This is a genomic window from Herbaspirillum rhizosphaerae, from assembly GCF_046025915.1.
GTDB classification, from domain to species: Bacteria; Pseudomonadota; Gammaproteobacteria; order Burkholderiales; family Burkholderiaceae_D; genus Herbaspirillum; species Herbaspirillum rhizosphaerae_A.
Genome location: NZ_JAQQFR010000008.1, coordinates 173,015 through 230,273 on the forward strand (window position 1 = coordinate 173,015; position 57,259 = coordinate 230,273).

The 57,259-nt window shown below is 57.7% G+C and carries 52 protein-coding genes (2 of these 52 cut by a window edge); 30 read left to right on the forward strand and 22 right to left on the reverse strand.

Annotated features, from left to right (window positions below; translation table 11 throughout):
- A protein-coding gene (locus PQR63_RS13880) for a Fic family protein (RefSeq protein WP_408168482.1) crosses the window boundary here: on the reverse strand, window positions 1-1,055 show its 5' portion. 67 nt of this gene lie to the left of the window's left edge; only the first 1,055 of its 1,122 coding nucleotides appear in the window; its start codon is at window positions 1,053-1,055; the stop codon falls past the left edge of the window.
- Window positions 1,056-1,132: 77 nt separating this feature from the next.
- Between PQR63_RS13880 and PQR63_RS13885 the strand changes: the two genes are divergently transcribed.
- Window positions 1,133-2,329, forward strand: coding sequence for a serine hydrolase domain-containing protein (locus PQR63_RS13885; protein ID WP_408168484.1), 1,197 nt, complete (start codon window positions 1,133-1,135; stop codon window positions 2,327-2,329).
- 198 nt (window positions 2,330-2,527) lie between these two features.
- On the opposite strand, the gene fdhA is transcribed toward PQR63_RS13885, so the two are convergent.
- On the reverse strand, window positions 2,528-3,724 hold the full coding sequence (gene fdhA, locus PQR63_RS13890; RefSeq protein WP_408168485.1) for a formaldehyde dehydrogenase, glutathione-independent: 1,197 nt from the start codon (window positions 3,722-3,724) through the stop codon (window positions 2,528-2,530).
- Window positions 3,725-3,791: 67 nt separating this feature from the next.
- Entirely contained in the window at window positions 3,792-4,748 is a 957-nt protein-coding gene (locus PQR63_RS13895; RefSeq protein ID WP_408168486.1) for an NAD(P)-dependent oxidoreductase, read from the reverse strand.
- Window positions 4,749-5,025: 277 nt separating this feature from the next.
- Between PQR63_RS13895 and PQR63_RS13900 the strand changes: the two genes are divergently transcribed.
- The gene (locus PQR63_RS13900) at window positions 5,026-6,270 is read left to right on the forward strand and encodes a LysR family transcriptional regulator (RefSeq protein ID WP_408168488.1); all 1,245 of its coding nucleotides are present in this window, start codon (window positions 5,026-5,028) and stop codon (window positions 6,268-6,270) included.
- 36 nt (window positions 6,271-6,306) lie between these two features.
- Here PQR63_RS13900 and PQR63_RS13905 read toward each other — a convergent pair whose 3' ends face one another.
- On the reverse strand, window positions 6,307-7,002 hold the full coding sequence (locus tag PQR63_RS13905; RefSeq protein ID WP_408168490.1) for an alpha/beta fold hydrolase: 696 nt from the start codon (window positions 7,000-7,002) through the stop codon (window positions 6,307-6,309).
- A gap of 342 nt (window positions 7,003-7,344) precedes the next feature.
- On the opposite strand from PQR63_RS13905, the gene PQR63_RS13910 reads away from it, so the two are divergent.
- From PQR63_RS13910 to PQR63_RS13990, 17 genes are all read left to right on the forward strand, one after another.
- The gene (locus PQR63_RS13910) at window positions 7,345-8,526 is read left to right on the forward strand and encodes an ABC transporter substrate-binding protein (protein ID WP_408168492.1); all 1,182 of its coding nucleotides are present in this window, start codon (window positions 7,345-7,347) and stop codon (window positions 8,524-8,526) included.
- A gap of 95 nt (window positions 8,527-8,621) precedes the next feature.
- Window positions 8,622-9,725, forward strand: a complete 1,104-nt coding sequence (locus tag PQR63_RS13915; RefSeq protein ID WP_408168493.1) for a Rieske 2Fe-2S domain-containing protein — start codon at window positions 8,622-8,624, stop codon at window positions 9,723-9,725.
- Window positions 9,726-9,761: 36 nt separating this feature from the next.
- Window positions 9,762-10,598, forward strand: a complete 837-nt coding sequence (locus tag PQR63_RS13920) for a gallate dioxygenase (protein WP_408168495.1) — start codon at window positions 9,762-9,764, stop codon at window positions 10,596-10,598.
- Window positions 10,599-10,608: 10 nt separating this feature from the next.
- Window positions 10,609-10,968: a protocatechuate 3,4-dioxygenase gene (locus PQR63_RS13925; RefSeq protein ID WP_408168497.1), complete on the forward strand. Its 360-nt coding sequence runs from the start codon at window positions 10,609-10,611 to the stop codon at window positions 10,966-10,968.
- 336 nt (window positions 10,969-11,304) lie between these two features.
- Entirely contained in the window at window positions 11,305-12,030 is a 726-nt protein-coding gene (locus PQR63_RS13930) for a PIG-L deacetylase family protein (RefSeq protein WP_094565176.1), read from the forward strand.
- A complete protein-coding gene (locus PQR63_RS13935; RefSeq protein WP_408168499.1) occupies window positions 12,027-12,704 on the forward strand; it encodes a 4-carboxy-4-hydroxy-2-oxoadipate aldolase/oxaloacetate decarboxylase in 678 nt (225 codons plus the stop codon). Before PQR63_RS13930 ends, PQR63_RS13935 begins: the two co-directional genes overlap by 4 nt.
- A 12-nt stretch (window positions 12,705-12,716) precedes the next feature.
- Complete coding sequence (locus PQR63_RS13940) at window positions 12,717-13,844, forward strand: 4-oxalomesaconate tautomerase (RefSeq protein WP_408168501.1); 1,128 nt, start codon at window positions 12,717-12,719, stop codon at window positions 13,842-13,844.
- 71 nt (window positions 13,845-13,915) lie between these two features.
- Window positions 13,916-14,797, forward strand: a complete 882-nt coding sequence (locus tag PQR63_RS13945) for a branched-chain amino acid ABC transporter permease (protein ID WP_408168502.1) — start codon at window positions 13,916-13,918, stop codon at window positions 14,795-14,797.
- On the forward strand, window positions 14,794-15,834 hold the full coding sequence (locus tag PQR63_RS13950; RefSeq protein WP_408168503.1) for a branched-chain amino acid ABC transporter permease: 1,041 nt from the start codon (window positions 14,794-14,796) through the stop codon (window positions 15,832-15,834). Before PQR63_RS13945 ends, PQR63_RS13950 begins: the two co-directional genes overlap by 4 nt.
- Entirely contained in the window at window positions 15,831-16,640 is an 810-nt protein-coding gene (locus tag PQR63_RS13955; RefSeq protein ID WP_408168504.1) for an ABC transporter ATP-binding protein, read from the forward strand. The genes PQR63_RS13950 and PQR63_RS13955 overlap by 4 nt, the downstream gene beginning before the upstream one ends.
- Window positions 16,633-17,430: an ABC transporter ATP-binding protein gene (locus PQR63_RS13960; protein ID WP_408168593.1), complete on the forward strand. Its 798-nt coding sequence runs from the start codon at window positions 16,633-16,635 to the stop codon at window positions 17,428-17,430. The genes PQR63_RS13955 and PQR63_RS13960 overlap by 8 nt, the downstream gene beginning before the upstream one ends.
- Before the next feature lie 5 nt (window positions 17,431-17,435).
- Window positions 17,436-17,873 carry a nuclear transport factor 2 family protein gene (locus PQR63_RS13965; protein WP_408168505.1) on the forward strand — a complete coding sequence of 146 codons (438 nt, stop codon included), beginning with the start codon at window positions 17,436-17,438 and terminating at the stop codon, window positions 17,871-17,873.
- 242 nt (window positions 17,874-18,115) lie between these two features.
- Complete coding sequence (locus PQR63_RS13970; protein ID WP_408168506.1) at window positions 18,116-19,231, forward strand: porin; 1,116 nt, start codon at window positions 18,116-18,118, stop codon at window positions 19,229-19,231.
- Window positions 19,232-19,470: 239 nt separating this feature from the next.
- Entirely contained in the window at window positions 19,471-20,250 is a 780-nt protein-coding gene (locus PQR63_RS13975; RefSeq protein WP_408168507.1) for a GntR family transcriptional regulator, read from the forward strand.
- 14 nt (window positions 20,251-20,264) lie between these two features.
- Window positions 20,265-21,062 (forward strand): transporter substrate-binding domain-containing protein, encoded by a 798-nt coding sequence (locus PQR63_RS13980; protein WP_408168508.1) that lies wholly within the window; start codon window positions 20,265-20,267, stop codon window positions 21,060-21,062.
- A gap of 4 nt (window positions 21,063-21,066) precedes the next feature.
- Entirely contained in the window at window positions 21,067-22,494 is a 1,428-nt protein-coding gene (locus PQR63_RS13985) for an amidase (protein WP_408168509.1), read from the forward strand.
- A 44-nt stretch (window positions 22,495-22,538) separates the two neighbouring features.
- Complete coding sequence (locus PQR63_RS13990) at window positions 22,539-23,288, forward strand: 2-keto-4-pentenoate hydratase (RefSeq protein ID WP_408168510.1); 750 nt, start codon at window positions 22,539-22,541, stop codon at window positions 23,286-23,288.
- A gap of 14 nt (window positions 23,289-23,302) precedes the next feature.
- On the opposite strand, the gene PQR63_RS13995 is transcribed toward PQR63_RS13990, so the two are convergent.
- Window positions 23,303-23,929 (reverse strand): flavin reductase family protein, encoded by a 627-nt coding sequence (locus PQR63_RS13995; RefSeq protein ID WP_408168511.1) that lies wholly within the window; start codon window positions 23,927-23,929, stop codon window positions 23,303-23,305.
- A 168-nt stretch (window positions 23,930-24,097) separates the two neighbouring features.
- On the opposite strand from PQR63_RS13995, the gene PQR63_RS14000 reads away from it, so the two are divergent.
- From PQR63_RS14000 to PQR63_RS14015, 4 genes are all read left to right on the forward strand, one after another.
- Window positions 24,098-25,993, forward strand: a complete 1,896-nt coding sequence (locus tag PQR63_RS14000) for an ABC transporter permease (protein ID WP_408168512.1) — start codon at window positions 24,098-24,100, stop codon at window positions 25,991-25,993.
- Window positions 25,990-26,775, forward strand: coding sequence for an ABC transporter ATP-binding protein (locus PQR63_RS14005; protein ID WP_408168514.1), 786 nt, complete (start codon window positions 25,990-25,992; stop codon window positions 26,773-26,775). Before PQR63_RS14000 ends, PQR63_RS14005 begins: the two co-directional genes overlap by 4 nt.
- Window positions 26,772-27,485 carry an ABC transporter ATP-binding protein gene (locus tag PQR63_RS14010; RefSeq protein ID WP_408168516.1) on the forward strand — a complete coding sequence of 238 codons (714 nt, stop codon included), beginning with the start codon at window positions 26,772-26,774 and terminating at the stop codon, window positions 27,483-27,485. Before PQR63_RS14005 ends, PQR63_RS14010 begins: the two co-directional genes overlap by 4 nt.
- 346 nt (window positions 27,486-27,831) lie before the next feature.
- A complete protein-coding gene (locus tag PQR63_RS14015) occupies window positions 27,832-29,310 on the forward strand; it encodes a sensor domain-containing diguanylate cyclase (RefSeq protein ID WP_408168518.1) in 1,479 nt (492 codons plus the stop codon).
- A gap of 42 nt (window positions 29,311-29,352) precedes the next feature.
- Here PQR63_RS14015 and PQR63_RS14020 read toward each other — a convergent pair whose 3' ends face one another.
- The 7 genes from PQR63_RS14020 to PQR63_RS14050 all read right to left on the reverse strand — a co-directional run bounded on the left by PQR63_RS14020 (window position 29,353) and on the right by PQR63_RS14050 (window position 36,250).
- The gene (locus PQR63_RS14020; RefSeq protein ID WP_408168519.1) at window positions 29,353-30,060 is read right to left on the reverse strand and encodes an aspartate/glutamate racemase family protein; all 708 of its coding nucleotides are present in this window, start codon (window positions 30,058-30,060) and stop codon (window positions 29,353-29,355) included.
- Between the two features lie 77 nt (window positions 30,061-30,137).
- On the reverse strand, window positions 30,138-30,902 hold the full coding sequence (locus tag PQR63_RS14025) for an ABC transporter ATP-binding protein (RefSeq protein ID WP_408168520.1): 765 nt from the start codon (window positions 30,900-30,902) through the stop codon (window positions 30,138-30,140).
- Window positions 30,899-31,735 carry an ABC transporter ATP-binding protein gene (locus PQR63_RS14030; protein ID WP_408168521.1) on the reverse strand — a complete coding sequence of 279 codons (837 nt, stop codon included), beginning with the start codon at window positions 31,733-31,735 and terminating at the stop codon, window positions 30,899-30,901. The genes PQR63_RS14025 and PQR63_RS14030 overlap by 4 nt, the downstream gene beginning before the upstream one ends.
- Entirely contained in the window at window positions 31,732-32,682 is a 951-nt protein-coding gene (locus PQR63_RS14035) for a branched-chain amino acid ABC transporter permease (protein ID WP_408168522.1), read from the reverse strand. Before PQR63_RS14035 ends, PQR63_RS14030 begins: the two co-directional genes overlap by 4 nt.
- Window positions 32,683-32,735: 53 nt before the next feature.
- Complete coding sequence (locus tag PQR63_RS14040) at window positions 32,736-33,602, reverse strand: branched-chain amino acid ABC transporter permease (protein WP_408168524.1); 867 nt, start codon at window positions 33,600-33,602, stop codon at window positions 32,736-32,738.
- A gap of 255 nt (window positions 33,603-33,857) precedes the next feature.
- A complete protein-coding gene (locus PQR63_RS14045) occupies window positions 33,858-35,036 on the reverse strand; it encodes an ABC transporter substrate-binding protein (RefSeq protein ID WP_408168525.1) in 1,179 nt (392 codons plus the stop codon).
- A 128-nt stretch (window positions 35,037-35,164) separates the two neighbouring features.
- Window positions 35,165-36,250 (reverse strand): porin, encoded by a 1,086-nt coding sequence (locus PQR63_RS14050; RefSeq protein ID WP_408168526.1) that lies wholly within the window; start codon window positions 36,248-36,250, stop codon window positions 35,165-35,167.
- A 652-nt stretch (window positions 36,251-36,902) separates the two neighbouring features.
- Between PQR63_RS14050 and PQR63_RS14055 the strand changes: the two genes are divergently transcribed.
- Window positions 36,903-37,658 carry a GntR family transcriptional regulator gene (locus tag PQR63_RS14055; protein WP_408168528.1) on the forward strand — a complete coding sequence of 252 codons (756 nt, stop codon included), beginning with the start codon at window positions 36,903-36,905 and terminating at the stop codon, window positions 37,656-37,658.
- Window positions 37,659-38,198: 540 nt separating this feature from the next.
- Window positions 38,199-39,296: a porin gene (locus PQR63_RS14060; protein ID WP_408168530.1), complete on the forward strand. Its 1,098-nt coding sequence runs from the start codon at window positions 38,199-38,201 to the stop codon at window positions 39,294-39,296.
- A gap of 270 nt (window positions 39,297-39,566) precedes the next feature.
- On the opposite strand, the gene PQR63_RS14065 is transcribed toward PQR63_RS14060, so the two are convergent.
- The 7 genes from PQR63_RS14065 to PQR63_RS14095 form a co-directional block, all read right to left on the reverse strand.
- Window positions 39,567-40,634 carry an adenosine deaminase family protein gene (locus tag PQR63_RS14065; RefSeq protein WP_408168532.1) on the reverse strand — a complete coding sequence of 356 codons (1,068 nt, stop codon included), beginning with the start codon at window positions 40,632-40,634 and terminating at the stop codon, window positions 39,567-39,569.
- 118 nt (window positions 40,635-40,752) lie between these two features.
- Entirely contained in the window at window positions 40,753-41,721 is a 969-nt protein-coding gene (locus tag PQR63_RS14070; protein WP_408168533.1) for a nucleoside hydrolase, read from the reverse strand.
- A 59-nt stretch (window positions 41,722-41,780) separates the two neighbouring features.
- On the reverse strand, window positions 41,781-42,797 hold the full coding sequence (locus tag PQR63_RS14075; RefSeq protein WP_408168534.1) for an ABC transporter ATP-binding protein: 1,017 nt from the start codon (window positions 42,795-42,797) through the stop codon (window positions 41,781-41,783).
- Window positions 42,798-42,811: 14 nt separating this feature from the next.
- Window positions 42,812-43,591, reverse strand: coding sequence for an ABC transporter permease (locus PQR63_RS14080; protein ID WP_408168536.1), 780 nt, complete (start codon window positions 43,589-43,591; stop codon window positions 42,812-42,814).
- Window positions 43,588-44,448, reverse strand: a complete 861-nt coding sequence (locus PQR63_RS14085) for an ABC transporter permease (RefSeq protein ID WP_408168537.1) — start codon at window positions 44,446-44,448, stop codon at window positions 43,588-43,590. Before PQR63_RS14085 ends, PQR63_RS14080 begins: the two co-directional genes overlap by 4 nt.
- 108 nt (window positions 44,449-44,556) lie before the next feature.
- The gene (locus PQR63_RS14090) at window positions 44,557-45,576 is read right to left on the reverse strand and encodes an ABC transporter substrate-binding protein (protein ID WP_408168594.1); all 1,020 of its coding nucleotides are present in this window, start codon (window positions 45,574-45,576) and stop codon (window positions 44,557-44,559) included.
- Between the two features lie 101 nt (window positions 45,577-45,677).
- Complete coding sequence (locus PQR63_RS14095) at window positions 45,678-46,781, reverse strand: porin (protein ID WP_408168595.1); 1,104 nt, start codon at window positions 46,779-46,781, stop codon at window positions 45,678-45,680.
- Window positions 46,782-47,009: 228 nt separating this feature from the next.
- Here PQR63_RS14095 and PQR63_RS14100 point away from each other — a divergent pair, with 228 nt between their 5' ends.
- Window positions 47,010-47,933: a LysR family transcriptional regulator gene (locus PQR63_RS14100; RefSeq protein ID WP_408168540.1), complete on the forward strand. Its 924-nt coding sequence runs from the start codon at window positions 47,010-47,012 to the stop codon at window positions 47,931-47,933.
- 299 nt (window positions 47,934-48,232) lie between these two features.
- Here the strand turns inward: PQR63_RS14100 and PQR63_RS14105 are convergent, their stop codons facing one another.
- Window positions 48,233-50,206 (reverse strand): glucokinase, encoded by a 1,974-nt coding sequence (locus tag PQR63_RS14105; protein WP_408168541.1) that lies wholly within the window; start codon window positions 50,204-50,206, stop codon window positions 48,233-48,235.
- Window positions 50,207-50,378: 172 nt separating this feature from the next.
- On the reverse strand, window positions 50,379-51,854 hold the full coding sequence (zwf, locus tag PQR63_RS14110; protein ID WP_408168543.1) for a glucose-6-phosphate dehydrogenase: 1,476 nt from the start codon (window positions 51,852-51,854) through the stop codon (window positions 50,379-50,381).
- Window positions 51,855-52,116: 262 nt separating this feature from the next.
- Between zwf and PQR63_RS14115 the strand changes: the two genes are divergently transcribed.
- The 4 genes from PQR63_RS14115 to PQR63_RS14130 all read left to right on the forward strand — a co-directional run bounded on the left by PQR63_RS14115 (window position 52,117) and on the right by PQR63_RS14130 (window position 56,574).
- Window positions 52,117-53,370, forward strand: coding sequence for an ABC transporter substrate-binding protein (locus PQR63_RS14115; protein WP_408168544.1), 1,254 nt, complete (start codon window positions 52,117-52,119; stop codon window positions 53,368-53,370).
- A gap of 173 nt (window positions 53,371-53,543) precedes the next feature.
- Window positions 53,544-54,509 carry a carbohydrate ABC transporter permease gene (locus tag PQR63_RS14120; RefSeq protein WP_408168546.1) on the forward strand — a complete coding sequence of 322 codons (966 nt, stop codon included), beginning with the start codon at window positions 53,544-53,546 and terminating at the stop codon, window positions 54,507-54,509.
- Complete coding sequence (locus PQR63_RS14125; protein ID WP_408168547.1) at window positions 54,499-55,398, forward strand: carbohydrate ABC transporter permease; 900 nt, start codon at window positions 54,499-54,501, stop codon at window positions 55,396-55,398. Before PQR63_RS14120 ends, PQR63_RS14125 begins: the two co-directional genes overlap by 11 nt.
- Before the next feature lie 36 nt (window positions 55,399-55,434).
- Window positions 55,435-56,574: an ABC transporter ATP-binding protein gene (locus tag PQR63_RS14130; RefSeq protein ID WP_408168549.1), complete on the forward strand. Its 1,140-nt coding sequence runs from the start codon at window positions 55,435-55,437 to the stop codon at window positions 56,572-56,574.
- A gap of 65 nt (window positions 56,575-56,639) precedes the next feature.
- Here PQR63_RS14130 and PQR63_RS14135 read toward each other — a convergent pair whose 3' ends face one another.
- Window positions 56,640-57,259: the 3' portion of a flavin reductase family protein gene (locus tag PQR63_RS14135; RefSeq protein WP_408168550.1), read on the reverse strand. The gene runs 40 nt beyond the window's last position; 620 of the gene's 660 nt are visible here — the last part of the coding sequence; its start codon lies beyond the right edge, outside the window — the gene reads right to left on this strand; it ends in the stop codon at window positions 56,640-56,642.

Below are 57,259 nucleotides of genomic sequence, written 5' to 3' on the forward strand. Positions count from 1 at the left end.
GGCGAACGACCGGAGCCAGGTCGAAGTATTTGAATAAGTGAGAGATCGGATAGCGTTTTAAGAATACTGTTAGCTGTAACTCGATTTCCAATACCCGAACGGGTCGCAAAGTCTGTTGAATTGAGAATAGGTTTTTTGAAAAAAGCATCCAATGCAGGTACTGCATATTGCGATCTGGTCGCTTCGATAAACTTATCCTTCAGCTGATTATATAAAGCATGAATTTTATGGGCTTTTGAGAGATTCAAATCAGCTTGTGTCAATACTCCATTGGTAAAAAACTCCACCCACCCTTGCCAGTCGTTTCTATCCGTAATTGCCAGCAATCGATCATAATATTCTGCACGATTCGCCTCAAGATATTCTGACAAGTAGAACATCGGCCGGGATAGCAGCTTTCGCTGATACAACACTAGTGGGATTAACATCCTGCCAATTCGGCCATTACCATCTTTAAACGGATGGAGTATTTCAAACTGCGCATGAATAACCGCGATTTGTAATACTGGATCTTCGTCGGCATTCCCAATGTAAGTCTCCCACGCCTCCAGAGCTTGAGGTAACACAATGGGATTCGGGGGAACGAACCGAGCATCTTCCATGGTTGAGCCAGCTCTACCGATCCAATTTTGATCGACTCTAAATTGGCCAGGTGTTTTATCTTGTCCTCGAACGCCTTGCATCAATGTTTGATGAACCTCTTTTATAAGAGACAATGAAATTGGTCGATGAGCCATAGCAGCTTCTGCACCGAAGAGGGCGCTACGATAATTCTTGACCTCAACCATGTCCGCTTGCCGCTCAGGCGACGCCTCTATGCCACCATCTTGTTGCAGAACTTCTTCTAATGTCACCTGGGTGCCTTCAATTCGCGAAGAAAGAACGGCTTCATTTGTCGTTATGGGCGAGAGCAAAACTGCAGGATTGGGTAAGGATCGCAACAACCCATCGTAGCGTCCAAGAGCGGCATTCGCTCGACTAAGAAGCGGCATGATCTTCCGCCAGTCCAGATCAATGGCATTCAATTGTGGTGGAATGCACGGTGTTTTTGGCATGATCGTTAATGTGTGGAAAAGATAACCAATAGTGTAACCTCGGAATCTTTGATTTCGACCGTACAAGACAAGAAGCCATGCGCCAATATAAAAAAATCGCGTTGTACTGCGCCGCTAGCTTGAGTCTGCTGGCCGCAGCATGCTGGCCTGTCACAAGCTTGCTGCGTCTGCCGTCGCCGACAGCGTTAATCGGCCTGGCGCTTGAGCTGCGACCATTTTCACAAAGCTACGTCTATTTCGATAGCGCGCCATTCGCTGCAAGCACGAACCCGCAATCGTTACAAACGTCCTCTCCCGCACAATCGACTTCACCATCGCCATTTCTGTCCCAGCAAGTCGCCTGGCGCAATGGCGCAACGCTCGACCTCGCTCAATTTCTCGGCCAGACTCACACCGACGCTTTGCTGGTCATCCATCGTGGTCAGCTCGTTCAAGAACTCTATCCCCTCGGCGCAACACGCGAAACCGTCTTTCCGTCTTACTCCGTCGCCAAGTCCATCCTGTCCGACCTGACTGGTATTGCCGTGCAAGAAGGAAAACTGTCCCTGTCCGATCCGGTGCGCAAATATCTGCCGTATCTGCCGGAGAAATTCGACTCGCTGAAAGTGAATGACCTGCTCAACATGCATTCCAGCATTCACGTCGACGAGAAGTACGACAGCGTGTTTTCGCAGATCGCTTACATGTACATCACCACCGATCTCAAACGTTTCGTGCGCGGACTCGGGACGACGCCGTTCACGCCGGGTGAGGGCTTTGTTTATCGCAGCATCGACTATCTGTTGCTGGGGATGGTGGTGTCGGCGGCGACCGGTGAGCCGTTGACGCGCTATCTGCAGGATAAGCTGTGGCAGCCGATGGGCGCGCAGTATCCGGCGAGCTGGAGTGTGGATAGCGATGCGGGTGCGGTGGAAAAGAGTTTTTGCTGCATCAATGCGCGTGCTATCGATTTTGCGCGTTTTGGTCTGCTGCATTTGCGGCGCGGTCAGGCGAATGGCAAAGCGGTGTTACCTGAGAGCTGGATGCAGCGGCCGGAGCAGGTCGGTGTGGCGGATGCAGACTTTGCCTATGGTCGCGGCTGGTGGTTGCCGCGTCGTGCCACCAACGGGCAGGATTACACGGCGATCGGGATTCACGGGCAGTACATCTACATCGATCCGGTCAGCGATACCGTCATCGTCAAGCTGAGCGATCACGGCGCGGAGCAGGATGAGGCGTTGACGGTGGCCGCTTTCCACAGCATCGTGGCGTCGTTGTCGGCGGCGAAGAACTGACTTTACAGCTGCGAGCGGAAAGGCTCCGGGCTTCTTCTCAACGGCAAGAAAGTAAAAAGGGCTTACGGCAAAACGTAAGCCCTTTTTGTATTGCCGTTGCAATGCGCCGCATTCTCCATGCTACAACGCTCGTTATATGCGCTGCTCCGCGTTCAGCGAAAGCGAACCCTGCTCAGGTTGCCGGTACTTCCAAACAGTCTATGCCGCCAACGCGCCATGCGGATCAATCACAAACTTCTTCGGCGCACCGGCATCGAATTCGCCGTAGCCTCCCGGTGCCTGATCCAGCGAGATCACCTGCACGCCGACGATGTCGGCGATATGCAGGCGGTCCCACAGGATGGCTTGCATGAGTTGGCGGTTGTATTTCATCACTGGTGTCTGGCCGGTATGCAGGCTGTGCGACTTGGCCCATCCCAGTCCCAGGCGGATGCTGAGGCTGCCGCGTTTGGCTGCGGTATCGACGGCGCCCGGGTCGTCGGTGACGTAGAGGCCGGGGATGCCGATGCGTCCGGCGGCACGGGTGATTTCCATGAGTGAGTTCAGCACAGTTGCCGGTGCTTCGACTTGCGAGCCGCTGTGACCGTGGCCGCGTGCTTCGAAGCCGACGCAATCGATGGCGCAGTCTACTTCCGAGTCGCCGAGTATCGCGGCGATCTGATCAGCCAGCGTCGCATCTTGCGACAGGTCGACTGTCTCGAAGCCGACGCTACGGGCATGTTGCAGGCGGGTGGAATTGACGTCGCCAACGATGACGACTGCCGCTCCCAACAGTCGGGCCGATGCCCCTGCAGCCAGACCGACCGGACCAGCGCCGGCGACATAGACGGTCGAGCCTGGGCCGACGCCTGCGGTGACGGCGCCATGGAAGCCGGTCGGCAAGATGTCGGACAGGCAGGTCAGGTCGGTGATCTTTTCCATGGCCTTGTCCTTATCCGGAAAACGCAGCAGGTTGAAATCGGCGTAGGGCACCATGACGTATTCAGCCTGCCCACCGATCCAGCCGCCCATGTCGACGTAGCCGTAGGCGCCGCCTGCACGCGCCGGGTTGACGCTGAGGCAGACGCCGGTGTGCTGCTCCTTGCAGGTGCGGCAGCGGCCGCAGGCGACGTTGAAGGGGACGGATACCAAGTCGCCTTTTTTAAGCGTTTCGACGTCTTTGCCGACTTCGATCACTTCACCGGTGATCTCGTGTCCGAGTACCAGTCCCGATGGCGCCGTCGTGCGGCCGCGCACCATGTGCTGATCCGAGCCGCAGATGTTGGTGGTCACGACTTTGAGGATGACGCCGTGTTCGATCTTCCGGCCTTGCGGATTGTCGAACTTGGGGAAAGGAATCGACTGCACTTCTACGCGCCCGTGCGCAACATAAACAACACCACGATTTTCTGCCATGAACTATCTCCTTTGTTATGGGTAAATCCCTCTTGTAAATCTGCGACCTGAATGGTTAAAACTCAGATCAAGCCGTCTTCTTCGAGACCTCGATTTCGGTTGCGGCTGCCGTTGTTGTTGCTGCGGCTGCGGCCGAGACTGCGGCAATACGGTCGGCGACTTCGCGCCAGCTTTTTTCGTGTTTGTCGACAATGCCCGCCTGCACCTGATCGGCCAACCAGTCCTGGCGTTCGGCGATGGCGGACGAAAGCAATGGCGTCAGACCCGCATCAGAAACGGTGTGCGCGGCTTCGCGCATCTCAGCGGCGCGGCGGCGGCCGTGCTGGACGACGCGGGAGACCAGATAGTCGGCCTGGCGCGGCCAGTCGATGCCAGGAAAAGTTTCTGTCAGCGAGGCGAGTACTTCTTCTTCCACACCGTAGTGGCGCGCGGTGAGCATGCTTTCAACGGTGATTGCTTCCAATCCCTTGATCATCACGCTGCGGCACATTTTGATGGCCGACGCCACCCCAATGTTTTTCGATGCGATCTTCATCTGCATGCCGGACTGCGCCATCAGCGCCATGAAGCCGGCGGCATGCGGCCCTCCCAGCAGCATCGGTACGGCGATGCCGTAAGGCGGGATGGACGCCATGACCGCAGCTTCGACATACCGCGCGTGGCGGCTTGTGAGCAACGCATGGCTTTCCTGTTTCAGTGCCGGTGAGACGGAGTTGATATCGAGGAAAAATTGGCCGGCGCGTATCGACGCTGCGACGCTGGTGACGACATCGTGTGCGGAGCTGGCGGTGACAGCGGAGATGATGACATCGGCATCGGCGATGGCGACAGTGAGATCGTCATGCAAGGTCACGCCGGCAGCGGCAGCCTCACGCATGGGCCGACTAGTAGCGTCCGAGAACAGGATGTCATGCGCAGAGACAGCATAGCGTCCGGTCGCCGACAAACCTTGGGCCAGGATCTTGCCTGCTTCGCCGTAGCCTATCAGGCAGACGGAAACGAGGGCGGTATCGGAAGCAGCCATGGGCATGATGTTTTTCGCGAGGGAAGAAGCGCCCGGTAACCGAACCGGGCAGTCGTCTGATTCTGTGGGAATTCGATCATCTCAACCACCCAAAATCACCCGGTGAGACATCTAATCTTCTTATCGGTCTGGAAGAAATGATGTCGATTGCATAAGCTGGACGAAGTCTTTTTACGCCGCGGCAATGCGAGCTTGTCAAAACCGTGCATATCCTTCATCCTAGAAAAAAAGATATCGGAAATTCATATTCCGCAACGCCCGGAGCCGCTTCCTTCCTATGACATCTACCGTAAGCCTGCGTCATCTGCGCGCCTTCATCACCGTCGCCGAACTGGGTAGCGTCACCCGTGCCGCTGACGCGCTGTATCGTGCGCAATCGGCAATCACGCGCTCGGTACACGAGCTTGAAACGGTTATCGGCGAGTCCCTGTTTGAACGCAAATCCAGCGGCATGCTGCTGACGGTATTCGGCAATACCTTGCTCTTTCGCGCACGCAGGGCGGCGCAGGAATTTGAGCTGGCGCGCGACGAAATCTATAGCAAGATCAAGACGCCCGCCGGTTCGATGAAGACGTCCATCTTGTCGATGCTGTTCAATGAGCGTCGTCTGCAGATCTTCGTCAAGCTGGCCGAATCGCATCACATGCCGACCGTCGCCAATGCGCTCGGCATCACCCAACCGGCAGTAAGCGCCTCCATCTCCGATCTGGAAACCAGTCTTGGCGCGACCTTGTTTCAACGCACGCCCAAGGGCATGCTGCTGACCGAAGCCGGCGCCTTGCTGCTGTTTCGCGCCAAACGTGCGCTGGCAGAGCTGCGCCACGCCGAAGCCGATATCTCGGCGCTCAAGGGAACCACGCAAGGCCGCGTGGTTGTCGGCGCATTGCCCCTAAGCCGCACGACCATCTTGCCGCGGGCAATTGCCAGCGTGATTGCCGCGCATCCGCAATTGCGCATCACCACCATCGAGGGGCCTTTCGATAGCCTGGCGGCGCGTCTGCGTGCGGGGGACATTGATTTCATCCTCGGTGCATTGCGCCCGCCGGAATATGCCAACGACCTGCACGGCGAGCCGCTGTTGGAAGACAAGATGTCGGTGATCGTGCGGCGCGGCCATCCGTTGACGCAGAAATCGAAGGTGACGCTTGACGACATGATGCGCGCACAGTGGATCTTGTCGAGCAAGGGGACGCCGGCGCGTGCGCTGTTTGAATCGTCGATGAGCCGCAAGGACATGCCTGCACCGACTGAAGTGGTCGAGACCAGCGACCTCGCGATCTTGCGCGGCCTGCTGCTGCATAGCGATATGGTGACCGCGATCTCGGCGCAGCAGCTGGAGTATGAGATTCACTCCAACGCCTTGCAGGTGCTGGACTTCGACCTGCCGCGCACCTCGCGCACTATCGGCATCACGCAGCGTGAAGAAAGCCATCCGTCGCCGGGTGCGGTCGTGCTGATGGATGCCATTCGGGAAGTGGCGACACAGATGGAACGGCGCGCCGCTAACAGCGGTCATTGGTGACGCAGTGACCGCTTGATAAGTTGAGTGGCTGCCCGCTCAGGCCGCCCAGCGCAGCAGCGCCTGGGTGACGGCATCCGACTCTTCCATGGTCGACATATGTCCGCAGGCGGGGATTTCAGTCAACACGCTGCCCTTGACCAGCGCCGCCATACGCGCATGCCGTTCCGGCGGACTCCAGGCATCTTCTGCGCCGCAAAGAATCAGTGTGGGACAGGCGATTGCCGACAGCACCGGCGTTGCATCAGGACGGCCCAGCAATGCGCGAATCTGGCCCGCGTAGATCTCGGGCGACATGCGTCCCACCATTTCCAGAATACGACTTATCAGCGGCGCATTGTCCCGATTGCCGGGGGCTAGCATCGGCATGGCCCAGGTCTCGGCAATGGCGTTGATGCCGTCGGCTCGGGCACGATCAACCAGTACGGCGCGGCGGGCATCTTCGCCCGGCGTCGCAGCCTCGTAGCCGGTATCCAGCAGCGCCAGACGTTGCACGCGATGCGCCGCCTGACGATACACGTCCAGCGCAACACGCCCCCCCATCGAATGGCCCGCAAGAAAAAACTGCTCAGGTGCATCCTGCAGCACGCGGCTCGCCATGCCTGCGATGGAATCGTCCTGCTGAAAACTCACGATACGCACGTCTGCCTTGTGTTCTTTGCGCAGGGCCTCGGCTTGCGCTTCCCAGACCACGTCATCGCACAGCAAACCGCACAGCAAATAAATCGTTTTCATGTTGCTTCCAAAAGGGTGAAAAACGAGATGCAATGTATCCAAACGACTTGCCTGTGTCCAGTCATCCGCTTCGCCTCAATCAGTCAGTTTGACATGGTGCAGCAATCTCGATATCGCCGGGTTTGTGCGTGGTTTCTATTTAATTTATTGATTTTAAAGGGATTAAATTTTTTCTTGAACGGTGTTTTACAACTGGTGATTAGTAGGTGTCTAAAAATCAATAAGCAAATTAGATGGGGTGGCAAGGCTAAATGTATAACGCCTATCCAGTCTGAACCGGATAATGCTTCCATAAAAACGGCGTAGAGCCGACAACAAATTCCATACAACAGGAGACCACCGATGTTGCACCGATTCATGAAATTCACCTTGCCGCTCGCCAGCGCCGCCATCTTTGTCGCCACTCCCGCTGCGCATGCAGATGAAATTCGCATCGGCGTGATCGCTGCATTCAGCGGCCCGTACAGCAACTGGGGCAAACAGATTCAGGACGCCACCGAACTCTTCCTCGCGCAAAACAACGGCCGCGCCGGTGAGCACACGATCAAGATCATCTATCGCGATGTCGGCGGCAACAATCCGGCGCGTGCCCGCCAATTGGCCGAAGAGCTGGTCGTACGCGACAAGGTGCAATACATCAGCGGTCTCGAATTCACACCGACGGCGCTGGCTGTCGCCGATGTCGCCACGCAAGCCAAGGTGCCTATCGTCATCATCAACGCCGGCACCTCCGGCATCCTGAGCAAGTCGCCGTACCTGCTGCGCGCCGGCTATACGCAATGGATGGTGGCGACGCCGCTGGCCAAATGGACGGCGGAGCAGGGCGGCAAGCGCGTTGCGCTGGCCGTGGCGGACTACGCACCGGGCGCCGATGCGCTGACCTCGTTCCGCAAGTCTTTCACCGAAGAGAAGGGGCAGATCGTGGCGGAGGTGAAGATGCCGCTCAATACCTCCGACTTCTCGACCTACATGCAAAAGATCAAGGAAGCCAATCCTGAGTACGTCTACATGTTCGCGCCGGTCGGTCCGATGGCGGTCGCCTTTATCAAGGCTTTCGTCGAGCGCGGACTGGACAAGTCCGGCATCAAGCTGCTGGCCACCGCCGAAACCGAAGAGAGCGAACTGCCGTCCTACGGCGACGCTGCGGCTGGCATCGTGACTGCGCTGCATTATTCGCCGGCCAGCACCACGCCTGCCAACGTGGCTTTCGTCAGCGCCTTCCGCAAGAAGTACGGCGCCGACAAGACGCCGAACGTGGCATCGATCGCTGCCTATGATTCGATGAAGATGATCTATGAAATGATCCGCGCCACCGGCGGCAAGCAAGACGGCGACAAGGCCATGGCGGCAATCAAGGGCTACGCGTGGGAAAGCCCGCGCGGCCCGGTGAGCATCGATCCGCAGACGCGCGAGATGACGCAGAATATCTACATTCGCCGTATTGAAAAGGTCGATGGCGTCTACGTCAACAAGCCGTTCAAGACGTATCCGGCCATCAAGGATCCTGGCGTAAAGGTACAGTAATCGCCATCGCTATTGCTATCGTTATTGCGCACAATGTTGTCATTGTTCAGTGCGGCGACGGATAAGTCGCCGCACTGTGTTTAGAGGAGAACTCCATGCTTCAGAAAGCCGCAGCCGCCAAGCCGAAGATGGCCAATCACACCACGCCCCTGATCAAGGATTGCTGGTACGTCGCCGCGCTGTCGCGCGAAGTCACGCGCGATCTGCTGGAGCGCACTTTGCTCGGCAAGACCGTGCTGATGTACCGTAAGGTCGACGGCACGCCCGTCATCATGCAAAACCGCTGCGCCCATCGCTCCTTTCCCTTGTCGAAGGGACGCCTTGATGGCGATCAGGTGGTATGCGGTTATCACGGCATGGCCTATAACCCTGAAGGCCAGTGCGTACACATGCCGTCGCTGGCCAACCCGCCGACGCACGCGCGCATCGCCTCCTATCCGCTGCAAGAGAAAGGCCCGTTGATCTGGATCTGGATGGGCGACGCTAGCAAGGCCGATCCGGCGCTGATTCCGGATACGTCATGGCTGGACGCGCCGGAGTGGACCACCGTCACCGGCTACTTCCACATGAAGTCCAACTACGTCGCGATGCATGAGAATCTGCTGGATCAGACGCACTTTCCGATTCTGCATGCGGACACGGTCGGCACGCCGGAGTATTCGCGCTCCAGTCTCGAAATCCACAATGAAGGCGATGTCGTGCGTATCCGCCGCGAGTTGAAGAACTCGCCGCCGCCGCCGATCTACGGCATCCCGATGAAGCTGACCGGACGTCCGGTGGATCGTTTCTCCGACAGCCGTTTCGTCTCCCCCGCAGGACATATCGCCTTTGCGCGCATCGCCAACCTGGAGCCGCGCGAAGGCGAACACACTGACTATCGCGTGAATATTACGCACTTGTTCACGCCGGAATTTCAAGGCACGATCCACTACTGGTGGTTCAACAGCCGCGACTTCGCGCTCGATGATGCCGGTGCCAGCGACTATCTGGCATCCGCTTCAGTCAAGGCGTATATGGAAGACGTCGACGCCCTGACCTGGATACAGGAAGAAGTCGAGAAGGGCGACGGGCCGCCGGATGAACTGAGCTTCGGCCCTGACCGTCCCGGTCTGTCCATGCGCAAGACGCTGTTGCGCCTCGCTGAAGCTGAGACCGCGCAAACGGAAGAGCCGCCTGCCGTCGCCGTAAAAATGTATTAAGTATTTTGAATGTGTTGAAAGCGTATTGAGGAAATCATGGCAAGAATCGTAGGAGGAATCGGCACGTCGCACGTGCCCACCATCGGCCTGGCGTACGACAAGGGACGGCAGAACGATCCGGCCTGGGCGCCGCTGTTCAAGGGCTATGAGCCGGTAGCGCAATGGTTGCGCGAGCAGGCGCCGGACGTGCTGGTCATGTTCTACAACGATCATGCAAACAGTTTCTTCTTCGACTGCTATCCGACGTTTGCGCTGGGTGTCTCGCCGAGTTTTGAAATGGCCGACGAAGGCGCCGGCAAGCGTCCCTTGCCCGACATTAACGGTCATCCGGAACTGGCGGCACATATGGCGGAATGCCTGGTCAACGATGAGTTTGACATGACGCTGTTTCAGGATCGTGCACTCGACCACGGTTGCAACTCGCCGTTGTCGCTGATGTGGCCGCATGAACCGGCGTGGCCCGGTGTGATAGTCCCGATTGAAATCAACGTGCTGCAATATCCGTTGCCGACCGCTGCGCGCTGTTACAAGCTCGGTCAGGCGGTGCGCCGCGCTATCGAGTCTTTCCCCGAAGACCTTAAGGTTGCCGTGGTCGGTACCGGCGGTTTATCGCATCAGATCCATGGTGAGCGTACCGGCTTCAACAATCCGGAATGGGATGACGAATTCCTGCGCCGCATCGTCGACGATCCGCAGAGCCTGACCAGGCTCAAGCATGCCGACTTCGTGCGCCTTGGTGGCGCTGAAAGTGTCGAGGTCATCATGTGGCTGGCCATGCGCGGCGCACTCGACGACAAGATCAAATGCATCCACCAGAACGTCTATCTGGCAACCACGACCGCGATGGCTGTGGCGATCTACGAACAAGCCTGAAGAGAAAATAATGAATCCACAACTTGAAGGTATCGAAGACATTGAAGGCACCTATGTCTTCGACGTCCGCCAGAGCGTCAAATCGTTGCGACTGAACCGCTTCTTCTGGCGTCACCGCGAGCCGGAGTTCCGTGCACTGCTGGTGCGCGATTTCAAGGCGGCCTGCGATGAGCTCAAGCTCAGCGATGAAGAGCGTACGCTGGTGATCAATCAGGACTGGCTAGGCCTGATCAAATACGGTGTGAGTTTTTTCGTACTGGAGAAATTCGCCCGCGTGGTGAAGATGTCCAACCTGGCGGTCTATGCCTCCATGCGTGGTGAGACACTGGAAGCTTTTCTCAAGACACGGCGCGTTCCAGAGTCGGCATAACAGTTTTTTCTGAGCATTCACGGCGTCCGCTGCGATGGCAGCGACGCCGTTTTTTTGCGCCAATTTTTACTCATTCTCGCGACGCAATACGGTTTTTGATATGGCCTGTTTCGCACGATTGTATAAGTCGATAAGTAAATTAGATGCGCTATCAGCCAAAGAGAAACGCGAGCGGATAAGCCCTGCCATAGAATAAATCGACTTAACAAAGACGATGGAAGCGGTGATCAAAACCGGCAATAAGACAACGTCGGCAACCGCGTAAAGACAGCAATAAAAAATAAAAAGTACGAGACAAGTACATCAATTCATTTTTATCGAATCAACAGGACAACCATGGAAAAGACTCAAAAACCATCGCTGCTGGTGGTCAGCGCACATGCTGCGGACTTCGTCTGGCGCGCCGGCGGTGCGGTAGCGCTGTATAGCGAACGCGGCTATCGCGTGAAAGTCGTCTGCCTCTCCTACGGCGAGCGCGGCGAGTCTGCCAAGATGTGGAAACAACCGAACATGACGCTGCCCAAAGTGAAGGCTGCGCGTCATGAAGAAGCGGCCAAGGCTGCCGACATCCTCGGTGCTGAGATAGCGTTCTTAGATATCGGTGACTACCCGATGCGCGTCAGCGACGAAGTGCTGTACAAGCTGGTCGACATCTATCGTGAGTTGCGTCCCGAGTTCGTGCTTAGCCATTCACTGCACGATCCCTACAACTTCGATCATCCTCTGGCGACGCATGTCGCGCAGGAGGCACGCATCATTGCGCAGGCCCACGGCCACAATCCGGAACAAGCCGTCATCGGCGCACCGCCTGTGTTGCTGTACGAACCGCATCAGCCCGAACAATGCAACTGGAAGCCGGATGTACTGCTAGACATTTCCTCCGTCTGGGAAAAGAAAAAAGCTGCCTTCGAAACCATGAACGCACAAGAACATCTGTGGGAGTACTACACCCGCGTGGCGCTGCAACGCGGCGTACAGGCATCGCGTAACTCTTCGCGCAGCATCAAGTACGGTGAAGGCTATCAACGCGTGTTTCCGCAAGTGTGCGGAGAGTTCTCATGAGCCGCAACGTCGCTGTTCGCAATATCCCGCGTGCACCGGTCGAACGCGTCGCTGCGCTGGCGCAGTATGGCGTCGCTACCGTGCACGAAGCACAAGGCCGTACCGGTTTGCTGCATCACCGCCTGCGCCCGGTCGTCGCCGACACGGCAATCGCAGGATCGGCGGTCACGGTCAGCGTGGCGCCGGGCGATAACTGGATGCTGCACGTGGCGGTTGAACTGTGCCAGCCGGGCGACATCCTGGTTGTCAGTCCGACTTCGCATTGCGAGGATGGCTACTTCGGCGATCTGCTGGCGACGTCGCTGCAGGCACGCGGCGTACTTGGTCTGGTGATCGATGCAGGCGTGCGCGATGTGCGCACCTTGCGCGAGATGAACTTTCCTGTCTGGTCGCGTGCCGTTTGTGCGCAAGGCACGGTCAAGGCGACGGTCGGATCGGTCAATGTGCCGCTGGTCTGCGGCGAGCAATTGATTCAGCCGGGTGATGTGATCGTGGCCGATGACGACGGCGTCGTCGCCGTGCCGCGCGAACAGCTCGGCAGCGTCACCGATGCCTGCGTCGCGCGCGCCGCCAATGAAGAGCAGAAGCGCAAACGCCTCGCCGCCGGTGAACTCGGCCTGGACATCTACGACATGCGCGCCAAGCTGGCCGCTGCCGGACTGACCTATCTTTAAAAAGCGCGGACGATGACTCAGCCTACCGAAGCTTCCCAACGCGCCATCCCTTGCGCCTTCATGCGTGGCGGCACCTCGCGCGGCCCGTTCTTTCTTGCAGATGATTTGCCGCAGGATACGGCCACGCGCGACGCGGTGCTGTTGGCGGTAATGGGTTCGCCCGATCCACGTCAGATCGATGGACTGGGGGGCAGCGACACACTCACCAGCAAGGTCGCGATCGTCTCGCCGTCATCTTTGCCGGGCGTCGACGTCGACTTCCTGTTTGCGCAGGTTGCCGTGGACAAACCGCTGGTGGATATCTCGCCCAACTGCGGCAACATGCTGGCCGGCGTCGGTCCGTTTGCGATTGAGCGCGGACTGGTGGCGATTCGCGGTGACCTGACACCGGTGGTGATCTACATGGTCAACAGCGGCAACATCGCTACGGCAATGGTGCAGACCACGGGTGGCCGCGTGGTGTATGACGGCGAGGCCAGGATTGCCGGGGTGCCCGGCACATCGGCGCCGATCAATATTGCTTTCCGCGATACCGCCGGTTCAGCCTGCGGCAGCTTGCTGCCGACCGGCCGCACGCGTGATGTCTTCAACGGCATCGAAGCGACCTGCATCGACAACGGCATGCCGGTTGTCGTCATGCGTGCCGAGTCGTTCGGCAAAACCGGGCAGGAGACGCCGCAGCAACTCGACGCCGACACGGAATTCAAGAAGCGCCTGGAAGCCGTCCGTCTGCAAGCGGGCGAACTGATGGGGCTGGGCGACGTACGCAACAAGGTGGTGCCGAAGATGACCATTATCTCGCCGGCTGCCAACGGCGGGCATATCTCCACCCGAACTTTCATCCCGCATCGTTGCCACAGCGCGATCGGCGTACTCGGCGCAGTGAGTGTCGCCAGCGCCTGCAAGTTGCCGGGATCGGTGGCAGAAGGGATGGCGACGCTGCCGCAGGGCAATGACGTCGAGATCTCGGTGGAACATCCTAGCGGTGAGTTTACCGTTGCCTTGCGTACTGAATCGGGCAAGGAATCGAGCACGGAATTGCATGGCAGTCAGATGCGTTTCCTCAGTTCGGGTTTGCTGCGCACGGCGCGCATGTTGCTCGATGGTCAGGTGTATGTGCCGCATCGGGTGTGGCCGTGAAGGCTCACAGTTTTTGTAATCGTAATCGCCGTCGTCGTCCTTTTCATTGTCATCGTTAGTCAAGGAAAGCCATGCTATCCCGCTTCGCCATTTCTCTTGTTTCACTCCTGTTCGACGGCCTGGCCTTCGGCATGATTCTGTTTTTGATTTCCATCGGCATGTCGATCACGATGGGCGTCATGCGCGTCGTCAATCTGGCGCATTGCAGCTTCGCCATGGCCGGCGGCTACATGACCTTCATGCTGGTGACGCAGGCGCAGCTGCCTTATGCCGTCGCTGTGCCGCTGGCGGTGATCGGCACCATGCTGCTCGGCGCGCTGCTTGAGCGCACCGTCTATTCGTGGATATATGTCCAGAGCGAGCTGGGCCAGGTGCTCATGACCATCGGCCTGACCTTCGTCATGATTGCCACCGCCAATGCGATGTTCGGCTCCACCATTCAGGACATCCCGGTGCCGGGCGCCTTGCGCGGCACCTATCAGCTTGGCGCCATCGGTTTGCCGGTATATCGCTTGTTTCTCATTGCCGTCAGTTGCGCCTGTGCGCTGGTGATCTGGTATGTCCTTGATCGCACGCAAGTCGGCGCCAAACTGCGTGCAGCGGTGGACAACGCCAAAATGGCCGGCTGTATCGGCATGAATGTCAAAGCTTTCTTTGCAGTCACCTTCGCCATCGGTTGCGGCTTTGCCGGACTGGGCGGTGCGCTCGGCGCCGACATGTTCCCGCTGGAGCCGTTCTACGCGCTCAATTATCTGGTGCTGGTGCTGATCGTGGTGTCGGTCGGCGGCCTCGGCAGCATCAAGGGCACGCTCATCGCCGCACTGGTGCTGGGCATGATCGACACGCTGGGACGCTACTTCCTGCCGGAAGCGGGCGGCCTGGTGATTTATATGGCGACGCTGGTGATGCTGCTGGTGCGCCCTCAAGGACTCTTCGGAAGGCAGACAGCATGAAAATAAACACCTCCACAATTCGCCCCATCCTACCTCTGCCGGCCGGCGCATTGCCGTTCTACCGCGTCCGCTTCGCCGACGTCTTGCCGTGGGTGGTTGCGCTGGCCGCGTTCTTCACTTTCGATACGTATATGTCGATCGGCTCGCAGATCCTGATCATGGTCATCTTCGGCATCTCGCTGGATCTCGCGCTCGGCTTTGCCGGCATCAATACGTTGGGACACGCGGCTTTCTTTGGCATCGGTGCCTACGCGGCGGGGTATTTTTCGCTGCACGTTTCGCCCGAACCATTCAGCGGCTTGCTGGTTGCGGCCGGTCTGGCTGCATTTGTCGGCTTGCTGTCCGGCTGGCTGCTGTTGCGCACCAGCGGACTGGCATTGCTGATGCTGACCATGGTTACCACTGTCGTGTTGCATGAGCTGGCCAATACCTGGCGCAGCGTCACCGGTGGTGCGGATGGTTTGTCTGGTATGGAGACTGCGCCGCTGTTCGGCCTGTTCTCTTTCGACTTGTACGGCAAGACAGCGTATTTGTACGCGCTGGGCGTGCTGTTCGTGGTCTTTGTCGCGGTGCGCATCATCGCCAATTCGCCATTCGGTTTGTCGATCCGCGGCATCCGTGAAAACGCGAAGCGCATGCTTTTGGTCGGTACGCCGGTGCATGCCAAGCTGATTCTCGCTTATACGCTGTCGGCGGCCATCGCCGGTATCGCAGGCGGTCTGAGTGCACAGATCACGCGTACCGTCAGCCTGGATCTGTTGAGCTTTCAACTGTCCGGCAACATCCTGATCATGCTCATCATCGGTGGTGTCGGTCGTTTGTATGGCGCCTTCATCGGTATCCCGCTGTACATGCTTTTGCTGGATCGTGCTGCGGCAATTGATCCGTTTCACTGGATGTTCTTTGTCGGCATCGCTTTGATTGTGCTGGTGCGCTTTGCACCGGGCGGCTTGCTGGCGCTGGGCGGCAGCGTATTCGATCGCCTGCGCACTCATTTTCGTCCTCTTTCAGTCAACCCCGCCAAGGAGCAGAAATGACCCCCGTCCTGCAAACATCGCATGCGGACACGGCCTCTCCGGCGACCGCATCCTCGCGTCCTTGTGCACTGGAAACACGTGGTCTGTGCAAGCGTTACGGTGCCATTGAAGTTACCCGCAACGTCGACCTGCGCATCGAGCGCGGTGCGCGTCATGCACTGATCGGCCCCAATGGCGCCGGCAAGACCACCTTCGTCAATCTGGTTACCGGCGTGGTTGCGCCGACGGCCGGCAGCATTTATCTGGAAGGACGCGACGTCACCCAGGCCAGCCCGCAGAAGCGTGTTGCCGGCGGTCTGGCGCGCACTTTCCAGATCAATACCCTGTTCACTGAACTGACCGTCGCCGAAAACGTCGCCATTCCGCTGAGTCAGCGCATGGGCATCGCGTGGAAGCTGTGGGGCAAGCCGGCCCATCATGCCGGCGTGGTTGACGAGGCAGCAGCCTTGCTGGAGCAGCTCGGACTGCTGCAACTGGCGTCACGCCGCGTCAACGAACTGGCCTATGGTCAGCGCCGCATGATCGAAATTGCCATCGCGCTGGCGCTGAAGCCGCAAGTACTGTTGCTGGATGAACCGGCGGCAGGGATTCCCAACGGCGAGAGCGGCATGATCATCGATCTGCTGGAGCGCCTGCCCGAGGATATTTCCATTCTGTTTATCGAACACGACATGAACCTGGTATTTCGTTTCGCCAAAAAAATCACCGTACTGGTCGAGGGCAGCGTGCTGACGGAGGGGTCGCCTGCCGACATCCGCGCTGACGAGCGTGTGCGTAATGTCTATCTGGGGCGACGTCATGGCTAAGCTGCTCGACATCCACAAGCTCAGTGCCGGCTATCGCGACGCCGTCGTCATCGATGATCTGTCTTTCGGCATCGGACAAGGCGAAGCCGTCAGTCTGCTGGGCCGCAATGGCGTCGGCAAAAGCACGTTGCTGGCGACCATAATGGGGCTGACGACCGTCAGCAAAGGCTGCCTTGAATTCGATGGCAAGAACATAGCCAACACCGCCAACTATCAACGCAACCGCATGGGGATCGGCTATGTGCCGCAAGAGCGCGAGATCTTCGCCTCGCTGACCGTCGAGCAAAACATGCGCGTTGCTGCACGTCCCGGCGAATGGAATATCGCAGCGGCATACAAACTATTCCCGCGTCTGGAAGAACGCCGCAACAATTACGGCAATCAGCTTTCAGGTGGAGAACAACAGATGCTGTCCATGGCGCGTGCGCTGGTCGGCAATCCAAAATTGCTCTTGCTCGATGAACCGTTGGAAGGCCTGTCGCCGGTGATGATGGATATCTTGCTGGATGCGGTCAAGCAACTCAAACAAAGCGGCCTCACGCTGATCCTGGTGGAACAGCATGCGCATCTCGCGCTGGAAGTCACCGAGCGCGTCGTCATCATGGATCGCGGCCGCATCGTCCATGACGGTCGCAGCGATTTGCTGCTCAAGGACGACGCCACCATGCATCAGTTGCTGGGGCTGGCGCACGCGCATCAAGTTGAGAACACCGCTGAAAATTCAGCTGAAAATGCAGCCGGCAACATCTCCGCATCCGTGCGAAAACCAGACCTCAAACTCGCGAGCTGACAGCCATGTCTTTCGATGCACTTCAACACGTGCTGATCGGGCAGGAATGCGAACGCCTGATTCACCGTTACGCCTACCTCAACGATGAACGCGATTTCGATGCCTTGATCGAGTTGTTCACCGATGACGCGATTCTGTATCGGCCATCGGCCCCGGCGACGCCTCTGGTGGGACGCGAAGCGATCCTTGCGTCGTTTCGCAGCAGGCCTGCCGACGTACGCACTTTTCATTTGTGCACCGACGTCATCGTTGACGTGGAAGACCGTGAACACGCCGTGGCGCGGTCGCGCATTGTGCTGCTGTCGGGGGCGCGCTCGGATCTTGAGACGGGAATCGTCGACGTCGTTTCCAAACCGCCTGCACCGGGAACCTTCCAGGATCGCTTGCGGCTCACCGCGCATGGGTGGAAGTTCTCCGAGCGGCGCGGATCGTTCTGGATCTGACGAAAAACAGAAGAGCGATGTGTCGTTTTCTGCATCGTCATAAACAGATTAGATCGATCATCACGCCAATCGGCAACTAGCACGAGCGACCCGATCGCTAGAATGATTCTCGCTGAATCATCGATACGAATGCAGCGCCTTGCATCACCTCGCAGCAGAAAAAAGCGGCATCAGAATCGCTTGTGCAGTGAAGTAAGACATCACGAACCAAAAAACAGAAAACCCTTGTAGGAGACGAAGCAATGAAGAAATCAATCAGCACCACGCGTGTCATCGGTGCACTGGGCGCCACAGGCGCCATCGCAGCAGCCATGTTGTCGCCGTCGGCGATGGCGCAATCGCAAGTGACGATTTACGGTTTGATCGACACCGGCGTCGAATACGTCACTAATGCCAACGCGGCCGGCAACTCGGTCGTCAAGATGCCGTCGCTGACCGGCTCGTTTCCATCGCGTATCGGTTTCAGAGGGACGGAAGATCTGGGCGGCGGCCTGCAGGCAATGTTCGTACTGGAAGCCGGCATGGCCGTTGATACCGGCGGCATGGGACAAGGTAACCGTCTGTTTGGTCGTCAGTCCTACGTCGGCCTGAAGAACGCCACACAAAGCGTCATGCTGGGTCGTCAGGTCAACATGACTTACCTGTCTACGCTCAAGTCCGATGTGATGGGCCCAAACATCCACAGCATCGGCAATCTGGATTCCTACTTGCCGAACTCACGCAGCGATAACTCCATTGGATATCTCGGCACCTTCTCCGATGTGACGGTAGGCGTGACCTACAGCTTCGGCCGCGACGCGACTGCAGCCGGCGGTCCGGCATCGACCAACTGTGCCGGCGAGACTGCCGGTGACAGCAAGGCTTGTCGTCAGTACACCGGCCTGCTCGGCTACGACAACAAGGCGTTCGGCGTCAACCTTGCGTACGACAAGCTTAACGGCGGCCCCACTGCACTGCTGGGGTTGAACAACAGCAGCTACACCGATACCCGCATCGGCTTGCACGGCTACTTCATGATCAGTGATGCACGTATTGGGCTGGGTGTATTGGACCGCAAGACGCAGACCGCAACCAAGAGCGATTCCGACCTGTACTACCTCGGTCTGAGCTATCCGTTCACCGTTGCACTGGTCTTGGATACCCAGATCTCGCGCCTGAAGTTCAAGGGCACGGCAAACTCCGCCACGCTGTCCGTAGCGCGTCTGACGTATAACCTGTCCAAGCGCACCGCCTTGTACACGTCGGTCGGCTATATCAAGAACTCCGGCACGTCGGCAATCGCCGTCGATGCAGGTGGCACCATCGGCACCGGCATGAATCAATTGGGTGTCATGACGGGTATTCGTCATACCTTCTGATGTCTTGATTTATTGAGGTCTTGAGGAGCTGGCATTGTTGCCGGAAGCGTGTCGTCTGTATGGGCGGCACGCTTTTTTTACTTCTATTGGTTTCTATTTGTTATCTCCCTGCGTGCGCCGTCAGCGAGCGCAATTGCCGATAACTGTGCAAGCGTCCGGGAAGCACGCTTCATTGTTGTGCAAAATCCCCGTGTTTAACCTGTATACAGCTTGGCACGAAAGCTGCATACAGGTTTGGCATGACTACTTCATCCGAAATCAGCGACCGCATTCTTGAATCCGTGCTGGCCAAGCGCCTGCTGCCGGGGGCACGGCTCAGCGAGCAGCAACTGGCGACCTTGTTCGGCTGCAGCCGGACGATCGTGCGCGAAGCCCTGACACGTCTGTCGGTGCGGCAACTCGTGGTCTCCAGCGTCGGCAGCGGCTGGTATATTGCAGCGCCCACGCAGGAAGAGGCGATCGAAACCTTTGAGGCGCGGCGCGTGATTGAAACCGGCCTGCTGCGCAGCAGAGAGCGTCTCGACAGCGCAGGGCTCAAACGACTTCGACAGCATCTGCAGCAGCAGCGCCGCGCACTCAAGAGCGGGGATACCGGCTTGCGCAGCTTCTTGCTGGGCGATTTCCACGTCTGCCTGGCGCAATGTCTTGGCAACGCCGTGTTGGCCAATACCCTGAAAGATCTGACGGCACGCACCACGCTGATCGCCATTGAACACCAGAGCGATGCGGACGCCTCCCACTCTTGTGACGAGCATGCACAGATCGTCGAGGCGTTGGAAGCCGGCGATCTGATGCGTGCTGAACAGCTCATGGCAGCTCATCTCGGCACCTGGCACGTCAAGTTGCCGATGCAAGACCATGCAGAGGCCGCCCATATTCCAGATCCCTTGATGACGCTGCAGGAAGTCTTGCAGCCGCTGGATATTCATGGAGCTTCCGGCACCTCCGCCTCAACCGGTAATCCACCACTGAAAACCGCAGCAAAGGGCCGCGCCGCGCGGCCATCCCGTTCAATCTGACCTGGAGTAATGTAATGATGACCATCACCAAACGTCGCTTTTCCCTTGGTATCGCCGCCCTTGCGCTGTTCGCATCGGCTTGCGGCGCACAGGCGCAGACTGCCCTCGACGATATCCAAAAGGCGAAGCAGATCCGCATTGCGATTCCGACCGACTTTGCGCCTTATGGATTTGTTGACGCCGACTTGCATCCGCAAGGGCTGGACATCGACATGGCTAACTACGTCGGCGCCAAGCTGGGCGTAAAAGTAGTGCTGGTGCCGGTCACCAGCGCCAACCGCATTCCTTATCTGCAGACCAAGAAGGTCGACATCGTCATCTCCACGCTCGGCAAGAATCCTGATCGCGAAAAGGCGATTGATTTCACTGCCGCCTATTCGCCGTTCTTCATCGGCGTGTTCGGTCCTAAAACCATGGCGGTCAAAGCCGGTGCCGATCTGGCCGGCAAGTCCATCGCCGTCACGCGCGGCTCGATGGACGATATGGAACTGACCAAGATCGCACCGGCGACCACCGGCCTGCGCCGCTTCGAAGACAACAACACGACCATCTCCGCCTATATGGCAGGGCAGACGCAACTGGTCGCGACCAGCGTGCAGGTGGCCGACGTGATGATGAAGAAGAGCCCGCAGATGGGCACCGAGTTCAAGTTCGTACTCAAGGTGTCGCCGAACTTCATTGGTCTGGCCAAGAACGAAGACAAGCTGCGCAGCCGTCTGAATGAAATTCTGATGGAAGCGAAAAAGAGCGGCGAGCTGGACAAGATGTCTCAAAAATGGCTGAGCCGTCCTGCGGGCGATCTGCCGGAATAAGTTGATGCAGACAATGAAAGGCGAACTGTGGCGCCTCGGCGCTGCACAGCTTGTCTCCGGCTACCGCAGCGGCGCGTTCACGCCGGTGAATGCGTTGGAGGCTTGTCTGGAACGCATCGCGCATTGCCAGCCGATGATCAACGCCATGGTGTTCATCGACGTCGACGGCGCGCGTACTGCGGCGCAGGCCAGCAGCGCGCGTTGGAGAGCATCTGCGCCGCTCGGACCACTCGACGGTGTGCCGGTCAGTGTCAAGGACAACATGCATGTCGCCGGTATGCCGACGAGCTGGGGCAGTCGTCTTCTGCAGGGCTTCGTCGCAGCCAAGGACGAATTGCCCGTGGCGCGTCTGCGCCATGCCGGCGCGGTATTGATCGGCAAGACCAATCTGCCGGAGTTCGCGATGCAAGGGTATACATGGAACGCCTTGTATGGCGCTTCACGCAATCCCTGGAACATGGCAATGACGTCCGGCGGTTCGTCCGGCGGCGCTGCGGCGGCAGTGGCGGCCGGTTGTGGTCCGCTGGCGCTGGCGACAGATGGTGGTGGTTCGATCCGGCGTCCGGCTTCGCACTGCGGACTGGTTGGATTTAAACCGTCGGCAGGCATGGTGCCGCGAGGTGGTGGCTTGCCGGAAATCTTTCTCGACTATGAGGTAACCGGCGGTATTGGTCGCAGCGTTGCCGATGTCACGGCGTTTGCCAGTGTATTGGCCGGACGCGACCTGACCGCGCCGGCCTCCGCAGGCTACCGGGCGCGTATCTTGTTGGTTCCGCGCTTTGGTGATCATCCTGTCGATGCCGGTATTGCTGCACAGTTGATGCAGGCTGCCGATCAGTTTGCCGCGCTCGGCCATGACGTCGTCTCGATTGAATACTTCGATCTTGCCGAAGAAATCAATCAACGTTGGTCTGCGTTGTCGACAGCAGGTCTGGCGTGGATGATGGAGCGCGCTTCGTCATATCCGGAATTCGCCGCTGCATGCCGCAGTATCAGCAAGGACAGCAGCAGCGAACTGGAATTGCTCTTGGGTGAAGCTGCACGCGAGAATTTGTCGGCAGGGCGCAAGCTGTCCTCGTCGGCTTTGTTTGAGACGCTGGTGGCGGTGCACACGCTCAAGCTGCGCTTGGGTGAGGTCTTCAGTCAGTACGACGCTATCCTCACACCCGCCACGGCGGCGCTGCCGTGGCCGGCTGAACAGACGCATCCGACCGTGATCGACGGCACCCCAGTCGGCCCGCGTGGACATGCAATTTTTACCGCCTTCGCCAATGCCGCCGGACTGCCGGCGATCGCCTTGCCGACCGGTTTGGTCGACGGCATGCCGACAGGGTTGCAATTGATCGGCATGCAGGGACGGGACGCAGAATTGCTGGCGTTGGCGCAGCAATACGAAGATGCCCATCCCTGGTTGCATCCTTGCCCGATGTGAGCGTCGGGTTATCTTCAATTTAACGGTAGTGAATGGAGTAGCAAATGGATGCCAAGACGATTGCGCAGTTGCTGTTGAATGCGCACGCAAACGGTCAACGCGTGCAGATTGATCCGGTATCGGATCAGGCGCTGGCTTACGCCGTGCAGGACGCGTTGTTGCGTGAGATGGGGCCTGTCGCAGGATGGAAGGTCGGCTCCAAAGGGCTGGGGCAGGAGCCGATCTGCGCACCGCTGCCTGCGCGTGGTTTGCTACCGTCAGGTGTAACGCTGGACGATGGCTATCCGCTGCGCGGCATGGAGGCGGAGCTGGCGTTTCGACTAGGCCGGGATCTTGATGTCGGTGATCGCTTGCCGGAGAAAGCAGAAATGATGGACGCGCTGGACGCGATGCTGCCCGCCATTGAAGACGTGGAAAGCCGGCTGGCTGACTATCCACACAGCGGCAAGCTCACGCAATTGGCCGATCTGCAAAGCCATGGCGCTTTGATCGTCGGCGCTGCGATTCCACTGTCAGAACCAGCGACTGACTTGTTGCGGATCGAAGCGCGTCTGTCGTTCGACGAGGTGGAAGTCGCTCACACGACAGGCGGTAATCCGGCTGGCGACGTCTGGCCGGTGCTGGCATGGCTGGCGCGGCATTGTTCGCTACGCGGCATGCCTTTGCAGAAAGGTCAGATCATCACCACCGGATCCTGTACCGGCATGTTGTTTGCCGATGCTGCGCTGAAGGTGAAAGCAGATATCAACGGCTTGGGCATTGTCGAATTGGGATTCGAACAGCGACTACGCTGATATTGCCGGGAAGTTTATTTAGCCCAGCCGCGCGGCCGAGCCAGCTCAAAATTGGCGTCGCTGCGCGTGCGGCCGTACCAGTCGCCGCCCATGCGCGAGAGCAGGTTCAGTTTCTCGGGATCGGGCAATTGCTTGTCATTGAGGATGCGTTCATCGAAATGTGCCGCCAGCACGCGTGCCAGCAAGATATGGCAGGACGGCGCCTCGGCAGGGTAGGGCATGCAACTGGCCAGTTCACATTCAAGACTCACCGGCGCAGCTGAAACACGTGGCGGACGCACCAGCGATGACGGCGTGGAGGCGATGCCGCATTGTTCGAATTCGCTGATGTCGGCGTCATAGGAAAACGATGTTTCGTTCATGGCGTCAGCCAGGTCGAAGCCGACCAGATTGACCACCAGTTGCCCGGTTTCCTGCGCATTGCGCACGGTATCCTTGATACTGCCGTCGCGCTGCACCAGCGGCGAGATCATCACGGTCGGCGGCTTGCCGGTCACCATCTGGAAAAAGCTGAACGGCGCCAGGTTGGTCGCACCCGATGCCGACACGGTGGACACCCAGGCGACCGGACGAGGAATGACGGCGGAGGCCAGCCAGCTATAGGCCTGGCGTGGGTCGACTTCAGAAAAATCCAGAAACATGGGTACTCCATCAGGTGCGTAACAGGGACGGAAACAAGTACAGCGGCAGCGAGACCGTATACTCTAGCCGGAAATCGCGTGGCCGCGCTTGCAACGCTTGAGCCGTCGCGCGACTACAATAGCGGGCTTGCAAGTTTTCGCCTCCGAAAGCGCCTCAGGGAACAGGGAATGACGCTCTCAAGTCTGATAATACAGTTGATCAACGGTCTGGCCGATGCTTCCGCCATGTTTCTGGTGGCGGCAGGCCTGTCGCTGATTTTTGGCGTGACACGCATCGTCAACTTCGCCCACGGTTCGTTTTATATGCTGGGCATTTTTGTTGCCTATACCCTGGTCAGTCTGATTGGCGCCAGTGGTTTCGGTTTCTGGAGTGCCGTGTTGTTGTCGGCTTGCGCCGTGGCCTTGCTCGGCGCAGCGGTCGAGATCGTCATCCTGCGCCGCATCTATCGCGCCCCCGAACTGTTTCAACTGCTGGCGACTTTTGCACTGGTGCTGGTGCTCAAGGATGCCGCCTTGTATCTTTGGGGGCCAGAAGATCTGTTTGGGCCGCGCGCACCCGGTTTGGCCGGCTCGGTCGAATTACTGGGACGCCGCTTGCCGCAATATGATCTCGTTTTGATCGTGATCGGTCCTGTGGTGCTTGCTCTGTTGTGGCTGCTGCTTAATCGCACGCGCTGGGGAACACTGATCCGCGCGGCTACGCAAGACCGTGAAATGGCCGGCGCGCTTGGCATCAATCAATCCTGGCTGTTTACCGGTGTGTTCGCGCTCGGCTGCTTTCTTGCCGGTCTGGGCGGTGCTTTGCAGGGGCCGCGCATGCCCGCCAATCTGGCGCTCGATCTGGAAACCATCGGCAATGCCTTCGTCGTTGTGGTGGTCGGCGGTATGGGATCCATCAGCGGTGCCTTCCTGGCCGCCTTGCTGATCGCCGAGATTAAGGCGCTGTGCGTGGCGCTGGGTCAGGTATCCATCGGTGGCATCGATATCTCGCTGTCCAAGCTGACACTGGTGGTGGAATTTCTGGTGATGGCCGTGATCCTGGTGGTGCGTCCATGGGGTTTGCTGGGCAAGCCACAGGCCGTCAGCCGTAGCGGTGGCGCATCGGAAGCACCGTTGCGTCCGGCCGGACCTCTGCAGCGCAAGCTGGCGTTTGGCTCCATGTTGCTGCTGCTGGCCGCACCGTTAATGTCGGGCAGCTTTCCCTATCTCACCGTGTTGCTGGTGGAAATTCTTATTGCCGTCCTCTTCGCCGCCAGCCTGCATTTCATCATGGGGCCGGGTGGCATGCATTCCTTCGGCCATGCGGCTTACTTCGGACTGGGCGCTTATGCCGCTGCGCTGGTCTTGACCGGTTTGCATCTCCCGATGGAAGTCGCGCTGGTAGCCGGGCCGCTGGTGGCTGCCGCGGGTGCTTTGCTGTTCGGCTGGTTCTGCGTGCGCTTGTCGGGCGTATATCTGGCCATGCTGACGCTGGCGTTCGCACAGATCGTCTGGGCCATCATCTTCCAGTGGGATGACGTTACCGGCGGCAGCAATGGCTTGATCGGTATCTGGCCGTCGGACTGGGCGGCGTCGCCGACGGCGTTCTACTATTTGGCGCTGACGTTCAGTGTTGCCGGCGTGCTGCTGTTGCGGCGGGTGCTGTTTTCTCCTTTTGGTTATGCCATGCGCGCAGGCCGGGATTCTCCTTTGCGTGCTGAAGCGATCGGCATCGACGTCAAGCGCGTGCAGTGGATAGCTTTTGCTGTTGCGGGTTTGTTCTGTGGCATGGCGGGTGTGCTGTTTGCATTTTCAAAGGGCAGCATCTCGCCGGAAGCGATCAGCATCGGCCGCTCGGTCGATGGCCTGGTGATGGTCATGCTAGGCGGTTTGCAAACCTTGCTGGGACCGGTGGTCGGCGCTGCGGTATTTACCTGGCTGCAGGACGTGATCGCGCGCGAGACCGATTATTGGCGTGCTTTGCTGGGTGTCGTCATGCTGGCGCTGGTGTTGTTGTTCCCGACAGGGATCGCCGGATTCTTTGAACGCGTCGTCGAAAGCCGGCGCGAAGGAGATACAGCATGAGTCTCCTCCAAGTGCGCAACATCAGTAAATCCTTCGGCGGCGTCAAAGCGGTCGACGATGTGTCTTTCGATCTGCCTGCGGGGCAATTGCTGGCGTTGCTCGGCCCCAATGGCGCGGGCAAATCGACCTGTTTCAATATCCTCAATGGACAATATCGGCCCGATGCCGGATCAGTGCTGTTCGATGGCCGCAGAATCGATGGCATGAAACCGCGCGATATCTGGCGTCTTGGCGTGGGACGGACGTTTCAGATCTCTGCCACTTTTGCGTCGATGACGGCGTTGGAAAATGTGCAGATGGCGTTAATCTCGCGCGAGCGAAAATTGTTTCAGCTATGGAGTCCAGCAGCATCTCTATACCGCGATGAGGCGATGGTGCTGTTGGAACAGGTCGGTATGGCAGCGCAGGCGGAACGGGCGTGCGGCGTGCTGGCATACGGCGACATCAAGCGCGTCGAGCTGGCGGTGGCGCTGGCCAACCGGCCGCGCTTGCTGCTGATGGACGAGCCTACCGCCGGCATGGCGCCGCAGGAACGCAATGCACTGATGGCGTTGACCAAAAAACTGGTGGTCGAACGCAATCTCTCGGTGCTGTTTACGGAACACAGTATGGACGTCGTATTCACCTTCGCTGATCGCATGATCGTGTTGGCACGCGGACAGCTGATTGCCGAAGGTGATGGTGATGTGATTCGCAATCATCCCAAGGTGCAGGAGGTGTATTTCGGCTCCGGCAAGACTTTCGAAAAACAAGATATATCGCATGCAGGGAAGTCGATATGAGCGATGTGCTACTCAGGGTTGAAGGCCTTAACGCCTGGTACGATCGTGCCCATATCTTGTTTGATGTCGGCCTCGAAGTGCGGCGTGGTGAAGTGGTGGCGCTGATGGGACGCAATGGCGCCGGCAAATCGACCACGATGAAGGCGATCATGGGCATGCTGGATCAGATTCAGGGCAAGGTGACTTTTCTTGGTAAAGATGTGAGCCGTGCACGGCCGCATCAGATCGCCCGCATGGGTATGGGTTACGTGCCGGAGGATCGGCGCGTATTCACCGACCTGACCGTGTTGGAAAATCTGGAGGTGGGTCGCCAGCAGCCGCGCCCCGAGGCCTTTGCCTGGACGCCGCAAAAACTCTTCGACCTGTTCCCGAACCTTGGTGAAATGCAGCAGCGTCCCGGTGGACAGATGAGCGGCGGCGAGCAGCAGATGTTGACCGTTGCGCGCACGTTGATGGGTAATCCCTATCTGGTGTTGCTGGACGAACCATCCGAAGGCGTGGCGCCGGTGATCGTCGAGCAGATGGCCGAGACCATTCTGAAACTCAAGCGAGAAGGCATGTCCATTCTGTTGTCGGAACAAAACCTGCATTTCGCCGGACTGGTGAGTGATCGTGCTTACGTGCTCGAAAACGGCCACATCCGTTACCAGGGCACAATGGCGCAATTGGCTGCTGACGACGACGCGCGGCGCGCCTATCTTGCCGTGTAGGAAAAGATTGACGTGTGTCGCAAGCGCGCAACCTGTTGTCTTTCACTCACATTGCTTTAGAGATAACTATTTAAAAATCTGCTTTTGTGCGTTAATTAAAGCGACGGGTATCCGTAATTTGCGCGGATCCGCCCTATGACTCTGCTTGATCTCATTTGTTTTTTCTCGATCCTGGATGAGCCATCGCGGCTCAGCAGTATTCAGTACGACCATCAAGATTCACCGCTGCTTAGTTCCTCGTTGATGTTGCCTTTAGATGTTTGTGCTTGTTTGTTGCCGCATGTCGCGCAGATAGGATGACAAAATCAATCGCTTATACAAAATCCTGATCATCAATGGATCTCTGTTGGTCGCGTTGATATGCGGCTTGTGCTTCTGGCTGATCTATAAAAGTCATGAAGAAGCACGTCAAAACGCCATCGAAAATTCACAGAATGTCGCGCTGGTCGCACAGCGCGATATCGTCAGAAATATTGAAATCGTGTCCCTGTCCATGGATGCATTGGCGCATCGATATCAGAACACCATGTTCAAAGATCTCACCAATAGTCAGAAACATTCCTACCTGTTCGGCAGCGGGCTGGAGGCGAAGCATATGGTTTTCACCGCGATCATTGACGCCGCAGGCGAGGTAGTGGCGACTTCCTTACCGGGAGTGCCCAGCAAGACCTATGCCGATCGTTCATATTTCAAGATCCAGCGCGATCGTTTTGACGTCGGTTTGTACATATCGGCACCACTTGTCGCCAAATTCGACAACGACCTGCAAGCCGTCGTTCTGTCCAAACGCTTGTCCAATATTGATGGCAGCTTTGCAGGCATCGTCGCTATGGCGCTGGATCTGGATTACTTTCGTGAGTTGTTCAGTGGCATTGCGCTGGGCGAAGATGGTGTCATCTCGCTCTATTCGCGGGATGGCATCATTTATATGCGCGTTCCCTCTTCAACGGCCATGGTCGGTCGCGATATGAGCAAGAGTCCCAATTTTTTACAGGTCCGCGACGCGATTCAGCGGGACAGCGGCAATTTCTTTATCCGTTCTTCCACAGATGGTGTCGAACGCTTGTTTTCATTCAAGAGCGTCCCAGGAACGCGGCTGGTTGTGATGGTCGGGCGCTCCGAGAAGGACATCTACAAAGATTGGTGGGATGATGTGTACGGCACCATGGTCATGATGTCGCTGGGCGGTCTGGTGTTCCTGGTCTTGTTCTGGGTGCTGCGCAAAGAACTCAGAAAACGTGTTGAAGCCGAAGAAAAACTAAATCAGCTGGCCCGCGTCGACGGGCTGACAAAGCTGATCAACCGCCGCACACTGGATGATTTGTTGGAGGACTTATGGAGCGTGTCGCAACGGGGTAACGTCGCTTTTTCCATCTTGTTTATCGACGTTGATAATTTCAAACTCTATAACGATACCTACGGACATCAGAAAGGCGATGACGTCCTTGCTGCTGTCGCACAGGCGATCACGGACGCCTTGCCTCGCAGTTCGGACGTCGCGGCACGGTATGGCGGCGAAGAGTTTGTCGTCGTGCTGGCGGAAACCGAAGCGCCAGGTGCAATGCTGGTCGGTGAGAAAATCAGGAATGCCATTGAAATACTGAAAATTCCTCATTCCCGCAGCCAGTTCGGCCACGTCACGGCAAGCATTGGCGTGGCGACCTATGACCGTAATGCGCATGCAAGCATTGAAGCCGTGCTCAATGCGGCTGACGGTGCCTTGTATGAAGCCAAAGGCAGCGGCCGCAATCAGGTGAAGCTGAGTTCTGCGCCGGCAACAACGCCGGCACCGATACCGGCAACAACGCCTGCGGCTGCCTCCTGATTCCTTACTCCCGGTTTTTGACTTCTAAGTACCGGGTCGATGTCATAGGTACTGCTTCGCCAGCGGATAATTCCATTCGCCGCGTTTGCTGGTTTGCAGACCAAGTCGTACCAGGCCTTCAGCAAACGTCACGGCGGCGCTGACGCCGTCAATCACTGGTACGCCCAGCTCCTTGCTGATGGCCTGACACAGATCGGCCATGCCGGCACATCCCAGGACGATACAGTCGACGTCATCCTGCTCCAGCGCGAGGCGGCATTCCTGCATGATCGCGGCGTAGGCGTCGGAGGCGGGATTGTCGAGATCCAGTACGGCGATTTCACAGGCGCGGATGTTGCGGCAAAAGCGTTGCATACCGTAGCGTTCTGCAAGATGGGCTGCGATGCCGCAGGTTCTTCCGAGTGTAGTAACGATGCTGAAATGCTTGCCGACGAAACTGGCGGCGTGCATGGCGGCTTCGGCGATGCCAAACACCGGACCGCTGGCGATCTCACGTGCTGCTTCGAGGCCGGGGTCGCCGAAGCAGGCGATGATATGGGCGTCTGCGCCGGCTGCTTCGGCGCGGCGGATTTCGGCAAGCAGGCCGGGTACGCACATGGCTTCGTCGTAATGACCTTCGATCGAGACGGGGCCGGTGGTGGGGTTGCAGGCCCAGATCTCGGTGCCCGGTGCTGCGACCTGGCGGGCACACTCGCCGATCTTGGCCGTCATGCTGGCGGTGGTGTTGGGATTGACGATGTTGATTTTCACGTTGTCTCGATTGTTCTTGGCGGTTGATGCTGTACGGGGTAGTCGGTGCTTACTTTGTTTGCTGTGATTCCGTGCTGTTATGCGCCCAGATACAGGCGCTTGATGTCGGGATGGTCGAGCAGCTCGCGCGAAACGCCTTCCAGTTCGATGCGCCCGGTGGCGAGGATGTAGGCGTAGCGCGAGATCATCAGCGCCATGCGGCTGTTCTGTTCGACCAGCATGATGGTGACGCCTTCGTCCTTGTTGATTTCCAGAATGGTGCGCGCAATCAGGCGGATGAATTGCGGTGCAATGCCCAGCGACGGCTCGTCCAGCAACAACAGCCGCGGGCGCGCCATCAATGCGCGGCCGATGGCGACCATTTGCTGCTCGCCGCCGGACAGGCTTGATGCCTGCTGGCTGAAACGTTCCTTCAGACGCGGGAAACGCGTCAGCACCTTGTCCAGATCTGCCGCGATACCGCCCTTGTCGGAACGCGTATAAGCGCCCATCAACAGGTTGTCCTTGATCGACATGAAAGGAAAAACGTGGCGCCCTTCCGGCACCATCGCCACGCCTTGTTCAACCAGCTTGTGCGCCGAGGTGCCGGTGACATTGCTGCCGTTGAGCAGCACCTGGCCGCCGCATACCGGCGACAGGCCCGTCACGGCGCGCAAGGTTGATGATTTTCCCGCGCCGTTGGCGCCGATCAGCGCCACCACGCTGCCCTGGTCGACGCGCAGACTGACGTCTTGCAGCGCGCGCACCTGGCCGTAGTTCAGCGAAACGTTTTGCAGTTGCAGATGTGGGATGGCACTCTCGGCTTGCTCGGCTGTAGCGGTGGATTCCAGTATCGCGTTCATAGACCGATGTCCTCATCTTCCTTGCCCAGATAGGCTTCAATGACCTGTTCGTTGTTACGGATTTCTTCCGGTGTGCCTTCGGCGATTTTCTTGCCGAAATAGAGTACGTGGATATGGTCGGAGATTTTCATCACGGCTTTCATATCGTGCTCCACCAGCAGGATGGAGACACCGCTGGCGGCGATTTTGCGTGTCAGTTCCACGGCGCGGTCGGTTTCGTCGGGATTGAGTCCGGCGTAGGGTTCGTCGAGCAACAGCACCTTGGGGCTTGCTGCCATGCCCATGGCGATGCCGAGCAGGCGCAGATAGCCGTGCGGGAGTGTCTTGGCGACGCTGCTGGCGACACCGTCGAGGTCGAGGAAACGTAAAATTTCCAGTGCGTCGGCGCGCATGCGGTCTTCGTCGCGGCGTGCTGAAAGCGTGTTGGCGAATACCTGAAAATCATTGGCGCTGCGCGAGAGCTGGCGCGCCAGTGCAACGTGTTCCAGTGCGGTCAACTCGGGGAAGATGGTGGTTTCCTGGAAGGTGCGCACCAGTCCACGGGCGGAGATCTTGTGCGGATTCAGTCCGGTGATGTCTTCGCCGAACAGGCGTACTTTGCCGGTGGTCGGCGTGCAGAAACCCGCCAGCATTTTGAAGAAAGTGCTCTTGCCCGCACCGTTGGGCCCAATCACGGAGGTGACCTTGCCGGTTTCGGTACCGAGCGAGAGCGAGACATCGTCGTTGGCCAGCAGGCCACCGAAGCGTTTGCTCAGACCGCTGGCTTCGAGGATGACGCGTTTGTCCGGAGGCGGGGTCACCGAAGGGCTGACCGGATTCATGGATGCACTCATTTCGCTTCTCCTTTGCGGAACGGCAGCGAGAACGAGAAGCCGCGCAGCGCCATCAATCCATTCGGCAGCGTCAGCATGACCACGATCATCAGCACGCCGTAGATCAGCGATTGATATTGCTGGAAGTCCTGCAAGAGTTCAAACAGGATGGTCAGCGCAAACGCACCGATCATCGCGCCGCTGACATATTCCAGTCCGCCGAGGAAGCAGAACAGCATGTAGTAAATGCTGTGTTCGACCGTGAAGCTTTGCGGATACACGCTCTGCGTGAACACGGAAAAATAGCTGCCGCCCAGCCCACCCAGCGCACAGGCGATGGAGAAGGCCATGATGCGATAGCGCCAGACATTGACGCCGAAGCTCTCCGCCAGATCTTCGTTCAGCCGCATGGCGCGGAAGATGCCGCCCAGACGCGAATAATGCACGCGCCACACCACGCCGAGCGCAATCGCCAGAAGGGCAATGCCGAGGTAGTACAGCGGCAACGCAGAGTCGCCCGAGAACGGTTGCGGTAAGCCCGTGATGCCTTTGGAGCCTTGCGTCAGATTGCCGCCGTTGAGGAAGGCCAGGCGAATTGCTTCCGTCAGACAGATCGTCAGCATCGAGAAATAGATGCCCTTGAGCTTGAGAATCATGCTGCCGATCAGCGCGCCGCACAGGGCCGACGCCAGGCAGGACAGCGGCAGCGCGATCCAGAAACTGTGTCCGGCCTTGGCGATCAGGATGGCCGTGACATAACCACCGATCAGTGCAAAACCTGCCTGGCAGATATTGATGCGGCCGATGCAAAAGGTCAGCCACACGCCGCTGGCAATGACGGCTACACCGGCGCAATTCATCAGCACCGACATCAGATAGCGCGAGTGGCCGATGCCGAGCGGCAGAACGACCAGTACGCCGAGTATCAGCAGGATCACCGAGAAGTCGCGGCGTTGGTCGAGTTTCATGGAGCCTCGTGAAAGCAAAGAAGTGAGCGGCGAATTGAGAGGTGCAGTCATGATCAGCCCCAGGGTTTGCCGAACAGGCCGTTCGGTTTGAAGATCAGGAACACGATCATGGCCACAAAGATCAGCAGGTAAGTCATGCTGCTCGGCAGCAGGTCGTAGCCGATCGCTTCAGCCATGCCGAGCACGAAGCCGCCGACGATCGCACCCGAGGTCACACCGGCGCCACCGATCATGATCATGATGAAGGCCTTGGTCGAGATGTTGGTGCCGACACCCGCATTGACGCCATACAGCGTCACCAGCAAGCCGCCGGCGATACCGGCGAGCGCCGCGCCGATGGCGAAGCCCAGCGTGGTGATGAACTTGACGTTGACGCCTTGCAGCAGCGCCGCTTCCTTGTCTTGTGCCACGGCGCGCAGGGCGCGGCCGGGTTTGGTGTATTGCACGAATAGCAGCAGCGCGACGATGAAGCCGATCGAAATCAAGGCGACCGCGAGATTCGAATAGGGCAGATACGCATCGCCATCGTTGAGAATCAGCACGCCGTCGATCAGCGTCGGCACGCCGCGCTGCTTTTCGCCGAACAGCGAGAGCGCAACGTTTTCCAACAGCAGCGCGGTGCCGACTGCCATGAGCATGCTGCTTTCTTCACGCTTGGAAGTTGCCAGTACGGGTTGGAACAGGAAGCGGTTGAACGCCATGCCGATCACGCCCAGCGTCGCGCCCGCCAGCAGCAACGCCAGCCAGAACGGGAAGCCGAATTGTCCGTACAGGTAGTACATGACAAAGCCGCCCAGCATATACATCTGGCCGTGGGCGAAATTGACCACGCGCATGATGCTGAAGACCATGGTCAGTCCCAGCGCAATGAGCGCATAGGCCGAGCCGAGGATGAGTCCGTTGATGAGAATTTGCAGCATGTCGGTTGATGAATCCTCTGTTATTGCATCAATGTCAGGGTATTGCCCACACCAGAAGGGAGGCCGGTGCGGGCAATGGGTGAAGCAGACTATTTTTACAGCCAACCTGCTCATGGTCTCGTTGCAAGACCCTGAACAGGTTGTTGTTACTTATTACTTTTACTACCTACTGCTTTGCTTCTACTACACCCGCCGCACGCGGGACAACGTGTGGCGGGGCACAACAACGCGCGTTACGACTGCATGCCTAGTTCCTTAATTCGCGACCTGGCCGACGTAGACCGCTTCGAAGCCGCCGCCCTTATAGGCGTTGACCACCAGCGGTACGCCAACCTGCGATTGACGGCCGAAATCTTTCTTGCCGACGAATTGCAGTGTGGTCTTGTCCTTCACGAAAGGATTGGTCATCTTGAACGACGGCATCTCCTTGCGGAATTGCTCGACGTCGGTCAATGCCTTCGGGTTCTTTTGCAGCACGGCCAGGATCAGTTCCAGCGCGTAAGCCTTGGTGCCGGCTTCGTCATTCCACTCGCCGACGCGCTTCTTGTAGACCTCGACGAATTGCTTCATGTAGTCGGATTGGATCGCCGGTGTCGATGCACCGCCGACGGAAAGGAAGCCTGCCGCTTTTTCACCGGCGACTTGTTCCAGGATCTTGGCGTCTTGTCCTGTTTCAGTCGACAGCTGGCCCTTGAAGCCGAGGTCGCGTGCGGCCTTGATCAGCAGCGGCGCATCCGACGGCGCTACGCCCGACAGCACGATGGCGTCAGGTTTGGCGCGTACCAGCTTGGACATGATCGGCATGAAGTCGGTGGTGCCCGGCTCATAGCTTTCCTTGTCAGCCAAGACCTTCAGGCCCAGGCTCTTGGCTGCGGCCACGCCTTCTTCCTGCTGGTTCTTGGCGTCGGACTCGTTACGTGCGACGAAGGAAATGCTCTTCACGCCTTTCTTGTCCATCAGGTATTTGTAGACCACCGGACCGACCTGATACGACGCCACCATACCGAGCACCGAAGCGTTGGCCGGCGCGGTGTACAGCTCCTTGGAGAAGGCGTACGGGAAGTTCATCGCCTTGGCGCGTTCCATCACCGGCTTGACGGCGATGGCGGTGGTGTCGATGTTCGGTCCGATGATGTACTTGACACCGTCGCTGGCGAGTTTCTCGGCGTTGGAGATGGAGATCTTCGGATCATTCTTGTCGTCGAGTGCGACGATTTCGATCTTGTACTTCTTGCCGCCGATATCGACGCCGCCTTTGGCGTTATACATTTCGGCAGTGGTCTCTGCGCAGTATTTGTTGACCAGGCCCCACGATGCGGCAGCGCCGGACATGACGCCGTTGACGCCGATCTTCAGAACGTTGTCGGCGGCGTGCGCCACCGGTACCGCGGCGAACATGGCCAGCGTCAATGCGGCCAAGGTTTTCAAGGACATGCGTTTGTTCATCATTACTCCCGTTTGAAAAATGGAAAACAGAAAAGTCGATTCAAAAATTCTCAGATAAGGAATCAAGCAAGGATTACGCCGCGTCGCTTCCTATCTGCATGTGCAATAGCTTTTGATCAGAACGTGTGGCGGATACCAAGCGCCAACGCGGTCTGATGCTGATTGGCGTAACCGCCGCCGATGGCTGTCGAGTTGGTGTTGATCAGCGATTCGGTGGCGCCGTCGCCGTTGCTCAGGTAGGCCAGGTTGGCGATCAGGCTGGTGCGTTTGGACAAGCTGTAAATGCCCAGCAGGCGATAGACCTTGGTGTTGTTGGAAAGCGTGGTGTTCTTGCGATAGATCACATCAGCCGAACCGGTGAAGGCAGGCGTGAAGGTGTAGTCGACGCCGGCTTCCACTGCATAGGCTTTGCGTGCGGTCGGCAGCGAAGGAATCGACTGGAACGAGCCGGGGCCGGAGATGTCGCTGCGAGCGGCGCCAAGACGCAATTTCAGTGCGTTGATGGTGTAGCTGGCGCCGAGTGTGGTCAGCTTCAACACGTTACCGGTGTTGGTGAGGCCGACGGTAGCGTCCTGTTCGCGATCAAAAGTGATACCAACGAAGAACGGGCCTTGCGCATACTTCGCAGCGATGTTGTAGACCTGCCCGGTGCGCAGGCTGCCGGCCGCTTCGCCGAAGCCGTACATCACGCCGCCCTGAAAGCCACCGACTTCCGGTGAGACGTATTTGATGGTGTTGTTATAGATTTCGCTGACCGCATCAAATTCAGAAAACTTGAAGATCGCACCGGAGTTGTAGCCACCCTTGAACACGCTGCCCACCAGCCAGTCATCGTTGAAGTTCCATTGCTTGCCGACGGTCAGTGCGCCGGACGAGCTTTCCAGACCGACCAGCGAATTGCGCGAGAACAGCTGGCCGCTGGACGATTGCGAGCCGTTGGTCGGATTGAAGCCGGCCTGCAGGTTGAACACCGCATTGAGACCGCCGCCGAGATCTTCCTTGCCGCGGAAGCCCACGTTGGATACGCCCAGAATGCTGTTGAGCGCACCGACCTTGTTTTGCGAACCGTTGCCGACGTTAGTGGTGTAGCCGAAGCCGGTGTCGATCACGCCGGAAATAGTGACGCTCGATTGTGCACAGGCGACGCCGCTTGCGCCCAGTGTAAGGATGGCTGCTGCCCCGAATTTGATGAAAGTGCTCATGTTTTCCTTCTTGTCTTGATTGATGTTTTCAATAGGTTTGCCATATCGGCCCGACCCCGATTCCCTGCCGGACCAGCTTTTCACGCGTTGTCACGAGGATTGCTGAGGTACATGTATTACGCACTGCTGTCTGCCGTGCCGGCTGATGCGAACTTCCTGGCATCAGCAAGTCTTGTTCAGATGAATACAATTTCAATTAGGATTGTGCACAATCTTGGAATTTTGAATAAGCGAAAAGCGTGCCAGAGCGAACTGATAATGAGATTGAAGTGGTAAAAATGGCCTTGTATCAAGGCTTTCAGCGACTGTCCCGGAGTCGGCTGTGGGACGTCATGCGCGGGAGTATGGCGAGCAAATCCTGTCGGAAGGCTGACAAGGAGCATGTTTGTGCACCTTCTTATCGAGATTGTGCACAATTTGAGAGCTGCATTCAGTTTTTGGTGCGGACGGCGGAGGTGCGTTTAGATGCTATTGGTACTGTGTTTTTGATGTCCGGCGGCGGCGCGATACGAGGCTGTTTCCGGAGTGCGCTTGTCTCGTGCAGGCCCGGGGCGAAGCACTTATACTGTGAACATATGTACAAATATTTTCTACGATTTATGCGTCGATTGAGCACAATGGGTTATCTCTCCATCGCCTGGCCGGAGCCGAGATGAGTGAAATCAGAGCGGAGAAGGGAAAGGAGCTGAGCAAGGACTTGAATAAAGACTTGAACAGGGACTTGAGTAACGACGCCGTCGACGCCCGTATATATATGGCGATCATCGACGCGATCCTTGATCACAAGCTTCCTCCCGGTACGCGCCTGGTCGAGGCGCCATTGTGCGAAGCCTTTGGCGTGACGCGCGGGACTTTGCGGCGCGTGTTCGTCAAGCTGGCGCATGAGCGCGTCATTGAGCTGCAACCCAACCGCGGCGCCATCATTGCCTTGCATGACATCGGCGAGGCGCGCGAGGTGTTCGAGGCGCGCGTAATCCTGGAGGTCGGCTCCGTCAAAGGACTGGCCGCAAAGCCGGGTAATAAGAACAAGGCATTTGCCGAGCTGCGCGAGATGATCAAGAAAGAGCATGCCTTGCGCGAAGACGGCAACTGGCGAGACTGGATCCGGCTTTCCGGCGAATTCCATATCAAGCTGGCTGAAGTCAATCAGAACGATATCGTCAGTGGCTATCTCCGTACACTGATCGCGCGTACTTCATTGCTGATCGGTCTCTATGAGACGCCCAAGCGCAATAGCTGCTCGGCTGATGAGCATATCGGCATTCTGGATGCGATCGAGAAGGGTGAGCCGGCATTGGCGGCGCGCCTGATGGAACACCATCTCGGCGAATATGCGCTGGGTTTGCTGGCAGAGCCGACGCAGGCCGTGGAAATTGATTTTGGCAAGCTGTTTGCGCCGGTGCGCTGAAACGCGTCTGCTGAGTATTTCTTGATGGCAGCTTTGTTGTCATTGCAGCATCAGCTGGAAAGAGGGTTAGCAGATTTTGCTAACCCTTTGTTTTTTCATCTACGTTCTTATGAGTAGGTAATCTGATTTTTTCGGGTCGCCGTGCCTCAGCTGTATTTATTCAACAAATCCATTCCTGACAGCAAGCTTTCATTCCGCCTGTCAACCTTCAAACACGCCTAAATGTAGTTTTAAAACTAAGCTTAAGTAGCAAAGCTACTTGTAACATTAGTACACATATTATTTGTCGCTATAGGAAAAGAGTGTTGTAATTCGCATTAAATCTAATGAAATACTGTAGTTGAGGTAAAAAAGTGATGGAAATAAAAATTCTAATGTGTAGAATTAAATAAAATTTTTAGTAAAACTACATAAAATGTAGAGAGGCAAAAAGAAGTACGGACCGTCACATGGCCGTACGGAAATAATGCCCATAAAAAAGAATTCGGGTGCAATGCTCGAAAAATAGTGGAAGTCCCACAAGCAAATTTAGGAGATGAAATGAAAAAAGCTTCAAAAGTCGCATTCATTGCGAAGCCACTCGCTGTTGCAGCCGTTCTGGCATGCGCTTCCGCTGCCGCTCAGGCGCAGACCAATGTGACTATTTACGGTCGTATTGATGCCGGCATCAACTACCAAAGCAACCAGGCCGGCGCCAACGGCACCCGTGGCAGCAAATGGGGTGTTGACGGTAACGAATGGGGCACCAGCATGTTCGGCTTCAAGGGCAACGAAGATCTGGGCGGCGGTCTGAAGGCATTGTTTACACTGGAAAGCGGTTTCGACGCTTCCAATGGACAAGTCAACGGCGGTAGCGGTCTGTGGACACGTCGCTCTTTCGTCGGTCTGAGCGGCGCTGCCGGTACGATCAAGATGGGTAAAGACCTGGCGCTGCAAAGCGATCCGATCTGGGCGCTGGATCCAACCGGCCAACAGGCTCTGAGTACAGCGACGCTGGTCAAGCAACGCAACTGGCCGCAAACCAACAACATGGTCAGCTATGAAACGCCAAACTTTGGTGGTTTCACGGCAACCGTGATGCATGGCTTCGGTGAAGCAGCAGGTTCGTTCACCAAGGGAACCGGCACGACCAACACCAACAACGGCAGCCGCGATGGTATCTCCCTGGCTTACGTGCAATCGAACTACGAACTGCGCGCAATCTATGATGTGCAACGCGACACCAACGGCACATTCGACGACCTGTACAACAACTCGAAAGAGCTGACACTGGGCGGCACGCTGACCATCGACAAGCTGAAACTGTTTGCCGGTTATGAAAACCTGCGTGCACCAGCTGCGCTGGCAGGCAATCCTGATCGCGCCAATCACTACTGGCTCGGTGCGAACTATCAGATCACCCCGGCTCTGACACTGATCGGCGCTGCCTATCACGTGAACGTCAATGCGGGTGTCGGCAGCGCCAACCTGTTCGTCGTCGGCGGCAACTACAGCCTGTCCAAGCGCACACTGTTGTACGCAACCGTCGGTACGGTTCGCAACGGCGCCAACTCCGACTTCGCAGTCGAGTATGGCACCGGCGGCATCAAGGGCCAAAACCAGAACGCGTTCTACACTGGTATCAGCCACTCGTTCTAATTGTTCTGACGTAAGACAAGCCCGGGGTCCCGTGACCCCGGCACCGTCCTCGCGGGCATGAATCTGTCGTTAATAGTCGCGGCAGGGGCATCCTGCGCGGGTCTGCAGCAAACGTGCTGTACTTTAGTCGGGCGGCACACGTAACGCAGAGTAGTCGTAGGTGTAGTGACATCCTGAGGAACTCCCCCTCTTGGCCCGTTCGATGTTGAGCGGGCTTTTTTATGCCCGCTGTATTGTCGTCATGTCACTCTCGTTATTGTTATTGCGCAGTCAGTCTATAGCGAGTCTGTTGCGGAGCGCATCGAAAGATGCCGTCCACTCGTTGCGCCAGTGCTTGCGCTGATCGTCGCTGATCCACGCTGCATCCAAGCCGTTGAGCATGAAGTTGCGCATGTCATCAACACCAAAACCGAATTCCATCATCATCAGCCAGGCCCGCGTCGGCGTGACCAGATGCAGCGTCGGATCATCCGTGTTCGGATGCACGCGCACGCCTGCACTGACCATGGCGCGAATCGGGTGATCCTGCGCCCAGCGCTCCGGCGGCAGTGTGCGCAAGTAGTAGGAGTTGGTCGGCACTACGGTAAAGATCATGTCTTTGGCGATGCATTCTTTCATGTACGCCGGATTATCAACGATGGTGTAGCCATGATCGATACGATCAACCTTCAGTTGCTCGATCGCGGTTTGCACGTTGACCCAGGGCATGCCAAATTCGCCGGCGTGCGCGGTTGTTCTGAAGCCGAAAGCCTGTGCATCGCGATAAGCCTGCAGGAACAATTCCGGCGGTCTATCGTTCTCGCGATAGTCCATGCCGATGCCGATGACTTCCGGCTGGCGATGTTCAGCCATCCATCGCACCATGGCGACGGCTTCCATCGGATCGGCTTCGCGATCGATGCTGGGGATCAGGCGGCCGATCACACCGAAGTCGCGTTGCGCTTCGCGAATCGCCAGCACGATCGCTGCCTGCGCCGAAGCGTAGCTGATACCGGACACACGCACCGTGCCGGTCGGGTTCCAGAAAAATTCGGTATAGAGCACGCCGTGGCTGTGCAGGTCTTCCAGATATTCGTAGGTGATGCGATGCAGGTCGGTCGGACCCTGGATCAGATGCGCATCCAGCGCGCGCAATACGCGCAGCACGCCGACCGGCTTTTCGCCACGGGTGTAGAAGGCATCGATCTCTTCGCGCGAGACGCGATTGCCTGATTTCTCCGACAAGTCGATGAAGGTCTGCCTGCGCACCGCACCGAACAGATGGCAATGCAATTCCATCTTCGGCATGGCGCGCACGAACTGTTCCAGGCTCAGCGGTGTTGCATCGTTACTATGCATGTTGCGCTCCCTGAATGGCGACAATCACGGAGGGCGTGGCGATGACGTATGAATCAACTGCTTTCATAAAACCTGAATCCATTCTGTTCTGCTGCTGTTTTCTGTTTTGGAATGTGCGCTACGACAGCGTGCCCAGTAATTCCTGCATCATGCATTCCATGGCACGCGGGCCGTCGACGGTCATGGCGACTTCGGTATTGGCCTCAGCACGGCGCGGCACGCGGAATTCGCATACCGTCATGCCGCGTGTGAGACGGCCTTGCACTTCAATATCCACGCGCGCAGGCTTGAAGGAAAACAGCTCCGGCCGGCGCAGGTAGATCGCCACCGCCGGGTCATACATCGGCATCGGCACCGAACCATCTGCGCTGCGAATGCGCAGATAGGCCTCGAAGTATCCCGCCAGCCATTTGGCGCGCGGCGTGCCGAGTGCCCGTACTTGCTGCACTTCGTCCGAAGTCACCAGCAACTGGCGACACAGGTTCAGGCCGAACATGCGCAAGGGGATACCGGCATTGAAGACGATATCGGCTGCTTCCGGATCGGCAAAAATATTGAATTCTGCGGCCGCAGTGTGATTGCCCTGGTCGGCTGAACCGCCCATGAGAATGATCTCTTTGATCTGCGCAGCGATATCCGGTGCGCGTTGCAGGGCGGTGGCGATATTGGTCATCGGCGCGATGCACATCAGCGTCAGCTCGCCCGGATGTTTGCGTACCGCTTCAATCAGCGCATCGACGGCATGCGGCAGCGGGCTGCGTTGTTCGCGCGCTTCCTGTTCTGCTTCCGACTGGCGGATGTCGACGGTCGGCAAAGGCTCGCCGGTAGTTGCCATGCCCTCGGCGCCGAGGATGCATTGCGCGGTTTCCTGCGCACCCGCCAGCGGCGCGTCGCAGCCGGCATAGACGGGCACGTCGAGGTGATAGTGCTTCTTGATGCGCAAGGCATTGTCGTAGGTCGTTGCCAGCGGTGCATTGCCGGCGACGACGGAGACGCCCAGCCACTGCACGTCGAGATTGGCCGACAGCATCAGCATCGCGAGCCAGTCGTCGAAGCCGGGATCAGTATCCAGCCAGATTTTTTGCATGATAAATTCTTTCTTGCGTGTGCTTTTGCGTCTGTGTTCTTGTTCTGTATTTTTTTGCCTTAGGCCGGCAAAAACAAGGCGCTGTCCGACGGCAGATCGAACGAGACCGTGTCTCCTTCGCGCCATGTCGCGAAACGCGCTTCGGCGAAACCTTTGACCTCGCCCAGCGGGGTTTGCAGCAAATACTCGACCGAGTCGCCCAGAAAGCCGCGCGACAAGACGGTACCCATGTAGGTGCCGATCCCGACGATCACGCGCTCCGGACGCCAGCCTATGCAGGCAGTGCCGGCAGGCACGGTCACGTTGAATGGCAGCTGCTGGCCGTTGCCTTGCAGATTGCCGTCGCGATAGTCAAAGATGTTTTCAAAGCCCATGAAGTTGGCGACGAAACGGGTGCGCGGCTGGCGGAACAGATTCTCGGGCGCATCCATTTGTTCGATCTTGCCGGCGTTCATCACGACGATGCGATCCGACAGCGCCAGTGCTTCTTCCTGATCGTGGGTGACATACAGCATGGTGATGCCGAGCTCGCGCTGGATGCGGCGCAATTCTGCGCGCATCTGCACGCGCAGCTTGGCGTCGAGATTGGATAGCGGTTCGTCCAGCAACAGCAGTTTAGGTTCGATGACGATGGCGCGCGCCAGGGCGACGCGCTGCTGCTGGCCGCCCGACATCTGTGCCGGCAAGCGTGCTTCGAAACCGGCAAGGCCGACGGCGGCAATGACTTTTTCCACCTTCGCACGTAGCGTCTTGTCGTCGACCTTGCGCAGGCGCAGACCGAAAGCGACGTTGTCGAACACGTTCAGATGCGGGAAGAGGGCATAGGACTGGAACACCATGCCGATGTTGCGCTTGTTGGGCGGCAGGCAGCCGATGTCGCGGCCGTCCAGCGTGATGCTGCCGGCGCGCAAATCAATCAGGCCGGCGATGGCGCGCATGGTGGTGGTCTTGCCGCAACCGCTTGGGCCGAGCAGCGAAATCAGTTCGCCTCGTTCGACCGACAGGTCCAGTTTTTCCACGGCGGCGTTGCTTTTGCCGTAACCCAGCGCCAGTTGGCGCAGTTCAAGATAACTCATCGTGCTCTCGCGTCTCACATGTATTTTGAAATGCCCAGCACCTTCTCGGTCACCAGCACAAAGGCCATGGTGAACAAGACCAGCAAGGTCGACAGGGCGGCGATCGAAGGATCGAAACTGTTTTCCATATGGCCCAGCATCTCGATCGGCAAGGTACTGATACCGGGGCCTGTCAGGAACAGCGACACCGGCACCTGGTTGAACGAGGTGACAAAGGCCAGGAAGAAGGCGGCAATGACGGCGCTGCGAATATTCGGCAGCACGATCAAGAAAAAGGTCTGTGCACGGGAAGCGCCCAGCGTGATCGCAGCTTCTTCGATATCGACGCGCAGGTTGACCAGGCTGGCGTACACCACCCGTACTGCATAAGGGGTGAGCAAGCCGATATGGCCGACCAGCAGCCCGAGGAATACCGGCGCATCCACCAGCAGCACAAAATGACGCAGCAGACCCAGCCCCACCAGCATCGCCGGAACGATCAGCGGCGACGTCAGAATTTGTTTGATCGCGCCCATGCCCGGCGGCGGCATGCGCGACATGGCGTAGGCCACCGGTACGCCGAGCAGCAAGGCAATCACCGTTGCCAGCAAGCCGATTTCGAGGCTGGTCTGGAAGGCGCGCTGAAATTCCTCCGCACCCAGTACTTCAAAGATCCAGCGCAGCGAATAGGATGTCGGCGGAAACGCCAGCGTTTCGCCGGCGCTGAACCCCGCCAGAAAGACGATGATGAACGGCCCCAGCAGGAACAGAAAAACCAGCCACAAAATGGCGCGGGAAAATAAACCTTCTTTCATGTGGAGCTCCGGCTGGAAGAGATGCGTTTCAATCCGGCGTTGACGGCGAGCGTCATGGCAACCAGGATGACCGCGATCACATTGGCGGTGCCGAAATCGCTTTCGACGCTGACTTTTTGATACAGCAGGGTTTCCAGCATCAGCACCTTGGGGCCGCCCAGCAATGCCGGCGTGACATAGGCGGTGACGCAGCCGGTGAACACCAGCGTGCCGCCAACGATCAGACCTTCCTGCGTCAAAGGCAGCGTGACGCGGGTGAATACCTGCCAGGCATTGGCGCCGAGTGTGGAGGCGGCCAGCGTGATGTCGCGCGAGAGATTTTCCATCGAGCTGACCAGCGACATCAGCATCAGCGGCAGCAGCAATTGCAGCAGGCCGACGAAGACTGCCATTTCGCTGAACAGCAGACGTTGCGGTTCATCGGTCAGGCCCAGATGCAACAGGATGGAATTGATCGCGCCGTTGCGGCCGAACAGCACGATCCAGGCATAGGTACGCGCAATCGGCGACACCATCAGCGGCAGGATCATCATGCCCAGCACCAGGCCGCGATAGCGCGGCGATACACGCACGATGGCTTGTGCCGCCGGATAGGACAGCAACGCCGAGAACAGCGTCACCAGCGTGGCAATGCGCAAGGTGCGCATGAAGACCTGGCGATTGAGCGGTTCGGAGAAAAAAGCGACGAAACGATCCACACCCCAGTGCAACGCCGCACCATCGACGCTGTCCGGACCACCGACGCGGAAGGCGTCCAGCAACAAGGCCAGCACCGGCAGCAGGAAGCAGACCACCGTGAAGATCAGGGCCGGCGTCACCAGCAGGATGCCTAAGCGTTTTTTATCATGAGCAACCATGTGTTGCGACTCCGTTTACTTACTCATTACTACTTACTTGGTATGACAGATGCGCAAGCCCGGGATGGCGTTTTTCGATCCCGGGCGTTGAGTGAAGCCGTCAGGGCATTATTTGCTGATGCCCTTGTTCCACTGTTCAAGCCACGCCGAGCGATGCTTGAGCAAGGTTTCGGGTTTGACGAACTTGAGCGAAGCAATGTGCTCGCCGCCATAAGTGTTGAACTCGGCCTTGTCTTTCGGCAGCACTACCTGAGTGTTCACAGGCGAGTCGACCAGCTCCATCGCCAGCGCGGTCTGCACTTCTTTCGATAGCCAGAAATCCATCAGCTGGTAAGCGAGATCGGCGTTCTTGGATTTGTTGACGATACCCATCACGTTCATGCCGGCGGCCTGACCTTCGGTCGGGATGCTCCATTTCAGCGGCATGCCGGTCTTCATCAATTGCGCCCAGGTGAAGCGCGCCACCGGTGCGGCCCAGATTTCATCCTGTGCAAACAGCGAAGACAGCTGTGCGCTGTTCTTGGAGAAGGTCACCACGTTGTTCTTGATGGCCAGAATCTTTTGCATGCCGGTGCTGAAGTTTTCAGTCTTGCCGCCCCAGGCGATGTCAGCCATTTGCAGCGCCAGCGGGCCTTGCGTGGTGCTGACGTCAGGCAGCGCGATGCGGCCCTTCATGTCATCACGCCACAGGTCTTTCCACGAGGTCAGCGACTTGATCTTGTCGGTGCGATACACCAGACCGACGGAATAAATGGTGTAGCCGACCGCGTAGTTGCCGCCGATAGGATTGCGCGCGAACGGATAGATCTGGCTGTAGTTCTTGAGCTTGCTGTAGTCGAGCGGCTGGATCAATCCCTTGCGCGAGGCTTCCAGCATGCCGAAGTCCGACAACAACACCAGATCGACCACGGGATTGTCGCGACGCGCATCCAGCTTGGCGATGCGATCGGCGTTGTTGCCGGTTTCCACCACGATTTCACAGCCGCATTTTTCCTTGAACGGTGCATACACGTACTTGTTGAACAGCGGCTGTGCGATCGGGTAGGCGGACAATACCAGCGTCCGTTTCTCAGCATGGGCTGGGGAGACTGCCAGGGTGAGCAGGCCCGTACCGAGAAGGGCAAGCATGCCCGCCAAACTTGCTTTTTTCAAAATATATTTCCTTTAGACATAATCAGATGCGATGCCTATTTTAGGCCTGTCCATGGGAAGACAGGCCCGGGCCTTGCTTAAAAGACGTGACGCATGCCCAACATCAGGACACCTTGGTGCTTGTCGCTCGACGATGGGAAGCCGAAGATAGTGGCGTTCTTGGCGTCGCCGGCAGCGATCTGGTAGCTGTACGTGATGGCGACGTCAGTGCGCTTGGACAGGAAGTAATCCGCCTGGAAGTTGACCTGATGCCACTTCGGATTGGTGTTGATGGTGTCGTACTTGCCGACGGTGTAGAAGTAGGACGCGCCCAGATTCAGCGCCGGCGTCATGTGATGGACGAGGTTCAAGTCCAGGTTTTGCAGCGTCAGCTTGGTGTTGTCCAGGTAGTCATACTTGACGTTGCTGTACATCAGGCCGAAATCGGTATTGCCCACGGTGTAAAAGCCGCCGGTGCCGAGGATGCGTTGCTTTTGCACGCCGACGGTGCTGTGGACAGCGCTCTTGTTGAAGATCAGCAGCGAGCTGGCGTAGTCGTTGGACATCGCGCCGTCAGGGCTTTGGGCACTGTTCGGTGTATCCATCTGGGTGTAGGCAACCGCCCATTTGAAGCGCTCGCTCTTGTAGCCGGAACCGATGCTCATGACGCGGTTGATGCTGGTATCGCCCGCAACTTCACCGAAGCCATACAGCGCAGTGACGTTGAAATTGTTGAAGGTCGGGCTGATGTACTTGACCGAATTCTGTGCGCGCAGGTTGTTGTAGCCGTTGTCGTTGTCGCCGATATGGACGCCGTTACTGGCGATCACTACCGGGCCGAGGTAGTCCTTGACCGCTTCATATTGACGACCCAGGGTCAGGGTACCCATGCTGTTGTTGCTCAGGCCGACGTACGACAAACGACCGAACAGGCGGCCGTTTTGCGCAGTACCGCCAGTCATCATGTTGAAGCCGTTTTCCAGATTGAAGATGGCTTTCGAGCCGCCGCCGAGGTCTTCCTGGCCGCGGAAGCCGATGCGTGGATTCTGGTTGGTGCCGCTCAGCGCTTCCAGATTGTGCGGGCCGCCCTGATTGCTCAGATAGCCGACACCGCCGGAGATCAAACCATAAATTTCCACCTTGCTTTGCGCTTGTGCCTGCGCACCTGCCAGCAATGCTGGAATTGCCATCGTGCCGATCATCCACTGCTTCATCATCATCATCCCCCCGGAAATCGGGCGCAAAGCCCGAGAAAATAAAAAATACGTTTTAGGCGTTATGCCACCGGGATGCAGAATATGATAATTGGATAAATAATATAATTTGTTTATTTTTATAATTTCATAAATTTAACTTATAACCATCCTGTGTGAATCTGCTACGTATTTAACATGCAGTGCTTACGGGGCGGGCGAAAGCGGGCCATTGCCATGATCAAGCTCAATAACAAGGTTACTCTGCGCCATCTTCAAGCGCTGGCAACGTTGGCTTCTACCAACAGTTTTAGCCGGGCGGCGGAAGAGTTGTCCGTGACACAGCCGGCGCTCAGCGCCTCCATCAAGCAGCTGGAAAACCAGCTCGGTACCAAATTGTTCGACCGCACCACCCATCAGATCGGTCTGACGGCGCAGGGCGCGGTGGTGCTGGAATACGCCAAACATCTGCTCAATACGGCCGCCAATACCTTCAACGATATCCAGCACGTGATCGGGACAGGCCGGCATCGCATCCGTATCGGCGCCATTCCTTCTGCCGTCACGCTGACCGCCGCCGTGATCGCGCGCTACAACGCGGCCCATGAAGAGCATGTGGAAATCATGTTGTCGGATATGCCCAATGACGCACTGCTGGCGGCGCTGCATACCGGTAAGCTGGATTTTTGCGTCGGCATCAAACCGCCAGATCCGGATTCGGCATCGCTCGATACCGTGACCTTGTTCGAGGATGAACTGGTGCTGATCGTGTCGCGCGAGCATCCTTTGGCCGGCTCCAAGGAAGTGCACTGGCGCCAGATGGCGGGTGAGGAAATTGTCTTGTTCACCCAGGGCAGCGTCTGGGAATTCGCCTCGGCGGCTTTGCTGCAGCATGGTTTGTCATCGTCCAAGCGCTATCACGTGGTGCACAGCGAGTCGCTGTACGGCGTAGTGCGTTCCGGCATCGCCATTGGCATCATGCCGAGCCTGTACACCAGCTACCTGCGCGACGATACGCTGCACGTCGCGCCGCTGCGCTTTCCCACACTCAAGCGCAAGATCGTGCTGATGCGGCGCAATGAAGTCAGCCGCAGCGAATGGACCGATCACTGCTTCCGCGAGTTGCGCGACGATCTGAAGCAGGCCAATCACTGGTTCTGAGGGGGCTGTTCGGTTCTTCTTGCATAGTTTGCCGTCGTCCCAGCGAACGCTGGCACCCAGTGTCGTGACCAGCGCTAATACGACGCTGGATCCTGACTTTCGTCAGGACGACGGAGTTTTAATCTGACGGCATTTAGTTCTTAGGTACGGGTCTTCTCTATATATATGAGATCGCCCAAAGAAAAACCGGCAAGCCCCGAAGGTCTTGCCGGTTATTTTTTATACAGAAGGCTTGTGTACGTTGCGTGCCTTCTTTGTCTCCGCCGCTTAACTGATTACTGATTAGCTGATGTTCTCGCTTACTTGGTATGCGAGATCAGATTGGGTTTGCCGCTTTCTTCACCGTGACGCTCGTCAGTGTGTTCGCCGGCAGCCGACACCTTGTCGCCGATCACGTCATGCGTGGAGGCGATGTGGGCCAGGATGCCGCGCTTGGCCTGGCGCTGCAGCTCGGCGAACGGGCTGGAGCGGTTCAGCGACACACCCACTGCCAGTACGTCGACCAGCAGGAGCAGCAGAATGCGCGACACCATCGGGATGTGCATCATGCTGCCTTCGTCGTGCTCGACCGCCAGCGTGAAGTCGGCGCGCTTGGCCAGTTGCGAATTGCTTGGCGCCAGCGCAATGATGGTCGCGCCGGAGTTGACTGCAACTTCAACCGTGGTTGCCAGATGGCGCAGGCGGCCGGAGTTGGAGATGATCACGGCGACGTCGGTGTTCTTCAGCAGCGATGCCGACACTTCCTGCAATTGCGGGTCGGTGTAGGCGGTCGATGGAATGCCGAGGCGGAAGAACTTCTGTTGCGCATCTTCGGCCACCAGGCCGCAGCTGCCGAAACCATAGAACTCCACACGGGTGGCGTGGCTCAGTACTTCGATGACCTTGCTCAGCGTATCGGCGTTGAGGCTGTCGCGCACTTCCATCATTGCCGCGATGGTGTTGTCGACCACCTTGACACCGACGTCCAGTGGCGAGTCGCCCACGTGCACCTGGCTATGCGCGACCGGCACGGTGCCGGTGACGCCAGAAGCGAGTTTCAGTTTGAAGTCTGCCAGGCCCTGGCAGCCCATGGTGCGGCAGAAGCGGATCACCGTCGGCTGGCTGACGTTGGCGCGGCGGGCGATTTCCGAGATCGGTTCGCTCATAACGGCGCGCGGGTGCGCCAGAATCAGGCTGGCGACACGTTCTTCTGCCGGCGAGAATTGCGAGCGAGCCTTGCGGATACGCTCCAGGAAAGGCACGGCATTGCCGCCGCCCAGACGCTCGGCGAGAATCGCGGCAACGCCGACGAAAGCCGGGTAGGGCGCTGTGATGACATAGGTCGGGATCTTCTGCATGTAGGCGTCGAAACGCCCTTTGCTTTCGAAGCGGGCGCGGAAGGCCGATTGTGCAAAGTAGTCGCCCAGATGCGGCACCACGCCGCCGCCAATATAGATACCGCCCAATGTGCCCAGTGTGACGGCGACGTTGGACGCCAGCGTGCCGAGCATGCCGCAGAAGCAATCGACTACTTCCAGGCACAGCGGGTCTTTTTGGTTCAGCGCGCGGTCGACGATTTGCGGCGCCGTCAGTTCTTCGGCGTTCTTGATCTTGTTGCTTACTTTATTAATTTCGCACAGCGCGCTGTAAATCATTTCCAGGCCGGGGCCGGAGATCAGGCGTTCAGCCGAGACGTGCTTATAAGTGCGCCAGCAATATTGCAGGATCGCCGCTTCTTTTTCATCGGCAGGCGAGAACGAGACGTGACCGCCTTCGCTGCCGAGTGCAATCCAGCGGCCTTCGCTCGGGATCAGGCCGCCTACACCGAGGCCGGTGCCGGCACCGACCAGACCGATCACGCCGCCTTCCAGTCCTTGTCCGCCGCCGACCTGTATGCAGTGTGACTGTTCCAGATGCGGTAGCGCCATCGACAGCGCGGTGAAGTCATTGACCACCAGCAGCGTATCGAGACCGAGCAGCTTGCGCGTCTCTTCAATCGAAAAAGCCCAATGGTGATTCGTCATCTTGATCTGATCACCTTGCACCGGATTGGCGATGGCGATAGCCGCGTGATGAATCGCGGGGTGTTCATTGGTCGCCAGATAGGCTTTGACGGCCTGTGAAAACTCAGGGTAATCGGCGCAGCGCAGCGTCTGGATAGTGTCTATCTGCCCGGGCGCACGTTCCAGTGCGAAACGGGCATTGGTGCCGCCGATATCAGCCAACAAGCGCGGACCATCCATGAAGGTGTTCGACGAATTGTAACTGCCATGTATGAGCGATGCTGAAGACATGTAGTAAAACTTTCCGAATAAAAACGGTTATACGTTATCGGTGATTCTTAACGGTATGCCTGGAGAGCAGCCACGTAGTGTAGCTCGCTTTGCGCAAATCCGTTTTGCTAAAGCAACAACGTCAAACCGGCACGCTTGTGCCATTTGGACCGTTATGGCTTTATCAATTTGATCACCGGTCTTCTGGCCAGTGTGCGCCGGCGCGCGACATCATTGCCGACGATGCACTGGGTCCCCAACTTCCAGCTAAATACGATTTCGGCGCGGCCGATGTGCTCTGCCAGTGGTTGAGCAACGGCTCGACCCAGCGCCAGGCAGCCTCTTGCTCATCGCGCCGCACAAACAATGAAAGATTTCCGCGGATCACGTCCAGCAGCAGACGCTCATAGGCATCGGCTCGCTTTTGCTTGAACGCCTGATCAAAGGCCAGATCCAGCGCCACCGGCTGGATCGCCATGCCGTCGCCAGGTTCTTTGGCAAAGCAATGCAACTGTATTGATTCTTCCGGCTGCAAGCGGATCACCAGGCGGTTGCTGGTCGGGATGCCGCTCGGCATCGGCAGGATCGCGTGCGGAATCGGACGGAAAGTAATCACGATTTCCGCCGTGCGTTCCGCCAGGCGTTTGCCGGTGCGCAAGAAAAACGGCACGCCGGCCCAGCGCCAGTTATTGATTTCGGCATGCAGAGCAATGAAGCTCTCTGTCTTGGATTGCGTCGGAATGCCGGCTTCCTGGTGATAGCCGACAACCGGCTGACCGCGCACTGCGCCGGCGGCGTATTGGCCGCGCACGGCGTGCGATTCCAGATCTTCGCGGCTGAACGGTTTCAGGGCGCGCAGCACGCGAACTTTTTCATCCCGTATAGCATTGGCATCAAGCGAGGTCGGAGGTTCCATCGCTACCATGCACAGCAGCTGCAGCAAATGGTTTTGCACCATATCGCGCAATGCGCCGGTGCCGTCGTAGAACTCGCCGCGGCCTTCCACCCCAAGCTGCTCGGCGATGGTCAGTTGCACATGTTCGATCGACTCGCGTCTCCACAGCGGTTCAAACAGGCTGTTGGCAAAGCGCAGGGCCAGCAGGTTCTGGACCGACTCCTTGCCTAAATAGTGATCGATGCGATAAATCTGGTCTTCCGCGAACACGCGCGCCACGGCGTCGTTGATCGCGCGCGAGGACTGCAGGTCATGGCCCAGCGGTTTTTCCAGCACGACGCGGGCATTGTCGAGAGAGATACTGCTAGCCGCCAGATGGTTGCAGATCGGTTCAAACAGTTTCGGCGACGTTGCCAGATAAAACACCGTGACGGCTTTTGTATTGAGCTGTTGGCCGAGCAGGGTGTAGTCGGCGGCGTTGTTGGCGTCGAGTACGACATAGGCAATTCTTGCGAGAAAACTTTGCCATTTTTTCGCATTATCACCAGCAATACCTTCGCTGACATGCGCGCCGGCCTGGGTATGCGCCCAGTCAAGATAGGCGTCTTGGCTCAACTGCTGGTTGGAAACGCAAATGATACGACCGTCTTGATGCAACTTGCCGTCAAGATGCGCGGAGAACAGCGCCGGAATGATCTTGCGCATCGCCAGATCGCCTGTCGCTCCAAACAGGACGAAATTGAACAAAGTCGCTTCTTCTTGAATGACGTGCATGTATTTTCTATGTAATTAAACAAAACTTATATTGCAATGTTACTGTAGCATTACTACAATTACAAGCGAGCGACGGGAGTTCGCCCTAATAATTAAATTTTATTGAGGCGTTTTTTGTAGTTTAAGTAAAGTGAGCTAGTAAGTTATGCGGCAAAGAGTGTCCACAAGGCACCGCCAACCAGTAGCAAGTTCTCTCCCCCGGGAACGCTGACCTTGCCGCGATGCAATTCGCCGGCAATTTTTAAAACACAGGAGATAAAAAATGATGTTGAAGCACGCCATTAAAAAAAGTCTGATCGCCACCACCCTGATCGCAGCTTCCACCGTAGCGTATGCCGCGGAAGTGGAAGTGCTGCATTACTGGACCTCCGGCGGTGAAGCAAAATCGGTTGCTGAACTGAAAAAAATCATGGAAGCCAAGGGCGTAACCTGGAAAGATTTCGCAGTTGCAGGCGGCGCGGGTGAGAACGCAACGACAGCCCTGAAGGCGCGCGTCATCGCCGGCAGCCCTCCGACAGCAGCCCAGATCAAGGGCCCGGCTATTCAGGAATGGGGTCAAGAAGGCGTGCTGGCAAACATTGACTCCGCCGCAACCGCAGGCAAGTGGGATTCGCTGCTGCCAAAGTCGGTGTCGAGCGTGATGAAGTATCAAGGCCACTATGTCGCTGCACCGGTCAACGTGCACCGCGTCAACTGGCTGTGGATCAATCCGGAAGTGCTCAAGAAAGCCGGTGCCAAGACCCCGACAAATTGGGATGAATTCTTCGACGCTGCTGAAAAGATCAAGAAGGCCGGTTTCGTCGCCGTTGCCCATGGCGGTCAGCCATGGCAGGACGCCACCGTGTTTGAAACCGTCGCCCTGGGCGTCGGCGGCGCAGACTTCTATCAGAAGGCTCTGGTGAAACTGGATCAGACAGCCCTGACCAGCGCCAACATGGTCAAGACTTTCGACACACTGGGCAAGATCAAGACCTACATCGACAAGGATTCCGCAGGCCGTGACTGGAACCTGGCAACCGCCATGGTCATCAACGGCAAGGCCGGCATGCAATTCATGGGCGACTGGGCCAAGGGCGAATTCACTACCGCCGGCAAGCAACCAGGCAAGGACTATCTGTGCGTAGCAGCACCAGGCACCGAGAAGTCCTACACCTTCAACATCGACTCGATCGCCATGTTCAAGGTCAAGAATCCTGATTCGCAAAAAGCGCAGCTGACGTTGGCAACCGCCATCATGAGCCCTGAATTCCAGGAAGTGTTCAACCTGAACAAGGGTTCGATCCCGGTTCGTCCTGATATCCCACGCGGCAAGTTCGACAGCTGCGCGACCAAGTCGATGGATGATTTTGCCGCATCGAGCAAAGCCAATACCCTGGAGCCAAGCATGGCCCACGGTATGGCTGTCAGCTCGGCCGCTCAAGGCGCGATGTTCGACGTGATTGCCAAGTTCATGAATTCCAACATGACATCGCAAGCCGCAGTGCAAGCTCTGGCCAAAGCAGCTAAAACTCAGTAAGCAATAAGAAGTAATTAGAAGCAGTGTAATAAGGCCTGTCCCGCAGTGCGCTCCGGCGCCTGCGAACAGGGTATTTACGGGGCGGGCGCAGCGGTCAGGCGCCCATCGTCGTGAAAGACCGGCAAGATTTTTCGACCGGCTTCGCGATATTTCCCCGGGTTCAGGAGACATGCATGTCCAACTCAACAGTTTCCCTGTCGTCGACTGGCGCTGGTGGCAACAACGCTGCTGGCAAAGCCGCACTGCGGCGCAGTGGAAAATTCGCCGCACTGGCCGATAACTGGCTGCCGCGCCTGGTCTTATCACCGACCATCATTTTGTCGCTGGTATTTGTTTACGGCTTTATCGCACTCACAGGCTATCTGTCGCTGACCAACTCGCGCCTGATGCCCAACTACGAATTCGCAGGCTTCGATCAATACAGCCGGTTGTTTGCCCTCGACCGCTGGTGGACTGCAGCCAGCAATCTCGGCATTTTTGGCGGTCTGTTTATCTTGCTGTGTCTGGCCATCGGCCTGTTCATGGCGATTCTGCTGGATCAGAAAATCCGTGCCGAAGGCGCATTGCGCGCCGTGTACCTGTATCCGATGGCGCTGTCTTTCATCGTGACCGGCGCTGCATGGAAGTGGATTCTCAATCCCGGCCTCGGCCTGGAAAAAATGATGCACGACTGGGGCTTCGCCAACTTCAGCTTCGACTGGCTGGTCAACTCCGACATGGCGATCTACACCGTCGTCATTGCCGGTGTGTGGCAGTCGTCTGGGTTTGTGATGGCGCTGTTTCTGGCCGGTTTGCGCGGTATCGACGACTCCATCATCAAGGCGGCGATGGTCGACGGCGCGAGCTTGCCGACCATCTATCGCCGCATCGTCATCCCGGCGTTGCGCCCGGTGTTCTTCAGCGTGTTGCTGGTGCTCGGTCACATTGCGATCAAGAGCTTCGACCTGGTCATGGCGCTGACTGCAGGCGGGCCAGGCACCTCGACGGACTTGCCGGCGATTTTCATGTATCAGTTCTCTTTCACGCGTGGACAGTTAGGCCTTGGCGCCGCTTCCGCCGTGATGATGTTGGCGACCGTGCTGGCCGTGCTGGTGCCTTTGATGTATCTGGAAACGAAAGGAACCCGCAATGGCCGTTGATACCTTCGCCTCAAAAGGGAACCCGAACCAGGAGCGCAAGCCGCTCACCATCGGCCGCGTGCTGATCTATGTGTTGCTGGTGCTGGTGGGCCTGTACTATCTCGCGCCGCTATACGTAATGATCACGACGTCGCTGAAGTCGCTCGACGAGATCCGTAGCAGCAATCTACTGGCGCTGCCGATGTCGCCGACCACCGCTGCTTGGGGCAAAGCCTGGGACAGCGCCTGCACCGGCGTTGACTGCGGCGGCCTGGCGCCATTCTTCTGGAATTCGCTGAAGATGACGATCCCGGCCGTGCTGATCTCGACATTGATCGGTTCGCTCAACGGCTACGTGTTGGCGCACTGGCGCTTCCGCGGATCCGAAGCATTGTTCGCCGCGCTCATGGTCGGCTGCTTTATTCCGTTTCAGGTGGTGATTCTGCCGATGGCGCGTTTGCTGGGCATGTTCGATCTGGCCAACACCACGCCGGGTCTGATCTTCGTGCACATCGTCTACGGTATCGCCTTCACCACGCTGTTCTTCCGCAACTATTACGTGACCGTGCCGGAAGAGCTGGTCAAGGCGGCGCGCATCGACGGCGCAGGATTCTTCCTGACCTACCGCAAGATCATCTTCCCGCTGTCGCTGCCGATTTTCATGGTCTGCTTCATCTGGCAGTTCACGCAGATCTGGAACGACTTCCTGTTCGGCGTCGTATTCGGCGGTTCGGATGCAAAACCAGTCACTGTGGCGCTGAACAATCTGGTCAACACCTCGACCGGCGTGACGGAGTACAACGTCAACATGGCGGCTGCGATCATCGCTGCACTGCCGACGCTACTGGTCTACATCTTGGCAGGCAAGTATTTTGTGCGTGGCCTGACTGCTGGTGCAGTCAAGGGTTAAGCAGTTCAAGAAGAAATTCATGGAGATGTAATAGAAATGGCAAGCTTATCAATTCGCAACGTACGCAAGGTTTACCCGAACGGCAATGAAGTCCTCAAGGGCATCGATCTGGAAATCGAAGACGGCCAGTTCCTGATCCTGGTCGGCGGCTCCGGCTGCGGCAAGTCGACGCTGCTCAACATGATCGCCGGTCTGGAGACCGTCTCCGAAGGCGAGATCATGATCGGCGACCGCGTCGTCAACAACGTCGCTCCGAAAGAACGCGACATCGCCATGGTGTTCCAGTCGTATGCGCTGTATCCGACCATGACAGTGCGCGAAAACATTTCCTTCGGCCTCGGCATCCGCAAGATCCCAAAGGCTGAACAAAAGGAAATCGTCGAGCGCGTCGCCAACATCCTGCAAATCACTCACCTGCTGGATCGTAAACCGGCACTGCTGTCCGGTGGTCAACGCCAACGCGTGGCAATGGGCCGCGCGATTGCGCGCGATCCGTCGCTGTTCCTGTTCGACGAACCACTGTCGAATCTGGACGCCAAGCTGCGCGTCGAAATGCGCGCCGAAATCAAGCGCATGCACCAACGTCTGGGCAGCACCATCGTCTACGTCACGCACGATCAGATCGAAGCGATGACCCTCGGCGATCGCATCGCCGTCATGAAGGATGGCGTAGTCCAGCAGTTCGGCAGCCCGCAAGAAATCTACGACTCGCCGAGCAACCTGTTCGTAGCCGGCTTCATCGGCTCGCCGTCGATGAACTTTCTGCGTGGCAAACTCACCACCGATGGCTCCGCCCCGGCGTTCGAACTCGACCACGGCGGTCGCAAGACCTTGCTGACTTTGCCGCTGAACGGCCACACCGATGCAGTTGCAAAGTGGGTAGGCCGCGACATCGTCCTCGGCATCCGTCCTGAACACGTCACTGACGCCATGAGCGCTCGCAATGGCGACCCACTGAGCAACGGCAACTACCGCCCGACCGAAGTCGACTGCACGGTAGAACTGACCGAGCCAACCGGCCCGGACACATTGGTAGTGGCGCGCTTCAACGATGCGCCGGTGACATGCCGCACGCATCCGCGCGCAGGTGCTCTGCCGAATGAGCCGTTGAAGCTGGCGTTTGATCTGACCAAGGCGCTGTTGTTTGATCCGGCTTCGGAGCAGCGGATTGCTTGATCTTCGGGATCCTGCAACGTAGTAAAAAAATCCCTGCGGCAGTCATGTCGCAGGTTTTTTTTATCTCACAACTTTGCTATAGGCTCGTACGCTTTTTCTGGTATTTCAGCGAGTCTGGAAGCGTGCACCTGTCCGCTGAGTCCATAGAATTTCTGGAAGCTCATAATCAGTGGTGACCACTTGTCCGGATTGATTCGATTAGCGTTCCCTTCCATGAGCAGATCGGGGTGGACGTGAATGCGCTGGATCCGCACTTCGATCAAACTGATGAAACCGCGCAGTTCGTCACTGTCTTCGCCGATGCCATGAGATGCCGCAACGACAGCTTCTAGCTGGATCGGACATTCGAGTGCGCGCGAAGCCCGGACGGTATCGGCTGCGACTCTCGTCATTCCCGCACGGCCGAATTTATCTGGTTCGTAGACGTAACCCAAAGCCTGCTTAAATTCGGAAACGGAATACGAGCCTGTGGTTCGTGCGATGCGATCGACAGCACCTACCTCATTGACTGATGGAAGATTCAAGACGCACTCGCCCGTGCGGAGAAGGTTGCGTGTAGTCTGTGATGCGGACGCGATACCAAGCACGCCTCGCCAACCCAGCCAAAAAGCCGACGACATGGGGGCAAGATTGTGCGTACCGTCTTCGTTGACGGTACTGATCAAAACAACGGGCGTTCCGAGAT

Excerpts from the sequence above, each read along its gene's own strand:
- PQR63_RS14045 (WP_408168525.1), bottom strand. The coding sequence starts at position 35,036 with ATGTCCTTGAAAACCTTGGCCGCATTGACGCTGGCCATGTTCGCCGCG.
- PQR63_RS13995 (WP_408168511.1), bottom strand. The coding sequence starts at position 23,929 with ATGTTTCTGGATTTTTCTGAAGTCGACCCACGCCAGGCCTATAGCTGG.
- PQR63_RS14055 (WP_408168528.1), top strand. The coding sequence starts at position 36,903 with ATGAGTGAAATCAGAGCGGAGAAGGGAAAGGAGCTGAGCAAGGACTTG.
- PQR63_RS14050 (WP_408168526.1), bottom strand. The coding sequence starts at position 36,250 with ATGAGCACTTTCATCAAATTCGGGGCAGCAGCCATCCTTACACTGGGC.
- PQR63_RS14105 (WP_408168541.1), bottom strand. The coding sequence starts at position 50,206 with ATGTCTTCAGCATCGCTCATACATGGCAGTTACAATTCGTCGAACACC.
- PQR63_RS14030 (WP_408168521.1), bottom strand. The coding sequence starts at position 31,735 with ATGAGTGCATCCATGAATCCGGTCAGCCCTTCGGTGACCCCGCCTCCG.
- PQR63_RS13975 (WP_408168507.1), top strand. The coding sequence starts at position 19,471 with ATGACTACTTCATCCGAAATCAGCGACCGCATTCTTGAATCCGTGCTG.
- fdhA (WP_408168485.1), bottom strand. The coding sequence starts at position 3,724 with ATGGCAGAAAATCGTGGTGTTGTTTATGTTGCGCACGGGCGCGTAGAA.
- PQR63_RS14120 (WP_408168546.1), top strand. The coding sequence starts at position 53,544 with ATGTCCAACTCAACAGTTTCCCTGTCGTCGACTGGCGCTGGTGGCAAC.
- PQR63_RS14090 (WP_408168594.1), bottom strand. The coding sequence starts at position 45,576 with ATGCTTGCCCTTCTCGGTACGGGCCTGCTCACCCTGGCAGTCTCCCCA.
- PQR63_RS13955 (WP_408168504.1), top strand. The coding sequence starts at position 15,831 with ATGACCCCCGTCCTGCAAACATCGCATGCGGACACGGCCTCTCCGGCG.
- PQR63_RS13935 (WP_408168499.1), top strand. The coding sequence starts at position 12,027 with ATGAGCCGCAACGTCGCTGTTCGCAATATCCCGCGTGCACCGGTCGAA.
- PQR63_RS13900 (WP_408168488.1), top strand. The coding sequence starts at position 5,026 with ATGACATCTACCGTAAGCCTGCGTCATCTGCGCGCCTTCATCACCGTC.
- PQR63_RS14080 (WP_408168536.1), bottom strand. The coding sequence starts at position 43,591 with ATGAAAGAAGGTTTATTTTCCCGCGCCATTTTGTGGCTGGTTTTTCTG.
- PQR63_RS13945 (WP_408168502.1), top strand. The coding sequence starts at position 13,916 with ATGCTATCCCGCTTCGCCATTTCTCTTGTTTCACTCCTGTTCGACGGC.
- PQR63_RS14095 (WP_408168595.1), bottom strand. The coding sequence starts at position 46,781 with ATGATCGGCACGATGGCAATTCCAGCATTGCTGGCAGGTGCGCAGGCA.
- PQR63_RS13980 (WP_408168508.1), top strand. The coding sequence starts at position 20,265 with ATGATGACCATCACCAAACGTCGCTTTTCCCTTGGTATCGCCGCCCTT.
- PQR63_RS13985 (WP_408168509.1), top strand. The coding sequence starts at position 21,067 with ATGCAGACAATGAAAGGCGAACTGTGGCGCCTCGGCGCTGCACAGCTT.
- PQR63_RS14000 (WP_408168512.1), top strand. The coding sequence starts at position 24,098 with ATGACGCTCTCAAGTCTGATAATACAGTTGATCAACGGTCTGGCCGAT.
- PQR63_RS14115 (WP_408168544.1), top strand. The coding sequence starts at position 52,117 with ATGATGTTGAAGCACGCCATTAAAAAAAGTCTGATCGCCACCACCCTG.
- PQR63_RS14025 (WP_408168520.1), bottom strand. The coding sequence starts at position 30,902 with ATGAACGCGATACTGGAATCCACCGCTACAGCCGAGCAAGCCGAGAGT.
- PQR63_RS13920 (WP_408168495.1), top strand. The coding sequence starts at position 9,762 with ATGGCAAGAATCGTAGGAGGAATCGGCACGTCGCACGTGCCCACCATC.
- PQR63_RS13915 (WP_408168493.1), top strand. The coding sequence starts at position 8,622 with ATGCTTCAGAAAGCCGCAGCCGCCAAGCCGAAGATGGCCAATCACACC.
- PQR63_RS14085 (WP_408168537.1), bottom strand. The coding sequence starts at position 44,448 with ATGGTTGCTCATGATAAAAAACGCTTAGGCATCCTGCTGGTGACGCCG.
- PQR63_RS14125 (WP_408168547.1), top strand. The coding sequence starts at position 54,499 with ATGGCCGTTGATACCTTCGCCTCAAAAGGGAACCCGAACCAGGAGCGC.
- PQR63_RS13910 (WP_408168492.1), top strand. The coding sequence starts at position 7,345 with ATGTTGCACCGATTCATGAAATTCACCTTGCCGCTCGCCAGCGCCGCC.
- PQR63_RS13885 (WP_408168484.1), top strand. The coding sequence starts at position 1,133 with ATGCGCCAATATAAAAAAATCGCGTTGTACTGCGCCGCTAGCTTGAGT.
- PQR63_RS13930 (WP_094565176.1), top strand. The coding sequence starts at position 11,305 with ATGGAAAAGACTCAAAAACCATCGCTGCTGGTGGTCAGCGCACATGCT.
- PQR63_RS13925 (WP_408168497.1), top strand. The coding sequence starts at position 10,609 with ATGAATCCACAACTTGAAGGTATCGAAGACATTGAAGGCACCTATGTC.
- PQR63_RS14035 (WP_408168522.1), bottom strand. The coding sequence starts at position 32,682 with ATGAAACTCGACCAACGCCGCGACTTCTCGGTGATCCTGCTGATACTC.
- PQR63_RS14100 (WP_408168540.1), top strand. The coding sequence starts at position 47,010 with ATGATCAAGCTCAATAACAAGGTTACTCTGCGCCATCTTCAAGCGCTG.
- PQR63_RS14005 (WP_408168514.1), top strand. The coding sequence starts at position 25,990 with ATGAGTCTCCTCCAAGTGCGCAACATCAGTAAATCCTTCGGCGGCGTC.
- PQR63_RS13990 (WP_408168510.1), top strand. The coding sequence starts at position 22,539 with ATGGATGCCAAGACGATTGCGCAGTTGCTGTTGAATGCGCACGCAAAC.
- PQR63_RS13960 (WP_408168593.1), top strand. The coding sequence starts at position 16,633 with ATGGCTAAGCTGCTCGACATCCACAAGCTCAGTGCCGGCTATCGCGAC.
- PQR63_RS13965 (WP_408168505.1), top strand. The coding sequence starts at position 17,436 with ATGTCTTTCGATGCACTTCAACACGTGCTGATCGGGCAGGAATGCGAA.
- PQR63_RS13895 (WP_408168486.1), bottom strand. The coding sequence starts at position 4,748 with ATGGCTGCTTCCGATACCGCCCTCGTTTCCGTCTGCCTGATAGGCTAC.
- PQR63_RS14065 (WP_408168532.1), bottom strand. The coding sequence starts at position 40,634 with ATGCATAGTAACGATGCAACACCGCTGAGCCTGGAACAGTTCGTGCGC.
- PQR63_RS14075 (WP_408168534.1), bottom strand. The coding sequence starts at position 42,797 with ATGAGTTATCTTGAACTGCGCCAACTGGCGCTGGGTTACGGCAAAAGC.
- PQR63_RS14010 (WP_408168516.1), top strand. The coding sequence starts at position 26,772 with ATGAGCGATGTGCTACTCAGGGTTGAAGGCCTTAACGCCTGGTACGAT.
- PQR63_RS13970 (WP_408168506.1), top strand. The coding sequence starts at position 18,116 with ATGAAGAAATCAATCAGCACCACGCGTGTCATCGGTGCACTGGGCGCC.
- PQR63_RS14060 (WP_408168530.1), top strand. The coding sequence starts at position 38,199 with ATGAAAAAAGCTTCAAAAGTCGCATTCATTGCGAAGCCACTCGCTGTT.
- PQR63_RS13950 (WP_408168503.1), top strand. The coding sequence starts at position 14,794 with ATGAAAATAAACACCTCCACAATTCGCCCCATCCTACCTCTGCCGGCC.
- zwf (WP_408168543.1), bottom strand. The coding sequence starts at position 51,854 with ATGCACGTCATTCAAGAAGAAGCGACTTTGTTCAATTTCGTCCTGTTT.
- PQR63_RS14130 (WP_408168549.1), top strand. The coding sequence starts at position 55,435 with ATGGCAAGCTTATCAATTCGCAACGTACGCAAGGTTTACCCGAACGGC.
- PQR63_RS13905 (WP_408168490.1), bottom strand. The coding sequence starts at position 7,002 with ATGAAAACGATTTATTTGCTGTGCGGTTTGCTGTGCGATGACGTGGTC.
- PQR63_RS14070 (WP_408168533.1), bottom strand. The coding sequence starts at position 41,721 with ATGCAAAAAATCTGGCTGGATACTGATCCCGGCTTCGACGACTGGCTC.
- PQR63_RS14040 (WP_408168524.1), bottom strand. The coding sequence starts at position 33,602 with ATGCTGCAAATTCTCATCAACGGACTCATCCTCGGCTCGGCCTATGCG.
- PQR63_RS13940 (WP_408168501.1), top strand. The coding sequence starts at position 12,717 with ATGACTCAGCCTACCGAAGCTTCCCAACGCGCCATCCCTTGCGCCTTC.